This is a genomic window from Serratia ureilytica (assembly GCF_013375155.1).
In the GTDB taxonomy this organism is placed as follows: domain Bacteria; phylum Pseudomonadota; class Gammaproteobacteria; order Enterobacterales; family Enterobacteriaceae; genus Serratia; species Serratia ureilytica.
Window position 1 is genome coordinate 1 of record NZ_JABXOF010000017.1, and the last position, 57,671, is coordinate 57,671.

The window sequence follows — 57,671 nt, forward strand, 5'->3', positions numbered from 1 at the left end:
TGGTGGGTCGTGCAGGATTCGAACCTGCGACCAATTGATTAAAAGTCAACTGCTCTACCAACTGAGCTAACGACCCAATTTCCCTGCCGCTTTAACATCTTGCAAGATGTCTTGGCAACGGCGGCATATATTACTAATTTATCTTGGCAGCGCAACCTAAATTTTTTACCGATGCGTTCAACTGCTTGTTCTTCACGCGAATGAGCCCAGAAATCGGTCAAATCGACTAACTTCTGGGCTCATTTTTCTAACCGTTAACCGCCTACGCGACTTTTCGCCTGCTTGGCCGCCGCACTGGTTGGGTATTGTTTAATCACCTGCTGGAACACGGCCTTGGCTTTATCGGCCTGCCCTTTTTCCTGCATGATGATACCCACCTTGTACATGGCGTCCGGCGCCTTCGGTGATTTAGCGTAATTCTTCACCACCACCGCAAAATAATAGGCCGCATCGTCTTTTTTACCCTTGTTGTAGAACAACTGGCCCAGCCAATAGTTGGCGTTGGGCTGGTAAGTAGACTTCGGGTACTGTTTTACGAAGGACTGAAAGGCGGAAATCGCCTGGTCATACTGTTTTTTTTCCAGCGCCAGAGAAACAGCGGCGTTGTAGTCGCTGTTCTCATCACCGCCGCTCGGCGTTGCAGAAGCGGCTGCAGGCGCGCTGCTGCCCGCATCGGAAGATGCGCCTGCGGCTGCCCCGCCGGCAGCGCCCGCTGCCGCAGAGGCGCTCTGAGCGCCGCCCTGGCTGAGGCTATCCATCTGTTGATAGATTTGCTTCTGGCGTTCAACGACCTGATTCAACTGATACTGGCTTTCCTGGATTTGCCCACGGAGAGAATCAATGTCGCGTTGATTGTCAGAGAGTTGTTGCTGGAGTTGGTTTAAAAGCTGGCCTTGAGCATTGCTGATGCGCTCAAGCGAGGTGACGCGGTCTTCGACCGAGCCGGAGCCGACATTACTGATTGGCGCTTGGGCAGTAGCGGCCCAAGGGGCCGCTACGCCAACCAGTAACGACAGACTCAACAGGTGACGTCTGAAGTTACTGTTCATGCGATTCTCTTAGTAAACCAGAACGGCACGACGGTTTTTAGCATAAGCCGCTTCGTCGTGGCCCAGTACTGCTGGTTTTTCTTTACCGTAAGAAACGATAGAGATCTGGTCAGCGGAAACGCCTTTACCCTGCAGGTACATTTTAACGGCGTTAGCACGACGCTCACCCAGAGCGATGTTGTATTCCGGCGTGCCGCGTTCGTCAGCGTGGCCTTCAACGGTCACTTTGTAAGACGGGTTGTTACGCAGGAATGCAGCGTGCGCGTCCAGCATCTGAGCGAATTCGGAGCTTACGTCATACTTGTCCAGGCCGAAGTAAACGATGTTGTTCTTCTGCAGTTCTTGCATCTGCAGACGAGCTTGTTCTTCGGAAGACAGGTTGCTGCTGCCGTTTTCCATACCAGTGCCGGCGCCAGCGCCCATACCAGATTGGTCGTTGTTCGCGCTTTTGTTAGAACTACAAGCTGCTACAGCCAGAACTGGCAGTGCCAGCAGAAGCCCTTTCAGCACTTTGTTCAGTTGCATTTCTTTGATCCTTTTATAGTTTGCCATACATATTTACACATGCATCACAGATACGGCGACCAGGCAGGGAATTTGACCTGTCCATCAGTTGCCGGAAGACGCGCTTTGAAACGCCCATCAGTTGACACCAACTGCAGCACGGAGCCCATACCTTGCGTGGAGCTATAGATCACCATGGTGCCGTTTGGCGCAATACTAGGCGTTTCATCCAGGAAGGTGCCGGTCAAAACCTGAACGGCGCCTGATCCAAGATCTTGTTTGGCGATGTGTTGTGCACCACTGTTGGTGCTGACCATCACCAGGAATTTACCATCGGAGCTGACTTCAGAATCCTGGTTCTGAGAGCCTTCCCATGTCAGACGCTGTGCGGCACCGCCGCTGGCGCTGATTTTATAAATCTGCGGACGCCCGCCCTGGTCGGAGGTAAACGCCAGAGACTGGCCATCCGGGAACCAGGTCGGTTCGGTGTTGTTGTTGCGTCCATCGGTCAGCTGCGTGATCTGGCCGGAGCCGAGGTTCATCACGTACAGGTTCAGGCTGCCGCTCTTGGACAGCGCGAAGGCCAGCTTGCTGCCGTCCGGCGAGAACGCCGGCGCACCGTTGTGCCGCGGGAAGGAAGCGATCTGGCGGATGGCGCCGTTAGCCAGGGTTTGCACCACCAGCGCGGAACGGCCGCTCTCGAAGGTCACGTAAGCCAGTTTGCTGCCATCCGGCGACCAGGCCGGCGACATCAGCGGCTCAGGTGAACGGTGCACCGTGAACTGGTTGTAACCGTCGTAATCCGCTACGCGCAGCTCGTACGGGAATTTCCCGCCGTTGGTCTGCACCACGTAGGCGATACGGGTGCGGAACGCGCCCTTGATGCCGGTCAGCTTCTCGAACACTTCGTCGCTGGCGGTATGGGCAGAATAACGCAACCACTGTTTGGTCACTTTATACTGGTTCTGCGCCAATACGGTGCCCGGCGAACCCGAGGTGTCCACCAACTGGTAGGAGATCAGGTAGCTGCCGTCGGCGCCAGGTTGAACCTGACCGACCACTACGGCGTCGATGCCCAATGCAGTCCAGGCCGCCGGCGTCACTTCAGACGCGGAGGTAGGTTGCTGCGGCATGCGCGCCACGTCGATCGGGTTGAATTTGCCGCTGTTGCGCAGATCCGCGCCGACAATCTTGCCGATATCTTCCGGCGGCGTGCCTGGGCCCGCCCATTTAAACGGCACCACGCCAATCGGACGAGCGGAGTCGACCCCTTGGGTGATTTCAATGCGAACTTCCGCGTGCAACACGGACGCCCACAGAATTAAAAAACCTAGCGCTACTCGAAATGCCTGCTTCATCTCATCTCCCTTATCCAGGCGGGATGCCTGCGATAAATTAGCAGAATTTTAACAAACCAACTTACGTAAAACTACATAATCCCTGTTGGTTACCTTAGTACATCCCTGTGATAACACTCACTCAATCAACCGTTATTGCGGCTTGAATTCAAGTATAGAATTCTTAAAGTGCTGATAAACGGCATCGCTCGGCGGCTTCGGTATATGCGCCAACTTGGCGGCAGACACCGCAGCTTGACACAGAGCAGGATCGCCCCCCGCTGCTTGTACGCTTATCAGCAGGCCGTCCGGCGCCAGCTTGATACGCAGGTCGCAGGTTTTGCCGGCGAACGAACTGGCGTCATAGAACTTGCTCTGAATCGCCCCTTGAATCTGCCCCATATAACCGCTGATATCCGCCCCGCTGGCGCCAGCCGTTTTGGCATTGCCCTGCCCGGCCGGTTTACCGTCACCCTTCGATTTGGCACCGCCGCCTTTCGGCGCGTTCTTGCCATCCGCCAGGCCGCCAAACAGATCGCTAACTTCCTCCGATTGTTTCGCAGCCTCGGCGGCGGCCTTCTTCTTGGCGTCCGCAGCGGCTTTTTTGGCGGCAGCGGCTTTCTCGGCCGCCGCTTTCTTCTCTGCCTCGGCAGCAGCCTTCTTCTCGGCTTCCGCTGCGGCTTTTTTCTCGGCTTCAGCAGCCGCTTTCTTCTCCGCGGCCTCTGCAGCTTTCTTTTCTGCCGCGGCGGCGGCGGCTTTCTTCGCCTCTTCCGCCTGTTTCTTGGCGGCGGCGGCAGCGGCCGCTTCTTTCTTGGCTTCCGCTTCGGCTTTCTTCTGCGCGTCCGCCTGCGCCTTGGCGACCTTGTCCGCTTCGGCCTTCGCCTTGGCGGCGGCGGCTTCGGCGACCTTCTGTTGCTCTTGGGCCTTCGCAGCGGCGGCTTCCGCCGCTTTTTGCTGCTCGGCGGCCTGCTTCTGCTGCTCCGCCGCCTTCTGCTGTTGCTCAGCCTGCGCCTTGGCGTTCTGCGCGGCTTTCTCCTGCGCCGCCAAACGCTCTTTCTCCAGCTCTTTCAGGCGCTGCTGTTGCTCCGCCTGCTTCTGCTGAAGCTCTTCGGCCTGTTGCTCCGCTTTTTTCTGGCGCTGCTTCTCGGCACGCTGCGCATCGTTGCTCTGCTGCTGCTGGCGGTTGTACTGCTCCACCACCGCGCCGGGATCGACCATCACCGCGCCCACCACGGTACCATCACCGCCACCGCCGGCGCCCATGTCGACCTTTTCCTGCAGCGATCCCCAAATCAGCAGGGCAATCAATATGAAGTGCAGAACGACCGAAACAATAACGGCGCGGTTCAGCTTATCGTTTTGCTCAGTTGCCTTTACCAAAATAGATTCCCAAAAACTGGTGTTGCTTATACGGGGTTCCTGAGCCGCAGCGCAGGAACCGGGTTGCCGTTGGCCTTACGGTCAGATCGGCTGGGTCATCAGCCCCACGGAAGCCACGCCCGCCTGATGGAGAATATTCAATGCCTTGATAATCTCATCGTAAGGGACTTCCTTCGCACCGCCGATCAAAAAGACCGTTTTCGGGTTAACCGCCAAACGCGACTTGGCTTCGGCCGCGACTTGTTCAGGCGGCAGCAGCTCCATACGGTTGTGATCCACCACGAGGGTGTATTGACCTACGCCGGAAACCTCGAGGATCACCGGCGGATTGTCATCGCTGGACACCGTTTTGGAATCGGTGGCGTCCGGCAGGTCAACCTCCACGCTCTGCGTGATGATTGGCGCGGTTGCCATAAAGATCAGCAGCAGCACCAGCAACACGTCGAGCAGCGGAACGATGTTAATTTCGGACTTCAGCTCGCGCCGACTACGTCCACGTACTCTCGCCATGCTACCTCCTACTTATTTGCTGTCGCTGGAGAAGGCCTGACGATGCAGAATAGCGGTGAACTCTTCCATAAAGTTGTCGTAATTCTGCTCAAGCTTGTTGACGCGCTGGTTGAGACGGTTATAGGCCATTACCGCCGGGATGGCGGCGAACAGACCGATCGCGGTGGCGATCAGCGCTTCGGCGATACCCGGCGCCACCATCTGCAGCGTGGCTTGCTTCACCGCGCCCAGCGCGATAAAGGCGTGCATGATCCCCCACACGGTGCCGAACAGGCCGATGTACGGACTGATCGAACCGACGGTGCCGAGGAACGGAATATGGGTTTCCAGCGTTTCCAGCTCGCGGTTCATCGAAATGCGCATCGCACGCGACGCCCCTTCGATCACCGACTCCGGCGCATGGTTGTTGGCGCGGTGCAAGCGGGCGAACTCTTTGAAGCCGGAATGGAAGATCTGCTCGGAACCGGTCAGGCTATCGCGACGCGCCTGACTTTCCTGGTACAGACGGGAAAGCTCGATACCGGACCAGAATTTGTCTTCAAAGGCTTCGGCGTCACGCGTCGCCGCATTGAGGATGCGGGTGCGCTGAATGATGATCGCCCAAGAGGCTACCGAGAAGCATATCAAAATCAACATGATAAGCTTAACCAGCAGGCTCGCCTTCAAGAATAAATCTAGGATGTTCATGTCAGTCACTGCTTAAACTCCGCGACAATAGACTTAGGAAGCGCTCTTGGCTTCATTTGGTGTGGATCAATACAGGCAATCAGGACATCTGCCTGGCTCAGTAGGGCCCCGTCAGAATTGACAATGCGTTGAGCAAACGTGAGAGAAGCCCCGCGCAGAGAGGTGATTTCACTCTGGACCTCCAGTTGCTCGTCGAGACGAGCCGGAGCCAGATAATCCACCGTCATGCGCCGGACGACAAAAGCGACTTGTTCACTGAGCAGCTGCTGTTGATGAAAGTTGTGCTGACGCAGCATCTCTGTGCGCGCTCTTTCAAAAAAGGCGACGTAGCGGGCGTGATAGACCACACCACTGGCATCGGTATCCTCGTAGTAAACGCGAACCGGCCATCGAAACAACGTATTACTCACTCTACTTCCCAGCAATGCAATTTAACGCTGCTACTATACGCAAGACAGATCGGGTTGGGAATGGGTTACAAGATGGGAATGAAAATAATTATGGGCCGTGAGGGCCCATAACGTGGGGACATCGGGGAGATTATAAAGAAACGTAAAGTAATCCTGCGCACAAGATCACAATTGCAGGAAGCGGCGCGAAAAAAGCGCGCCAGACGCTGCGCTGCGGGCGGAATCCGAAGCCGTGGATCACTCCGGCGCATACGGCCCAAATCAGCAACAGCCCTTCCCAAATCTCCAGCGAGCTGGTTTTGGCGGCGAAACGCGTCGGATCCCAGAACACGCACCCCGCCAAAATCAACGCCAGCACCAGGGAAAGGGCCCGAACCGGGCCCTTGTCGGTGACAGCGTACAGCTTGTCAATCACGGACGAGCTCATTACTTACCGTCTTGCTGAGCTTTGGTCGCTTCGCTCTGCTCAAGCGCCAGCGCCGTGATGATGCCGAAGGCGCAGGCAAGAAGCGTTCCGAGAATCCAGGCAAAATACCACATGGTTTAGCTCCTTATCCTTAGTACAGCGAATGCTTGTTGTTTTCGATGTAGTTCTTGTCGAGACGACCGAACATTTTGTAGTACGACCAGCTGGTGTACGCCAAAACGATAGGCACGAAAATCGCCGCCACGACGGTCATCACTTTCAGCGTCAACAGGCTCGACGTCGCGTCCCACATGGTCAGGCTGACGTTAGGCACGGTGCTGGACGGCATCACGAACGGGAACATGGTGACCCCGGCGGTGAGGATGACGCAGGCGATGGTCAGCGACGAGGTGACGAACGCCAGCGCGCCTTTCTCCAGACGCGAGAACAGGATGGTGAACAACGGCAGCACTACGCCCAGTGCAGGCAAAGCCCACAGCAGCGGATACTTGTTGAAGTTGATCAGCCATGCGCCGGCCTGATGCGCCACTTCTTTACGCAGCGGGTTGGATTCCGCCATGGTGTCCAGCGCCGAAGTGATCACGTAGCCGTCGATGCCTTTAACCAGCCACACACCCGCCAGCAGGAAGCATACCGCCATGATCAGCGTCGCGATCTGCGCTGCGGCGCGTGACCGCAGGTGGATCTCGCCGGTGGTGCGCATCTGCAGATAGGTCGCGCCCTGAGTGACCAGCATGGTCAGACTGACCACGCCCGCCAACAGACCGAACGGATTCAGCAGCTGGAAGAAGTTGCCGGTGTAGAACAGACGCAGGTACTCGTCCACATGGAACGGCACGCCCTGCAGCAGGTTGCCGAACGCCACGCCGAACACCAACGCAGGCACGAAGGAACCGATGAAGATGCCCCAGTCCCACATGTTGCGCCAGCGGCTGCTCTCCAGCTTGGAACGGTAGTCAAAACCGACCGGGCGGAAGAACAACGCCGCCAGCACCAGGATCATGGCGACGTAGAAGCCCGAGAAGGCCGCTGCGTAGACCATCGGCCAGGCGGCGAACAGCGCGCCGCCGGCGGTGATCAGCCACACCTGGTTACCGTCCCAGTGAGGGGCGATGGAGTTGATCATCACCCGGCGCTCGGTATCGGTTTTACCGATGATGCGCACCAGGATGCCGACGCCCATGTCGAAACCGTCGGTGACGGCGAAGCCGATCAGCAGTACGCCAACCAGCACCCACCAGATAAATCGCAGTACTTCATAGTCAAACATACGTGGACTCCTGTTTAGCGCGCTTCCTGCACGGCGGCAGTCGGTTGTTCAAAGTGGTAGCGGCCGGTTTTCAGGCTGCTTGGACCCAGACGCGCAAACTTGAACATCAGGTACATTTCAGCCACCAGGAACAGGGTGTACAAGCCGCAAATCAGCCCCATCGAGAACAGAATGTCGCCCGCGGTCAGCGAAGAGTTGGCGACTGCGGTCGGCAGCACCTCACCAATCGCCCACGGTTGACGGCCGTATTCCGCCACGAACCAGCCGGCTTCCACCGCGATCCACGGCAGCGGCAAGCCATACAGCGCCGCACGCAACAGCCATTTTTTCTGGCCGATGCGGCCGCGCACCACGCTCAGGAATGACAGACCGATAATCAGCAGCATCAGCACGCCACAGGCCACCATGATGCGGAAGGCGAAGTACAGCGGCGCCACGCGTGGAATGGAGTCCTTGGTCGCCTGCTGGATCTGCGCTTCCGTCGCGTCGCTGACGTTCGGGGTATAACGCTTCAGCAGCATGCCGTAGCCCAGGTCTTGCTTGGTTTTGTTGAATTCCGCACGCACCGCAGGATCGGTATTGCCGCCGCGCAGCTCTTCCAGCAGCTGGTAGGCTTTCATGCCGTTGCGGATGCGCACTTCATGTTGCGCCAGCAGATCTTTCAGGCCGGTGACCTGAGTGTCGGTGGAACGCGTGGCGATCAGGCCAAGCGCATACGGGATCTGAATAGAGAAGGAGTTTTCCATCTTGTCCTGATCGGGGATGCCGAACAGGGTGAAGGACGCCGGCGCCGGCTGGGTATCCCACTCCGCTTCGATGGCGGCCAGTTTGGTTTTCTGTACGTCGCCCATTTCGTAACCGGATTCGTCACCCAGCACGATCACCGACAGCACCGCAGCCATGCCGAAGCTGGCGGCGATGGCAAAGGAGCGTTTGGCGAAAGCGATGTCGCGTCCCTTCAGCAGGTAGTAAGCGCTGATGCCCAGCACGAACATGGCGCCGGTGGTGTAGCCTGCAGCCACGGTGTGAACGAATTTCACCTGCGCAACCGGGTTAAGGACCAGCTCGGAGAAGCTGACCATCTCCATGCGCATGGTTTCGAAGTTGAAATCCGACGCGATCGGGTTCTGCATCCAGCCGTTGGCGACCAGGATCCACAGCGCGGACAGGTTGGAGCCGAGGGCCACGAACCAGGTTACCGCCATGTGCTGCACCTTGCTCAGACGATCCCAGCCGAAGAAGAACAGGCCGACCAGCGTCGATTCAAGGAAGAACGCCATCAGACCTTCGATAGCCAGTGGGGCCCCGAAGATATCGCCGACGTAATGAGAGAAATATGACCAGTTAGTCCCGAACTGGAACTCCATGGTCAAACCGGTGGCCACACCCAGAGCAAAGTTAATCGCAAATAACTTTCCCCAGAATTTGGTCATGTCTTTATAGATTTGTTTGCCAGACAGGACATATACCGTTTCCATAATTGCCAGCAAGAACGCCATACCGAGCGTTAATGGGACAAATAAGAAATGGTACATCGCCGTTAAAGCAAACTGTAAGCGCGACAGTTCGACAATATCAAACATCTTGACTCCTTGCTCCTCGCAGGAAGACTCCGACACGCGGTTATCGGCACGCTTCTTTCAAAGCCGCCAGTAACGCCCCGCAGTGAATGCCCTTAAACACAACAAATTTGATCCAGCTTCTCCGCTTTCAACCGCACACTCGGCCAATAGCCCGCACGGGCCGTCGACAAGCACGCCACTGAAAACCGACAACGGGTAACAAATGCAACAAGATCAACCATCCATAATCACAACATGGATGATACTCGCCCAATCCCACACAATAAATAGGTTTTTACGTGACGTGGGTTGGACTTTTGGTTACAGGTCAAATCTTAGCCGAAAGAGGTACTTCGGCCTAATTTGATCTGAGACAATTTAAGCCTATCCGCATATTATTTCCATATTCATCAGCACATTTCGCATAATTTTCTTAGGGTCATGTTGCGCAATGGTTTAATTGTTTTTTAATGATATTTTTGTGTTAAATAAATGTAATTCAAAAGAGCCGCCATTGTATTATTACGCACTTATTATGCGACATAATTAACCTTTTATTTCCAATAAGCCGTGACAGTGATAGCAGTCACAAAACAACAAATCTCTCTCCAATATTAGTCTATTTCTCGCAATGGGATCGTAAAGGTTGCGATTTTGTAGCAAAATGACCACTTATGTTAAAATTGCATTGAGTGACAATAACTTATGAAAAAAATCATCTTTGCCTCTGTCTTGGGACTCTCGGGAAACGCCATGGCCGCCGAAACGGTAAATATCACCCTGTTGGGCACCTCCGATCTGCACGGCACTTTCGTGCCCTGGGACTACGCCAGCGACACGGAAAACCTGGCGGGCAGCCTGAGCCAGATAGCCACCCAGGTCAAAAAGGTGCGCGCCGAACAGCCCAACCTGATTCTGGTGGACGCCGGCGACACCATCCAGGGCAACTTCGTCGAAACCTTCAAACAGGAGGCCGTCAGCCCGATGATGCTGGGCCTCAACGCGCTTGACTACGACGTTTGGGTGATGGGCAACCACGAATTCGACTTCGGTCTGCCGGCGCTGGCCACGCCGCTCAAACAGTTTAAAGGCGCGGCGCTGGCGGGCAACATCGTCTGGGACAGCGGCAAACCTTATCTGCCGGCCTATACCATCCTCGAACGCCAGGGCGTGAAGATCGGCATCATCGGCATGGACACGCCGATGACTGCGGAATTCGCCAAGGGCACCGATCGCATCAAAGGGCTGAACTTCACCGATCCGGTACAGGCGGTGAAACAGGTCATCAGGCAGATCGACGGCCAGGTCGACGCGATCGTGCTGGTCGCGCATATGGGCATCGACAACGAGAACCAGCGCCCCGGCACCGGCGTGGCGGACATCGCCAACGCCAACCCGGAGCTGGCGGCGATCGTCGCCGGCCACATGCATGTGAAAATCGACAAAGCGGTGGTGAACGGCGTCATCATCACGGAGCCGGATAAGTACGGTCGCGCGCTGTCACGCATTGACCTGCAATTTGAACGCCGCGATGGCAAATTCACGCTGATCGACAAAAACAGCTACACCTATTCCATCAAGGGGCTGGCGCCGGACAGCGCCATGCAGGCTCTCTACCAGCCGTATCATGACATTTTGCGCGCCAACGCCAACCGAGTCGTGGCGAAGCTGAGCGGCAGCGATCTGGTGCCTGCCGACGAGTTCCGCGGCATTCCTCAGGTACACGTTCAGGATACCGGCATCAGTGAGTTATTTCAGCAGGCCGCCCGTCACTATGCACCGCTGGCGCAGGTGATCGCCCTGCAGATCGACAACGATCGCGCCAAACTGGATGTCGGCGACATCAAGGCCAAGGATATCGCCTTTAACTACCAATACGCCGGCGGCGAGATCACCGTTTATCAGCTCAACGGCAAAGCGCTTAAACGCTACATGGAGTGGTCTGCCGATTATTTCAATCAGCTGCAGCCGGGCGACGTCACCTACAGCTTTAACCCGGCGCGGCGCTCGTCCAAATATTCCACCAACGATTTCTTCGACGGCGTCACTTACACTATCGATCTGCGTCAACCGGCCGGTTCACGCATCGTCAGTCTGCGCCTGGCAGACGGCACGCCGGTCACCGATGACATGCCGATCCGCCTGGGCATGAACAGTTACCGTATGGGCCATCTGACGCAGAAGGGCGGCGCGCTGGAGGGGCAATCCTTCCCGGTGCTGTTCGACAGCAAAGCGCAATACGGTGAAGAAGAAGGCACCATTCGCAACCTGACTCTGCGCTACCTGACGGAAGTGAAACACGGCCAGTATCAGAGCGTGCCGCCGCAGCGCTGGAAGCTGGCCGGCATGGCGGGATACGAACCGCAGCGGGCGATCGTCAAACGGCTGCTCAATGAAGGCGTTATCCAGGTGCCGACCACCGACGACGGGCGCTATACCAACGTCGCCTCGATCAACGTCAAAGACGCGCTGTTCAACAATGCCGACGATTACCGCACCGCCCTCACCTCGCTGGAGCAACAGCGGCAAACCGCCGCGGATCCGGTGCGGCAGAGCCGCCTGCAGGATCGGATCGCGCTGATCAAGGCGCTCAACGACTTCTGATCTTCACCCATAAAAAAGGCCACCCAATGGGTGGCCAAACATGTCGAGATAGTGTTATTTCGTACTCAATGCTTAGCGCTTCAGCACAGCTTTTACCGCGTCGCCGATGTCCGCCAGGCTGCGAACGGTTTTCACGCCCGCCGCTTCCAGCGCAGCAAACTTCTCGTCCGCCGTGCCCTTGCCGCCTGCGATGATGGCGCCCGCGTGGCCCATACGCTTGCCTTTCGGCGCAGTCACGCCGGCGATGTAACCCACGACCGGTTTGGTGACGTGTTCTTTGATGTAAGCTGCCGCTTCTTCTTCAGCGCTGCCGCCGATCTCACCGATCATCACGATCGCTTCGGTCTGCGGATCCTGCTGGAACATCTTCAGGATATCGATGAAGTTGGAGCCCGGGATCGGGTCGCCGCCGATGCCCACGCAGGTGGACTGGCCCAGACCGGCATCGGTGGTTTGTTTCACCGCTTCATAGGTCAGGGTACCGGAGCGGGAAACGATGCCCACTTTGCCCGGCAGGTGGATGTGGCCAGGCATGATGCCGATTTTGCACTCGCCCGGGGTGATCACGCCTGGGCAGTTCGGCCCAATCATGCGCACGCCGGCTTCGTCCAGTTTCACTTTCACGGTCAGCATGTCCAGAGTCGGGATGCCTTCGGTGATGGTGATGATCAATTTGATGCCGGCATCGATCGCTTCCAGAATGGAGTCTTTGCAGAACGGCGCTGGAACGTAGATGACGGAGGCCGTCGCGCCGGTCGCTTCAACCGCTTCACGCACGGTGTTGAACACCGGCAGACCCAGGTGCTGAGTGCCGCCTTTGCCCGGGGTGACGCCGCCAACCATTTTGGTGCCGTAAGCGATAGCTTGTTCGGAGTGGAAAGTCCCCTGGCTACCGGTGAAGCCCTGGCAAATTACTTTGGTGTTTTTATCGATTAAGATGGACATTATTTACCCTCCACTGCTGCAACAACTTGCTGAGCCGCATCAGTCAGGCTGGTCGCAGCAATGATATTCAGACCGCTGTCCGCCAGTTTCTTGGCGCCCAGTTCGGCGTTGTTCCCTTCCAAGCGCACCACGACCGGGACGTTAACGCCCACTTCAGCCACTGCGCCGATGATGCCGTCAGCGATCAGATCGCAACGTACGATACCACCGAAGATGTTAACCAGAACCGCTTTCACCTTGTCGTCGGACAGGATGATTTTGAACGCTTCGGTCACGCGCTCTTTGGTCGCGCCGCCGCCAACGTCCAGGAAGTTGGCCGGTTCGCCGCCGTGCAGTTTAACGATGTCCATGGTGCCCATCGCCAGACCGGCGCCGTTCACCATGCAGCCGATGTTGCCGTCGAGGGCAACGTAGTTCAGCTCCCACTGAGCCGCACGGGATTCACGCTCGTCTTCCTGCGAAGGGTCACGCATTTCACGCAGTTCAGGCTGACGGAACAGGGCGTTGCCGTCGGCGCCCAGTTTGCCGTCCAGGCACACCAGATCGCCCTGCTTGGTGATCACCAGCGGGTTGATCTCAACCATCGCCAGGTCGCGCTCCAGGAACAGCGTCGCCAGACCCATGAAGATCTTGGCGAACTGGCTGACTTGCTTGCCGGTCAGGCCCAGTTTAAAGGCCAGCTCACGGCCCTGATAAGGCTGTGGACCCGCCAGCGGATCGATGGTCATTTTGTGGATCAGTTCCGGGGTTTCTTCCGCCACTTTCTCGATTTCCACGCCGCCTTCGGTAGACGCCATGAATACGATGCGACGGGTCGCGCGGTCTACAACGGCGCCCAGGTACAGCTCTTTATCGATGTCGGTCGCCGCTTCTACCAGGATCTGGTTAACCGGCTGGCCCAGCGCGTCAGTCTGGTAAGTCACCAGACGTTTGCCCAACCAGGCTTCCGCGAAGGCACGGATATCTTCTTTGCTGTTGACGACTTTAACGCCGCCCGCTTTACCGCGGCCGCCAGCATGAACCTGACATTTCACCACCCACGGGCCGGAGCCGATTTTGGATGCGGCTTCTTCTGCTTCACGCGGAGTGGTACAGGCGTAACCGGTTGGTGCCGGCATGCCATACCGAGCAAACAGCTGTTTTGCCTGATATTCGTGTAAATTCATGATGTTCTATCCATTCAGTTCTGAAGGTTTTTAGCCGGACCATTATTACGCGGTAAACCGCATGGTTTTCCGGCCACATAGCACAGAGTGCGGGCGCGGCATGCCGCGCCCGGCAAGGGTTACTAGACGTCCAGCAGCAGACGAGCCGGATCTTCCAGCATCTCTTTGACCGTCACCAGATAACCGACGGATTCTTTACCGTCGATCAGGCGGTGGTCATAAGACAGCGCCAGATACATCATCGGCTGGATCACCACCTGACCATTGACCGCCATTGGGCGATCTTTGATGGCGTGCATGCCCAGGATGGCGCTCTGCGGCGGGTTGATGATCGGGGTGGACATCAGGGAGCCGAATACGCCGCCGTTGGTAATGGTGAAGTTACCGCCGGTCAGCTCTTCCACGGTCAGTTTGCCGTCGCGGCCCTTAACGGCCAGCTCTTTGATTTTCTTCTCGATGTCAGCCATGCTCATGGCGTCCACATCGCGCAGTACCGGCGTCACCAGGCCGCGCGGAGTAGAAACCGCGATGCTGATGTCGAAGTAGTTGTGGTAAACCACGTCGGAACCGTCGATCGACGCGTTCACTTCCGGGAAACGCTTCAGCGCTTCAACCACCGCCTTGATGTAGAAGGACATGAAGCCCAGACGCACGCCGTGGCGTTTCTCGAAGGCTTCGCCGTACTGCTTGCGCAGATCCATGATCGGCTGCATGTTGATTTCGTTGAAGGTGGTCAACATCGCGGTGCTGTTTTTCGCTTCCAGCAGACGCTCGGCGACGCGTTTGCGCAGGCGGGTCATCGGCACGCGTTTTTCGCTGCGGCCGGCCAGAGCAGGCTGCGGCGCGGCTTCAGCGGCGGCTGGTTTGGCAGCGGCGCCGCCTTTGGCCAGGTGCGCTTCCACGTCTTCACGCGTAATGCGGCCACCCACGCCAGTGCCTTTGATGGCGCCGGCATCGAGATCGTGTTCAGCAATCAGGCGGCGAATCGCCGGGCTGAGCGCGTCATTGCTTTCTTCTTCCAGGCTCGCGGTCGCGCGCTGTGCAGGCGTGGCTTCTTTCTCCTGGCTCTTCTCAGCGGTCGGCTTGCCGGAGCTGTCGCCCGGACGGATGCGGCCGAGCAGCTGGCGAGACAGTACGGTCGCGCCCTCTTCTTCCACGATAGCATCGAGAATACCCGCTTCACTGGCCGGCACTTCCAACACCACTTTGTCGGTTTCGATTTCAACCAGGACTTCGTCACGCTGAACGCTGTCGCCCGGTTTCTTGTGCCAGGTGGCTACGGTCGCATCGGCAACCGATTCAGGAAGGTCAGGAACCAGAATATCTACGCTACTCATTTAGCTTTCCCTTAAGTTTTTTATCATCTGCTTGCCGGCCCCTCGGCCGGCAAGCGAGCGAACATTAGTCAATATTCAGCGCATCATTCACCAGAGCCTGCTGCTGCTTCTGGTGTACGGACATATAACCCACCGCCGGAGAGGCGGAGGCCGGACGTCCTGCGTAACGTAAAGAAGCCCCGAACGGCACCACTTCACGGAAGTTGTGTTGGCTGCAGTACCAGGCGCCCTGGTTCAGCGGCTCTTCCTGACACCAGACGAAGTCATGCACGTGCGAGTATTGCTCCAGCACGGCCTGCACGGCCTGATGCGGGAACGGATACAGCTGCTCGATGCGCACGATGGCCACGTCTTTCTGCTCGTTCTTGCGACGCTGTTCCAGCAGGTCGTAGTAAACCTTACCGGAGCACAGCACGACGCGCTTGACCGCTTTCGGATCCAAATCGTCGATCTCGCCGATCGCCGGCAGGAAGGTGCCATTGGCCAGCTCGTCCAGCGAAGAGACCGCCAGCGGGTGACGCAGCAGCGACTTCGGCGACATCACCACCAGCGGACGACGCATACCGCGCAGCGCCTGACGACGCAGCATGTGGTAAACCTGCGCCGGCGTGGACGGGACGCACACCTGCATGTTCTGCTCAGCGCACAGCTGCAGATAACGTTCCAGACGCGCGGAGGAGTGCTCTGGGCCCTGGCCTTCATAGCCGTGCGGCAGCAGCATCACCAGGCCGCACATACGGCCCCATTTTTGCTCGCCGGAGCTGATGAACTGATCGATAACAACCTGCGCGCCGTTGGCGAAGTCGCCGAACTGCGCTTCCCAGATGGTCAGCGTGCGCGGTTCCGCCGTGGCGTAGCCGTATTCGAACGCCAGCACCGCCTCTTCAGACAGCACGGAGTCCCAGACCTTGAATTCGCCCTGGCCGCTGTGGATATTCGCCAGCGGAACATAGACCGAACCGTTTTTCTGGTTGTGCACCACCGCGTGACGGTGGAAGAAGGTGCCGCGGCCGGCGTCTTCGCCGGAGATGCGGATTGGAATGCCTTCATCCGCCATGGTGGCGTAGGCCAGCGTTTCGGCGGCGCCCCAGTCGAACGGCTTGTTGCCCGCCGCCATCTCGGCGCGGTCAGCGTAGATTTTCGCCACGCGTGACTGCATTTCGATCGCTTCCGGCACGGTGCTGATGCGGCGGCCCAGTTCCTGCAGACGCTTCATCTCAACCTTGCTCGGGTACTCTTCGTCCCACTCGTGGTTCAGGTACGGCGACCAGGTGAAGGAGTGCAGATTCATCGGACGCCATTCTTCAACCACACAATCGCCGCGGTCGAGCGCATCACGATACAGGTTGACCATTTCCGTGGCATCTTCCAGGCTGGCCACTTTCTGTTCGGTCAGAATGTCAGCGTAGATTTTGCGCGGCGTAGGGTGTTTCTTGATCTTCTGATACATCACCGGCTGGGTGGCGCTCGGCTCATCGGCCTCGTTGTGCCCATGGCGACGGTAGCAGACCAGATCGATCATCACGTCACGCTTAAAGGTGTTACGGAAATCCAACGCCAGGCGAGTGACGAAGGCCACGGCTTCCGGATCGTCCGCGTTAACGTGGAAGATCGGCGCCTGAACCATTTTGGCGATGTCGGTGCAATATTCGGTAGAGCGCGCATCCAGCGGGTTGGAGGTGGTGAAGCCAACCTGGTTGTTGATGACGATGCGCACGGTTCCGCCCACTTCGTAGCCGCGAGCCTGAGACATGTTCAGGGTTTCCTGAACCACGCCCTGGCCGGTAATGGCGGCGTCGCCGTGGATGGTGATCGGCAGCACCATGTTGCTGCGCGCTTCGTCCAGACGATCGCGACGGGCGCGAACCGACCCCATGACCACCGGGCTGACGATCTCCAGGTGCGACGGGTTGAACGCCAGCGCCAGGTGAACCATGCCGCCTTCGGTTTCCACGTCGGAGGAGAAGCCCTGGTGATATTTCACGTCACCGGTGCCGAGGTGTTCTTTATGCTTGCCGGCGAATTCGTCGAACAGGTCGGCCGGCTTTTTGCCCAGCACGTTGATCAGCACGTTCAGACGGCCGCGGTGGGCCATGCCCAACACCACTTCACGCGTGCCGTTCTTGCCGGCGTGGCGCACCATCTCTTTCAGCATCGGCACCAGCGCGTCGCCGCCTTCCAGCGAGAAGCGTTTGGCGCCCGGGAATTTGGCGCCCAGGTAGCGTTCCAGGCCTTCCGCAGCGGTCAGCTCGTTCAGGAAACGGCGTTTTTCGTCGGCGGTAAAGCTGGCGCGCCCCACCACCGACTCGATGCGCTGCTGGATCCAGCGTTTCTCTTCGGTGTTGGTGATGTGCATGTATTCAGCGCCGATCGAACCGCAGTAGGTCTGCTTCAGCGCGGCGTACAGATCGCCCAGCTTCATGGTTTCTTTGCCGATGGCGAAAGAGCCCACGTTGAAGGTTTCCTGGAAATCGGCTTCGGTCAGGTTGTGGTAAGCGGGCTCAAGGTCAGGAACTTGCTCACGCTGCCACAGGCCGAGCGGATCGAGGTTGGCATGCTGATGTCCGCGGAAGCGGAAGGCGTTGATCAGCTGCAGTACCTTGACCTGTTTGGCGTCGGTTGCCGGATCGGTGATGGTGGTGTTGTAGCGCGCGGAGTCTTTCGCCAGGCGGCGGAAGTAGTCGCGCGTTTGAGAGTGGAGCTGATCGGGTTTGACACCCGCGGTTGGTAGCTGTTGAAAAATGGAACGCCAGCTATCTTCAACGGAACCCGGATCGGTTAAGAAATCTTCATAGAGCTGCTCTATGTAAGACTGGTTCGCGCCCGCCAGATAGGAGGAATCCAGCCAGGCCTTCATTGCGCCGTTCTGCATCATGATCCCTTAAGCTTTGAAGCTTTAGTTTTCGCCGTGGTTAACATAATTACCGTGATGAATACGGTTTGCCGTAAAACGGTTCACTCGACGTACTTGCGGCCATGACGGCCCGATACGTTCTGTTATGGACCTTGCGGTCCCTTACAAGGAACCTCTAAAAACCGGCGGAAGAACCAGGCTGCATAGCGCCGCAGCCGCGGGTCAGTTTTTAGAGGTTCCCTCCCCTATGGGATGTGCGCCGGAAAAGAGCCCGGCGCAGCATCTCATTCCGTTTATGCGCCGCGTTGCAGCAGCATGGACTTGATATGCCCGATCGCACGCGTCGGGTTCAAGCCTTTAGGACATACACTGACACAATTCATAATGCTATGGCAGCGGAAAACACTAAAAGCATCGTCCAGATCATCTAAACGTTCTTGCGTTTCCGTGTCACGGCTGTCGATCAGGAAGCGATACGCCGCCAACAGACCGGCAGGCCCGATGAACTTGTCCGGGTTCCACCAGAACGATGGGCAAGAAGTCGAGCAGCAGGCGCACAGGATGCACTCGTACAGACCGTCCAGCTTGGCGCGCTGTTCCGGCGACTGCAGGTGCTCACGCGCCGGCGGATTCTTGCCGTCGTTCAGCAGGTATGGCTTGATCTTTTCATACTGGGTGTAGAACTGCCCCATATCCACCACCAGATCGCGCACCACCGGCAGCCCCGGCAGCGGACGGATCACGATCTTGCCGTTGCCTTTGCGCAGCGACGAAACCGGAGTGATGCACGCCAGGCCGTTTTTACCGTTCATGTTCAGGCCGTCGGAACCGCACACGCCTTCGCGGCATGAGCGACGGAACGACAGGGTCGGATCTTTTTCTTTCAGCTGGATCAACGCATCCAGCAGCATCATGTCACGGCCTTCTTCCGCTTCCAGGGTGTAGTCCTGCATGTGCGGCGCGTCGTCGACATCCGGATTGTAGCGATAAATGGAAAATTCGAGTTTCATCTGTCGATCTCCGCAATTAGTAAGAACGCACTTTCGGCGGGAATGCCGGGCGCAGCTTCGGTTGCATGTTCACTTCACGACGCGTCATGCTTTCCGATTGCGGCAGATACAGCGAATGGCACAGCCAGTTGGCGTCATCGCGTTCCGGGTAGTCGAAGCGGCTGTGTGCGCCACGGCTCTCGGTACGGAAGTTGGCCGACACGGCGGTGGAATACGCGGTCTCCATCAGGTTATCCAACTCCAGGCACTCGATGCGCTGGGTGTTGAACTCGCTGGAGGTATCGTCCAGGCGTGCGTTCTTCAGACGTTCACGGATCACTTTCAGTTCTTCCAGGCCCTTGGCCATCGCATCGCCTTCGCGGAATACCGAGAAGTTGTGCTGCATGCAAGACTGCAGCGCTTTGCGAATTTCGACCGGGTCTTCGCCGGAACGGGTATTGTTCCAACGGTTCAGACGATCAAGCGAAGCTTCCACGTCGGAGTCGCTGGCGTCACGGCTCACGCCCTGCTCTTCCAACGATTCCTGCAGGTGCATGCCGGCGGAACGGCCGAACACCACCAGGTCCAGCAGCGAGTTGCCGCCCAGACGGTTGGCGCCGTGCACCGATACGCAGGCGATTTCGCCCACGGCGAACAGCCCCGGGATCACCACGTCTTCGCCTTTCTCGTTTACGGTCAACGCCTGACCGGTCACCTTGGTCGGAATGCCGCCCATCATATAGTGACAGGTTGGGATAACCGGGATCGGCTCTTTCACCGGATCGACGTGCGCGAAGGTGCGGGACAGCTCCAGAATGCCCGGCAGACGGGATTCCAGCACCTCTTTGCCCAGGTGATCCAGCTTCAGCTTGGCGTGCGGGCCCCAAGGACCGTCGCAGCCGCGGCCTTCGCGGATTTCGATCATGATCGAACGGGCAACCACGTCGCGCCCCGCCAGATCTTTGGCGTTCGGCGCATAACGCTCCATGAAGCGCTCGCCGTGTTTGTTCAGCAGGTAACCGCCTTCGCCGCGGCAGCCTTCGGTCACCAGCACGCCCGCGCCGGCGATGCCGGTCGGGTGGAACTGCCACATTTCCATGTCCTGCACCGGCACGCCGGCGCGCAGCGCCATGCCGACACCGTCGCCGGTGTTGATGTGGGCGTTGGTGGTGGACTGGTAAATACGGCCTGCGCCGCCGGTCGCCAGCACGGTGGCCTTGGCTTTGAAGTAAACCACTTCACCGGTTTCGATGCAGATAGCCGTGGTGCCGACCACCGCGCCGTCCTGGTTTTTCACCAGATCGAGCGCATACCACTCAGAGAAAATGGTGGTGTGGTTTTTCAGGTTCTGTTGGTACAGGGTGTGCAGCAGCGCGTGGCCGGTACGGTCGGCTGCGGCGGCGGTACGCGCCGCCTGCTCGCCGCCGAAGTTCAGCGACTGGCCGCCGAACGGACGCTGATAGATGCGGCCGTCGTCCAGGCGAGAGAACGGCAGACCCATGTGTTCCAGTTCCAGAATCGCTTCCGGGCCTGTTTTACACATATATTCGATGGCGTCCTGGTCACCGATATAGTCGGAACCTTTCACCGTGTCGTACATATGCCATTCCCAGTTGTCCTCGTGGCTGTTGCCCAGCGCGACGGTAATGCCGCCCTGGGCGGACACGGTATGGGAACGGGTCGGGAAAACTTTGGACAGCAGGGCACAGGTCGAGCCCGCTTGGGAAATTTGCAGCGCGGCACGCATGCCCGCACCGCCGGCGCCGATTACGACGGCATCAAACTCTCTGACTGGCAGTTTCATTTAAGCACCCCACACTACGATTGTTCCGTACAGTAAATAGACCAGCAACGCGACCACGACAGCCAGCTGCAACACCAGGCGAACCGCCAGCGGCTTGACGTAGTCCGTCAGCACCTGCCACAGCCCGATCCAGGCGTGAACCAGAATCGACAGCAAGGTCAGCAGAGTGAACACTTTCGTAATGGAAGTGGCGAAGAAACCGCGCCAGATGTCATAAGTGAGTTCCGGAGCCGTGACGAAAAAGCCCAGGATATACAGGACGTACAGGGTGATGATGATAGCGGAAGCACGCAGCAGCAGCCAATCGTGCACGCCGTTGCGCCCTAATGCAGAAACGTTGTTTACCATACGAGGACTCCAGCCAGAACTGACAGCACGACGGTCAGACCGATCGCCACCTGGGCGGAACGGGTGCCGGCGGCCAAACTCTCTTCGATGTAGCCAAAATCCATTAACAAGTGACGGATGCCACCGCAAATGTGATAGGCCAGCGCCGTGAGGATGCCCCAGAATATGAATTTGACGATGAAGCTATTCATGATGGCGGCCGCCTGCAGGAACCCCTCTTGGGAAGAGAGTGACAGGCCCAGCAGCCAGAGGAGGATACCCACGGCAACGAAGGTAATTACGCCAGAGACTCGGTGTAAGATAGACGCTATCGCAGTTACGGGGAACCGGATCGTTTGCAGATCCAAGTTGACAGGTCGTTGTTTTTTCACGTATTTGCCCACACAGCTCTTATTATTTTCCTTCCTCCGGGCCTGGGCGGGGATCAGACAGCGTTAAGAGCCTAAAACCCTTACACGTCACGCGCTCAAACATCAACATCCTCTGTGCTCAAACGGCGCGCATTTATAACGCTGGGTGCTCCTACTTCAGGGTAATCCGGAGACCTGGCGGCAGTATAGGAGGATCACATTCTGATTACAATTCTCATACAACCGCTTTGATAACATTTCCCCCGAACAGTGATTCAGATCACGAATTTCACAATTAGTGCAAAATTAATTATCTGATTTGACAAGAGATCAACATTTCCATTACATATAGGGGCACAAACGGTCCTATGATGCGCTACGGGTCAGCAGATACACTTCCCCCCGGGTTCGAGTTATGCAACAGTGTATTTGGCGAACCTATCCCAATAGCCGTTGTTTCCCGCTCGATTTTGCCGGCGTCAAAAAGCAAATAAAGCAAATAAAAACAGTTTATTGGGATAGGTTCACATCTCTTCGAACAGCTCATAGGTAAGATTAACAGACTATAACGAATTACTCTGAATCGTTAACAACTGGTCACCCGTCTCGTTCGCCTGGTCAGCACTCTGTACCCTACCCGCGCACAGTTGCGCAGTCGCTCACAGAGTTAGCGTCCGCACCATTTTTTGCGGGCAACCTGCAGAGATTTAAGGTATTTCAGTTGTTAGTGGTTTTTAAAATAAGGCGCTAAGGAGACAGTAAATGACTGATAAGAAAGCGACGCTAACCATTAACGACAGCGAAGCTCCGATCGAACTGGGCGTATTGACACCGACACTGGGCCCTGATGTCCTCGATGTCCGCGCTCTGGGTTCCAAAGGTTATTTCACATTTGATCCCGGCTTTACCTCCACCGCTTCTTGCGAATCCAAGATTACCTTCATCGACGGCGACAAAGGCGTGCTGCTGCACCGCGGCTTCCCTATCGAACAGCTGGCGAAAGAATCTTCCTACCTGGAAGTGTGCTACATCCTGCTGTACGGCGAGACCCCGACGCCGGAAGAGTTCGAGACCTTCAAAACGACCGTAACCCGCCACACCATGATCCACGACCAGATCACCCATCTGTTCCGTGGCTTCCGTCGCGACTCGCACCCGATGGCGGTGCTGTGCGGCGTGACCGGCGCGCTGGCGGCGTTCTACCACGATGCGCTGGACGTCAACAACGAGCGTCACCGTGAAATCACCGCGTTCCGTCTGCTGTCCAAAATGCCGACCGTGGCCGCGATGTGCTACAAATACTCCCTGGGCCAGCCGTTCGTTTATCCGCGCAACGATCTGTCCTATGCCGGCAACTTCCTGCACATGATGTTCGCCACCCCGTGCGAAGAGTACGTGGTGAACCCGGTATTGGAACGCGCCATGGATCGCATCCTGATCCTGCACGCCGACCATGAGCAGAACGCCTCTACCTCGACCGTGCGCACCGCCGGCTCTTCCGGCGCCAACCCGTTCGCCTGCATCGCGGCCGGCATCGCCTCCCTGTGGGGGCCGGCGCACGGCGGCGCCAACGAAGCGGCGCTGAAAATGCTGGAAGAGATCAAGACCGTCGATCACATTCCGGAATTCATCAAGCGCGCCAAGGACAAGAACGACTCCTTCCGCCTGATGGGCTTCGGCCACCGCGTGTACAAGAACTACGATCCGCGCGCCACCGTGATGCGCGAGACCTGTCACGAAGTGCTGAAAGAGCTGAACAAGAAGGACGACAACCTGCTGCAGGTGGCGATGGAGCTGGAGCACATCGCGCTGAACGACCCGTACTTCATCGAGAAGAAACTGTACCCGAACGTCGACTTCTACTCCGGCATCATCCTGAAGGCGATGGGCATTCCTTCTTCCATGTTCACCGTGATCTTCGCCATCGCGCGCACCATCGGCTGGATCGCGCACTGGAACGAAATGCACGACGAAGGCATCAAAATTGCCCGTCCGCGTCAGCTGTACACCGGCTATGCCGAGCGTGATTTCAAATCCCAGCTGAAAACCAAGTAAGCCGCTTCCCCGGCTGAAACCGCACAGCGCCGCCCCTTCGGGCGGCGTTTTTTTTGCTTATTTCTGGCAGCCCGGGCACCAATAAAACGGCCGCGACGACAGGTCGGTGCGCACAATCATCGCGCCGCAGCGCTCACAGGGCTCGCCGCTGCGATGAAACACCTTGAAGCGAAACAGCGCGCCGTGATGGCGGTTCTCATCCGCCTGCCCACGCGTCTGATAGGAAAGACGCGGCACCGCCAGCAGCGCCTCCGCCAGACGCCAAAGCGCTTCCGGCGCCAGATCCTGCGGTTTGTGCTGCGGCGCCAGTTCGGCCTGCCACAGAATTTCGGCGCGCAGATAATTGCCCAATCCGGCGAGAAACGCCTGGTCGAGCAGCATGCCGCCCAGCTGCCTGCGGCGAAAACGCGGCGTCAGCAAACGCTCCTGCACCTCATCCACCGTCAACGTCATGTCCAGCACGTCGGGGCCGATGCGTTGCAGGAACGGGTGCTGTTCTATCTCCTCGCGCGGCCCGACGGTGATGTCAGACGCGCTGTAGAGCAATATTGCGCTGCGAGCGGTTTCCAGCCGCACCCGCAGATCGCGCTTGGTCTCCGGCGTCTCTCCTGCCGCCGCCACTTTCCACACGCCATACAGCTGGTTATGGCTGTACATCGTCAGCCCATTGGAGAAATGGGTCAGCAGCGCCTTGCCGCGCGGCTCGATGGCGACGATGCGCTCGCCGATCAGACGCTGGCGATAGTGTTTCAACTGAGGAAAAGCGAAATCGACGGCGGTCAACGGCTGATCGATCACCGCCGCCGCCAGTTTGTCCGCCGCCCGGCGAATCTCCGGTCCTTCCGGCATAGACCACTCCTTGCGTAGGCCCGGCGCAGCCCGGTGCGCCGGGAGTGTTCTTGATTAATGCGTTGCGCCACCCACCACTTTCAGATCGTGTTCCACCTGCAAAGCAATGGAAACGGCCAGCTCCAGCGCAAACAGCACCGTCGAAGCCGCCATGCTCGGCGCACCGGGGTGGGCCGCCGCCTGTTCCGGCAGGTACGGAATATGGATAAAACCGCCCTTCACCTCACGCTGGCCGCTCAAACGGTGCAGCAGCCCATACATCACATGGTTGCACACGTAGGTGCCGGCAGTCTGCGAAACGGCGGCCGGAATGCCGGCCTCGCGCATCGAACTGACCATCGCTTTGATCGGCAAGGTGCTGAAATAGGCCGCCGGACCGCCGGCGACGATCGGCTCATCCACCGGCTGCTGCCCCTGATTGTCGGGAATGCGCGCATCGTCGACGTTGATCGCCACCCGTTCAATCGTGATATCGGTGCGGCCGCCGGCCTGGCCGATAGCCAGCACCATCACCGGCTGCACCTCATCGATCGCCGCATTGAGCGCCTCCAGCGCCGCGCCGAACACGCACGGCAGCTGGCGCGCCACGATGCGCGTGCCGACCAGCTCCATATCATTGAGCTGCTTCACCACTTCCCAGGAGGGGTTAAGGCGCTCACCGCCAAACGGCTCAAAGCCGGTAATCAATACTTTTTGCATCCTTACTCCTACAGGAACATCAGGAAATACAGCAGGAACACGTTAACCAACAGCAGCAGCACGCCGGTCGGCACCTGCGCCTTGATCACCGCATTCTTGTCCGGCAACTCCAGCAGCGCCGCCGGCACAATGTTGAAGTTCGCCGCCATCGGCGTCATCAGGGTGCCGCAATAGCCGGAGAACATGCCGATCGCCGCCATCACCGCCGGGTTGCCGCCGTGCTGCAACACCAGGATCGGAATGCCGATGCCGGCGGTAACGATCGGGAAAGCGGCGAAGGCGTTGCCCATCACCATGGTCAGCACCGCCATACCGATAGCGTAGACCGCCACGGCGATAAAACGGTTATCGACCGCCAGATATTCCTGGGTCAAATGCGAGATCGCGGTGCCGACGCCGGCGACGGTAAACAGCAGCCCCAGCGTGGCGAGGATCTGCGGCAGAATGAACGCCCAGCCGATCGAATCCAGCAGGCGCCGCGCTTCCTGTATCGGCTGCAGCGCCTTCTCATGGGTCATTGTCACCGCGATCGCCAACCCGATCAGGCAGCCGACGGTCATCGAGAACAGGGTAATTAGCGTCGCGTGGTTACCGCTGCCGAATACCGCGTTTTGCAACGCCGGCACGTTGTTGAACAGCAGCACGCCGACCACCGTCACCACCGGGATCGCCAGCGCGGGAATGAACAGCTTGTTGCCCAGGCGCTTGGCGCTCGCCTCGCGCTCCTGCGGCGTCCGCTGGTGATAGCTGCCGAGGCGCACGCCGCCGAAGCCGGCAATCAGGGCCATCACCACCACCACCGCGCCAACGATGATATGCAGCATGCGTTTTTCGTTACTGCCCTCGCCCAGTACATCGCCCAGCAGGCGATAAGTCCAGTCGCCGACCAGGAATACCAGGCCGTACAGCCCCCAAAACAGCCCGGTGGTGATGCGGCGCGGGTTGGCGCGATCGCGCAAGGACATCACCGCCACAATCAGCAGCACCGCGCCGGCCAGCCAGTAAAGGTATTGTTGCTGGAAGTTCATCGCGCTTCCCCCTTCGCCTGCAGCGCCGCCTGATTCAGCTGCGCCAGCTCGGCGCTCAGCTGTTTATCCATCCGATACAGCCGGAACGCGTGGATCAGGAAAGCGAAAATGGCGGTCGGAATGCCCCACAGCGCGATATGCAGCGGCTCGGTCTGAATGCCGCCGGACTCCAGCATAAAGTTATGCATGAAGATGATCGCACCGAAGGCCACGAAGATATCCTCGCCGAAGAACAGCCCGACGTTGTCGGTAGCGGCCGACATGGCGCGCAGGCGGTGGCGGGTACGCTCCGGCAGCTCGCCGTAGCGGTTTTCCGTCGCCCCTTCCGCCATCGGCGCCAGCAGCGGCCGCACCATCTGCGGATGCCCGCCCAGGCTGGTCAGCCCCATCGCCGCGGTGATCTCGCGCACGAACAGGTACACGATCAGCAAACGGCCGGCGGTGGCGCTTTTGATCTTGGCGATCCACGCCTGCGCCCGCTCTTTCAGCCCGTGACGTTCCAGCAGGCCGATCACCGCCAGCGGCAGCAGCAGGATCAGCGGCAGGTTTCGGGTATTGAGAAAGCCCTCGCCGAGCTTTTCCAGAATGACGTCCAGCGGCATCAGCGCCGCCAGACCGGTGATGATGCCGGCGGCGATCACCACCAGCACCGGATTGAAACGCAACACAAACCCGACCACGATCGCGGCGATGCCGATCAGTGGCCAGAGATTCACGGCCTGTTCCATAGTCTTCCCTCGATATTTTCTAATAATTTTTTGTTTGTGATGTTGTGTCTTGCTTTACTGCTCTGCGCTGACGCGGATGCCCTGTTGAACAAAACTGTCCCGCAGCTTGCGCGCATACGCCAGCGCATGCTCGCCGTCCCCGTGCAGGCAGACGGTCTCCGCCTGTACGGCGGTCCAAACGCCATCGACGCTGCGCACCCGGTGATGGCGCACCATCTCCAGGGTTTGCGCCAGCGCCTGTTCGTCATCCTCGATCAATGCCCCCGGCAAACCGCGCGGCACCAGCGTGCCGTCGGCCTGATAACCGCGATCGGCGAACACCTCCTGCCGGGTGGTCAGACCGAGCCGTTGCCCGGCGCGGATCAGCTCGCTGCCGGCCAGCCCCACCAGCCGCAGCGCCGGATCGACCGCCTGCACCGCCCGGGCGATGGCTTCCGCCAGCGCCGGCTCAACCGCCGCCTGGTTGTACAGCATGCCGTGCGGCTTAACGTGCACCATCACCCCGCCCTCGGCGCGGGCGATGGCCGCCAGCGCCCCGAGCTGATACACCACCTGCGCGTACACCGTTTCCGGCGGCAGCTGCATGCGAGTGCGGCCGAAATTCTCCCGATCGGGAAAACTCGGGTGGGCGCCGATCGCCACGCCGTACTGCAATGCCCAGCGCACCGACTGACGCATGGTCTGCGCATCGCCGGCGTGGAAGCCGCAGGCGATGTTGGCCGAACTCACCAATTGCAACAGCGCCTGGTCGTTGGCGCAGCCTTCGCCGAGATCGGCGTTCAAATCAACGATCATGTAACCCCCAGGCAATCTGTCGAAGGAAAAGATCCTGCTCGGCCTTGGCGCGCTGCGCCTCGGCCAGTGAACAGAGAACGAAATGGATCGGTTCGCCGAGACGGATCTGCGCCAAATGGTAAAGATCGGCTTCGATCACGCAGGCGATGCGCGGGTAACCGCCGGTGGTTTGCGCATCGGCCATCAGCACGATCGGCTGGCCGTTGTGCGGCACCTGCACCACGCCGGGCATCAGGCCGTGCGACAGCATCTCTCTGTCGGTGGTGCGTGCCAGCGGCGTGCCGCCGTGCAGACGGTAGCCCATGCGGTTGCTCTGCGGGCTGAGCTGCCAGGCGGCGCGCCAAAACGCATCTTGCGCCTCTTCGCTGAATTCGGCGTACTCCGGCCCCGGCAACGCACGGATGCGATTGGTAAACAGCAACTGCTTCACGCCACAGCGGGTTTGCGGCAGCGCGGTGGATTTGCCCAGCGGCAACCGATCGCCGTCCTTCAGATTACGCCCCTCGCACCCGCCAAAAGCGGCTTTCATGTCGGTGCTGCGCGAGCCCAGCATTTCCGGCACGGCGATACCGCCGGCGATCGCGAGATAACTGCGCATGCCGCGCTTCGGCGTGCCCAGCACCAGACGCTGCCCCTTTTTCACCGGGTAGCGCCAGCCGGTCCACAGCGGCTTACCGTCCAGCTGCGCGTCGCAGCCAGCGCCGGTCAGGGCGATCCAGCCAGGGCGGGTAAACTCGGCGCTGAACTGGCCAAGGGTGATCTCCAGCCCGGCGGCCTCAGGCGCATTGCCCACCAGCAGGTTGGCGATCTTCAGCGCCGGTTGATCCAGCGCCCCGCCGGTGCTGATGCCCAGGCGGCGGAATCCCTCGCGGCCCAAATCCTGCACCGTGGTATAGATGCCGGCACGCAGAATAATCAGCATACGCCCTCCTTCTGCGGCACGAAGCGCACGTTATCGCCCGGGCGCAGCAGCGTCGGCGGCATTTCATGCGGATTGAACAGCGCCAGCGGCGTGCGGCCAATCAGTTGCCAGCCGCCGGGCGTCACCAGCGGATAGATGCCGGTCTGGCCGCCGCCGATACCGACGGAGCCGGCCGCCACCGCCAGACGCGGTTCGGCGCGGCGCGGCGTCGCCAGTTTTTCCGGCATGCCGCCCAAATAGGAGAAGCCCGGCTGAAAGCCGAGAAAATAGACCACGTAAGCCGCCGCCGCATGGCATTCCACCACCTGTCGCGGCGTCATGCCGGTATGGCGCGCCACCTCATCCAGATCAGGGCCCTGTTCCCCGCCGTAGACAACCGGGATCTCCACCTGACGCGACTCCGGCGTCAGGCGCTCTTTGCTTTCCCACCCCTGCTGCAGTAACGCGAGCATCGCTTCGGCGTCAGCCTGCGGCGTATGCAACAGCAGCGTCAGGTTGTTCATTCCCGGCACCACTTCCCGCACGTCAGGATGATGATTCAGCTTTTCCGCCAGCGCCCAGATGCGCTGCTGGCTCGGCAACGTCACCGGCGGTGACAGTTCAAGCACTACCGCTCTTTCACCTAAAAGGTAATAACGCGCTTGTTGCACCCTTATTCTCCTTATTATTATCGCGCTGAAAAACACACCAGTTATGCGTGACGCAGCCCCGGCTGTCAATAGAACGCAACCATAAGGAAAATAAGGAAATAGCGCGATAAAAGGATTCAGCCGGCGCGCAGGCCGGGCTGGATCCGACGCAGAAAAAAATCAGGCGGGATTCGGGATATCGATAAAGGTCACATCAAAACCGTGGTGCTGAGCCAGCCATTCCCCCAGCGCTTTCACGCCGCCGCGCTCGGTCGCGTGGTGGCCGGCGGCAAAGAAATGCACGCCCATTTCGCGCGCGCTGTGAATGGTCTGCTCAGACACTTCACCGCTGATGAAAGCATCGACGCCGAAGCGCGCCGCGCTGTCGATAAAGCCCTGGCCGCCGCCGGTGCACCAGGCCACTCGGCGAATATGCTCAGGCGCGTTATCGCCGCAGTGCAGCACCGCGCGCCCCAGCCGGCTTTCGATGCGCTGTTGCAGCGCTTCGCCGGTCAGCGGCTGTTCGAATTCCCCGTGCGGCACCAGCGGCTCGACGTCGCCAATCACCCGAATGCCCAGCGCCTGCGCCAGCTGCGCGTTGTTGCCCAGCACCGGATGCGCGTCCAGCGGCAAGTGGTAGCCGTACAGATTGATGTCGTGGGTCAACAGCGTTTTCAGGCGGTTGCGCTTCATGCCGCGCACCGCCGGCGCCTCGTTTTTCCAGAAATAGCCGTGGTGCACGATGATCGCGTCGGCCTGATGCGCCACCGCGGCGTCCAACAGCGCCTGACAGGCGGTGACGCCGGTCACGATGCGCTGCACGTGCGGGCGCCCTTCCACCTGCAATCCATTGGGGGCATAGTCCTGAAACGCCGCGGCGTTCAGTTCCGTGTTGATCAGTTGTTCCAGATCGAGGTTACGCATTCTCTTCTCTCTTCATAGTCAAAATGTCTGCCGATCGCCCTGCGCCATCAGGATGAATTTCACCCCCAGATCGTTGCCCTGCGCCAGCTGCTGCGCAATGGCGGCGCGCGCCTCTTCGCCCTGCTTCAGGCTCGGTTTGATGTGGCTGATCACCACCGGCAGACCGTTCAGCGAGCCTTCGCCGCCGCTGTACTGCGTCAGGTTCTTCAGCTCCTTCAGCAGCCAGGCCGGCGTCAGATGGCCGTACAGATGTTTGTCCTCCACCCCGTTAGGGTAAGAGGTTTCGATAATCATGCCCTTGAGCTTTTTCTGCTCGACAAGCGGCCCCAGCACGCGCCACACGGTATCGAGATCGCGCGACTGCTCCACCTTGTCCGGCCCGGTATCGCCGAAGTAGGCGAAGAACTCGTTGCCGTTGGAAATCAGCAGCATTGACGACGGGTAGCGATCGTGGCTGAGCGGGTACATCACGCCGGTCAACCCGGTCAGGCCGAGGGTAAACCGCTGCTGCGGCCGTACCGTTTGCAGCCGGTAGGTGCCCAACCGCGAGCCGTTACCGGCGTCGGTAAAGTTCGGCCAGGCCTTCCAGTTGAAGTAGTGATTACGCAGGGTCAGCACGGTGTCCGCCTGGGCGTAAACGGTTTTTTTATTGTCCTCGGGCGAACCGACGATCAGCCCCGCCACGTGGTCCAGATGGCCGTGGCTGATAAAGTAACTGCCGATCAACTGCCGGAACACATAGCCCTGCGGCGTGTAAGGCGCGGCCAGCTCGGGCGTCACCTGCGGGAAGCTGCCCTTCTCCAGCCCTTTGGCGATGCCCGGCAGCAGTGAACCGGCGTCCAGCGCCACATACTGCGGCTGATTGTCGCTGCGGATCAGGTAGGAAGTCAGGTTGCCGTCGCTGACGCCGCCGTCGACGCCCAGCGCCACCACGTCAAAGCCGGCGATCGCCAGCGCGGAATAGCCGCTCAGACACAGGGCCAGCACCTTTTTCATCATTACGTCGCTCCTTGCAGTTGCCTCAAGACTCTCCCCGTTTTGCCGCCTCGAACGCCGCCAGCGTCTCTACACGCGCTTGCTTGTGATCGACGATCGGCAGCGGATAGTTCAGCGGGCATCGCTGCTTTTCCGCCCAGCGATGGGGATGATGGATGTCATTGTCGGGCACATCCGCCAGTTCCGGCAACCATTTACGGATAAAAGTGCCTTGTGGATCAAAACGTTCACCCTGGGTGGTCGGGTTAAAGATGCGGAAATACGGCGCGGCGTCGGTGCCGGTGGAGGCCGCCCACTGCCAGCCGCCGTTATTGGCCGCCAGATCCCCGTCCAGCAGTTGCGACATGAAATAGCGCTCCCCGGCGCGCCAGTCGATCAGCAGATCCTTCACCAGAAAACTGGCGCTGATCATGCGCAGCCGGTTGTGCATCCAGCCGGTAGCGTTCAGTTGGCGCATGGCGGCATCGACGATCGGATAGCCGGTTTCGCCCCGCTGCCAGGCCTGCAGCTTCGCCGCGTCATCGCACCAGCTCACCTTGTCCGTCCAGGCGATAAACGGCCGATGGCGACACAGCTCGGGATAGGCCACCAGCAGGTGGCGATAGAACTCGCGCCAAATCAGCTCGTTCAGCCAGGCGAAAGCGCCGCTCTCGCGATCTTCCAGCAGCTGCGGGCATTCGGCGCGCAGGCGGTTAAAACACTGGCGCGGCGACAGCGCGCCGATCGCCAGATAGGGCGACAGGCTGCTGGTGCCGGCGAGGGCGGGCAGATCGCGCTGCCGAAGGTAATCTTGCACCTGCTCACGACAAAAGGCGCGCAGCCGCTGCAGCGCGGCCTCCTCGCCGGCGGGATAATCATCCCCGATGTCCGCCGCGGGATAATCGAACGCCGCCGGCGCTTCAGGCGCAGGCAACGCGCCATCGGCACGGATCTTCGGCGCCGGCAGGCAGCTCACGTCGGACTCAGTCAGGCGCTGAATGAAGGCGTTGCGAAACGGCGTATAAACCTTGTACATCTCGCCGCCGCCGGTTAGCACGCTGCCCGGCGGCAACAGCAGACTGTCATCAAAACCGTGGCACGTTACCCGTCCATTCAACTGCTGCTCCAGCCGCGCATCGCGTCGCCGTTCATTCAGTTCGTACTGGCGGTTGTAAAATAGCGCGTCCACCTGCTCTCGCCGGCAATACTCCGCCAGCCAGTCGATAGACGCGGCAAAGTCCGTGCCGGCATGGCAATGCAGCGCAATGCCCTTTTGCGCCAGCGCCTGCTGTACCGCCCGCAGGCTGGCGTGGATCAGCGCCGCCTGCCGCGGCGCCATCTCATGTTCCCGCCACTGCTGCGGGGTGGCGATAAACACCGCCAGCACCCGGGCTTTGGGATCGCTGCAGGCAGCGTGCAGCGCTTTGTTGTCGGTGATACGCAGATCGTTACGCAACCAGACCAGATGCGTGGTCATAAAATTCCCTTGTCAATCAATGGCCGTAACGCAAACGCAGCGCCTCCGGATAAGGTTCGAAATAGCGTTGTTCCGCCAAATAACTGTCGGGGTATTCCGCCATGTAATGCTTAAGCAAGGCGATCGGCGCCAGCAGCGGCTGCATGCCCTGCCGGTAGCGGTCGATCAGGTGCGCCAGCTCCTGGCGCTGCGCCGCGCTGAGCTGGCGGCGGAAGTAACCCTGCACGTGCATCAGTACGTTGGTATGGTTGCGGCGCGTCGCCTTGTGCGCCAACAGCGCCATCAGGCGGCTGCGGTACTCCACGGCGAAGTCTTCCAGCGAGTCCCAGCGGTGAATGTCGGCGACGAAACGCCCCAGTTCGCGGTACGCCGGCTGCGAATGCGCCAGCAGCGACAGTTTGTAGCGGCTGTGAAACGCGATCAGCCCGCCGCGGGTCAGCCCCTGACGCCACAGCATGTTCAACTCATACAGCGCGTACACTCGCTCGATAAAGTTTTCCCGCAGCGCCGCATCCTGCAAACGCCCATCCTCTTCCACCGGCAGCCACGGCATCTGGCGCAGCAGCTCGGCGGTAAACAGCCCGACGCCGTTTTTACGCGAGTCCTTGCCGTTCTCGCTGTAGACCCGCACCCGCTCCAGGCCGCAGCTCGGCGACTTGGCGCAGACGATATAGCCGCACAGGTGCTGCAACGCGGCCACGCGCTGCGCGGAGAAACTGCGCATCTCCTCGGTCAGATCCACGCCGGCGTCGTTGCTGTAGCGCATCGCCGGCCACGGCTGCGCCTGTTTCACCAGGCGCAGCGCCGGGCGCGGCGTGGGCAGGCCGATCGCCATTTCCGGGCAAACGGGCTCAAAGCGCACATAGGGCGCCAACTGTTCCACCGCGAAGGCCAGCCGCTTATGGCCACCGTCGAAACGCACCGCGTCGCCCAGTAAACAGGCGCTGATGCCGATAGGGATCTTGTCACTCATACCGTTCTCTCGTGGTGTTGGTCGATGGGGAAAGTGTAGAAGAATGGCTTGCCAAATACGACCTTGCGCTGGACGGCAGCGGGCTTGGGGCATAAAAAAACCCCCGCCGCAGGGCGAGGGTTGTTCGTGAGTCGGCAGTGACTCAGTAGAAGTCGCAGGACGCCAGTTCCGCCTGCTGCAGCCAGACCGGCTTATCGCTGGTTTTTGACCAGACGCGATGCAGGTAGCTGTAAAAACGCCCGCGATCGCTGCGGAACAGCATCACCGGCAGGGCCAAAATGCCCGCGATCACCACTGCGCTGCGGCGCAGGAGAATCCGATGCAGTGAATAAGCGTGATAGGTCGTAGACATGCGAACCTCCTTAAAAACGCCTGCCGTTGATTTGTCAGGGAAAACGGCGTGGGCGTATCAAATGAACAATCGGTAATTTGGTAACTGGACAAAATTTTAGCGCACTTGATGAAAGTTTACTACTCATCCGACCACTAAATCGCACAAAAAATCGCTAATCACCGCGGCGATTCGTAATTTTGTTACAACCAAGTTAATTTTTAACTTAACATTGGTTACGTTGTGGTTATTATCCGGTTCCTGCTGCCACGCCTCTGCCCTTGCTTATTCACTCATCAGGCGCAATCTCGCCGCCAACCTGCTGGTTGAAATGCTCAATTTTTGCTGAAATTTCAGCCATTTTTATACTTTTTTTACACCCGCCCGCGCGATTTTTTCATCTTCTTTCTACCCCGCTCCCTACACTGCCTCTATCAAAAACAACACCTCTGGAGGTGTCCCGTGAGTTTCAGCGTTATTGGTGGTGCGCTGTTGGTTCTGCTGCTGTTGGCCTATCTGGTCTACGCCCTGTTTAACGCGGAGGATTTCTGATGGCGGCTTCAGCCTTTTTACTGATCGCCAGTTTTCTGCTGGTGCTTCTGCTGCTGGCCCGGCCGCTGGGCGGTTTTATGGCGCGCCTGATCGAAGGTGAGCCGCTGCCTGCGCTGCGCGCAGTGGAAGCCGGCGTCTGGCGCGCCTGCGGCATCCGCCCCACCGAGATGAATTGGTGGCAGTACGCGCTGGCGATCCTGGCGTTTAACCTGCTCGGCCTGGCGCTGCTGTTCGCCCTGCTGATGGCGCAGGGCTCGCTGCCGCTCAACCCGCAAGGCTTCCCTGGCCTCTCCTGGGATCTGGCGCTCAACACCGCCGTCAGCTTCGTCACCAACACCAACTGGCAAGCCTACAGCGGTGAAAGCGCCCTCAGCTATTTCAGCCAGATGGCCGGGCTGGCGGTGCAGAACTTCGTTTCCGCCTCCACCGGCATCGCCGTGGCCTTTGCGCTGATCCGCGCCTTTACCCGCCGCGCCGGCAAGACCGTCGGCAACGCCTGGGCCGATCTGTTCCGCATCACGCTGTATGTGCTGCTGCCGATCGCGCTGCTGATCGCCCTGTTCTTCGTCAGCCAGGGCACGCTGCAAAACTTCCTGCCTTACCTACACGTCACCACGCTCGAAGGCGCGCAGCAGACGCTGCCGATGGGGCCGGTCGCCTCGCAGGAAGCGATCAAGATGCTCGGCACCAACGGCGGGGGGTTCTTCGGCGCCAACTCGGCGCACCCGTTCGAGAACCCAACCGTGCTGACCAACTTCGTGCAGATGCTGGCCATCTTCCTGATCCCTTGCGCGCTGTGCTTCTCTTTCGGACAACTGGCCGGTGAAAACCGTCAGGGCCACGCGCTGATCTGGGCGATGGCGCTGATCTTCGTGGTGGCGGTGGTGGTGGTGATGTACGCCGAGCTGGCGGGCAACCCGCACCTGAGCGCGCTGGGCGCCGACAGCAACATCAATATGGAAGGCAAAGAGTCGCGCTTCGGCATTCTCGCCACCAGCCTGTTCTCGGTGGTGACCACCGCCGCGTCCTGCGGGGCGGTTAACGCCATGCACGACTCTTTCACCGCGCTGGGCGGCATGGTGCCGATGTGGCTGATGCAGATCGGTGAGGTGGTGTTCGGCGGCGTCGGCTCCGGCCTGTACGGCATGCTGCTATTCGTGCTGCTGACGGTGTTTATCGCCGGTCTGATGATCGGCCGCACCCCGGAATACCTGGGCAAAAAAATCGACGTTTACGACATGAAGATGACCGCGCTGGCGATCCTGGTCACGCCGGCGCTGGTGTTGCTGGGCAGCGCGCTGGCCATCGGCACCGACGCGGGCCGCGCCGGCATCCTCAATCCGGGCGCCCACGGCTTCAGCGAAGTGCTGTATGCCCTGTCCTCCGCCGCCAACAACAACGGCAGCGCCTTCGCCGGCTTGAGCGTCAATACGCCGTTCTACAACCTGCTGCTGGCCTTCGCCATGTTCGTCGGCCGCTTCGGGGTGATCCTGCCCGTGCTGGCGATCGCCGGTTCGCTGAGCGCCAAGCCACGCCAGCCAGCGGGCAACGGCACCCTGCCGACCTATGGGCCGCTGTTTATCGGCCTGCTGATCGGCACTGTGCTGCTGGTGGGCGCGCTGACCTTCGTGCCGGCGCTGGCGCTGGGCCCGGTGGCCGAGCATTTGCAACTTTGGTTGGCAAACTAACAGACGTCACAGAGAGAGAATAAGAGATGACTCGCAAACAACGCGCGCTGTTTGAACCGGCTCTGGTGCGCACCGCGCTGATCGATGCGGTGAAAAAACTGGACCCTCGCGTTCAATGGCGCAACCCGGTGATGTTCGTGGTGTATATCGGCAGCCTGCTGACCACCGCCATCTGGCTGGCGATCCTCGCCGGCCAAACCGACGGTGCCGCCGCCTTTACCGGCAGCGTCTCCCTGTGGTTGTGGTTCACCGTGCTGTTCGCCAACTTCGCCGAGGCGCTGGCCGAAGGCCGCAGCAAGGCCCAGGCGGAAAGCCTGAAAGGCACCAAGAAAACCAGCTGGGCGAAAAAACTGGCCGGCCCGCGCCGCGACGGCGCCACGGAGAAAGTGGCCGCCGAGAGTCTGCGCAAAGGCGATATCGTGCTGGTGGAAGCCGGCGACACCATTCCGTGCGACGGCGAAGTGCTGGAGGGCGGCGCCTCGGTGGATGAAAGCGCCATCACCGGGGAATCCGCCCCGGTGATCCGCGAATCCGGCGGGGACTTCTCCTCGGTCACCGGCGGCACCCGCGTGCTGTCCGACTGGCTGGTGGTGCAGTGCAGCGTCAACCCGGGGGAAACCTTCCTCGATCGCATGATCGCCATGGTGGAAGGCGCTAAACGCCGCAAAACGCCGAACGAAATCGCGCTGACCATCCTGCTGGTGGCGCTGACCATCGTGTTCGTGTTGGCCACCGCCACCCTGTTCCCGTTCTCGCAATACAGCGTCGAGGCGGCCGGCAGCGGCAGCGTGGTCACCATCACCGTGCTGGTCGCGCTGCTGGTTTGCCTGATCCCCACCACCATCGGCGGTCTGCTGTCCGCCATCGGCGTGGCCGGGATGAGCCGCATGCTCGGCGCCAACGTGATCGCCACCAGCGGCCGCGCGGTGGAAGCCGCCGGCGACGTGGACGTGCTGCTGCTGGATAAAACCGGCACCATTACGCTGGGCAACCGTCAGGCGTCGGAGTTCCTGCCGGCGCCGGGCGTGAAAGAACAAGAGCTGGCGGACGCCGCGCAGCTGGCTTCGCTGGCGGACGAAACGCCGGAAGGCCGCAGCATCGTGGTGCTGGCCAAACAGCGCTTTAACCTGCGCGAGCGCGATCTGCAGGCGCTGAACGCCACCTTCGTGCCCTTCTCCGCCCAGACTCGCATGAGCGGCGTCAACGTGCAGGAGCGCATGATCCGCAAAGGCGCGGTGGACGCCATTCGCCGTCACGTCGAAACCAATCAGGGGCACTTCCCGCGGGCGGTGGACGATCTGGTGGAAAGCGTGGCGCGCACCGGCGGCACGCCGCTGGTGGTGGCGGAAGGCGCCCGGGTGCTGGGCGTGGTGGCGTTGAAGGATATCGTCAAGGGCGGCATCAAAGAACGCTTCAATGAGCTGCGCAAGATGGGCATCAAAACGGTGATGATCACCGGCGATAACCCGCTGACCGCGGCGGCGATCGCCGCCGAAGCCGGGGTGGACGACTTCCTGTCGGAAGCCACGCCGGAAGCCAAGCTGGCGCTGATCCGCCAGTATCAGGCGGAAGGCCGTCTGGTGGCGATGACCGGCGACGGCACCAACGACGCCCCGGCGCTGGCGCAGGCCGATGTGGCGGTGGCGATGAACTCCGGCACCCAGGCCGCCAAAGAGGCGGGCAACATGGTCGATCTGGATTCCAACCCGACCAAGCTGATCGAAGTGGTACATATCGGCAAACAGATGCTGATGACGCGCGGTTCGCTGACCACCTTCAGCATCGCCAACGACGTGGCCAAGTACTTCGCCATCATTCCGGCGGCGTTCGCGGCCACCTATCCGCAGCTGAACGCGCTGAACGTGATGCACCTGCACTCCCCCGCCTCCGCCATCATGTCGGCGGTGATCTTCAACGCCCTGGTGATCGTGTTTCTGATCCCGCTGGCGCTGAAAGGGGTGAGCTACAAACCGATGAGCGCCGCGGCTCTGCTGCGCCGCAACCTGTGGCTGTACGGGGTCGGCGGTCTGCTGGTGCCGTTCGTCGGCATCAAACTGATCGACCTGATCCTGGTCGCGCTGCACGTCGCCGGTTAACCATTGAGGGAAATGAACATGACTTATTTACGACCTGCGCTGGTGATGCTGATCCTGCTGACGCTGATCACCGGCATCGCCTATCCGCTGCTGACCACCGGGCTGGCGCAGCTGCTGTTTCCGGGTGCGGCCAACGGTTCGATGCTGTACCGGGGCGACAAGGCGGTCGGCTCCGCGCTGATCGGCCAGAACTTCACGCGCGCCGACTATTTCTGGGGCCGCCCGTCGGCGACCGGCGATTCGGCCTATAATCCACTGGCCTCTGCCGGCAGCAACCTGGCGGCCACCAACCCGGCACTGGATAAGGCTATCGCCGAGCGCGCAGCGCAGCTGCGCCAAGCCAACCCTGCGATGAGCGGCCCGATCCCGGTCGATCTGCTGACCGCCTCCGGCAGCGGGTTGGATCCGCAGATCTCGACCGCTGCGGCGCGGTATCAGCTGGCGCGGGTCGCGGCGGCACGTCATCTGCCGCCGGAACAGGTCGCCAAACTGATCGAAGACAACACCGATCGGGCCACGCCCAACTTCATGGGCGAATCGGTGGTCAACGTGTTGAAGCTGAACCTGGCGCTGGATGCGTTGAAGTAACGCACCGTATTCAGCATAGTGATAGGGTTCGGCGTGCCGAACCCCTTTTTGCTTGGTAACACAAGGAATTGTCATGGTCGAAGAAGAACAGCAGCGTCCCGATCCCGATAGCCTGCTGGCGCTGGCCAATGAAAAACCGCGCGGCCGGTTGAAGGTATTCTTCGGCGCCTGCGCCGGCGTAGGCAAAACCTACGCCATGCTGCAGGAGGCCCAGCGTTTGCGCGCCCAGGGGCTGGACGTGCTGGTCGGCGTGGTGGAAACCCACGGCCGCAGCGAGACCGCCGCCCTGCTCGACGGCCTGGCGCTGTTGCCGCAAAAGCGCATCCAGCATCGCGGGCGACTGGTGCATGAATTCGACCTCGACGCCGCGTTGGCGCGCCATCCGGCGCTGATCCTGATGGACGAACTGGCGCACAGCAACGCCCACGGTTCGCGCCACCCCAAACGCTGGCAGGATGTGGAAGAGCTGCTGGACGCCGGCATCGACGTGCTGACTACCGTCAACGTACAACATTTGGAAAGTCTGAACGACGTGGTGGGCGGCGTGACCGGCGTGCGGGTGCGCGAAACGGTGCCCGACCACGTGTTTGACGAGGCCAGCGAAGTGGTGCTGGTCGATCTGCCGCCGGACGATCTGCGCCGACGGCTGCACGAAGGCAAAGTGTATATTCCCGGTCAGGCCGAGCGCGCCATCGAGCATTTTTTCCGTAAAGGCAACCTGATCGCCCTGCGCGAGTTGGCGCTGCGCCGCACCGCCGATCGGGTCGATGACCAGATGCGCGAGTTTCGCGACACCCAGGGGCGCGAGAAAGTGTGGCACACCCGCGACAGCATTCTGCTGTGCGTCGGCCACAACAGCGGCAACGAAAAGCTGGTGCGCATCGCCGCCCGGCTGGCGGCGCGGCTCGGCTGCCACTGGCATGCGGTCTACGTGGAAACCCCCAAGCTGCACCGGCTGCCGGAAAACCAGCGCCGCGCCATTCTGCGCGCGCTGCGGCTGGCGCAGGAGCTGGGCGCCGAAACCGCCACCCTGGCCGATCCGTCCGAAGAGCGCGCAGTGCTGCGCTACGCCCGCGAGCATAACCTCGGCAAAATCATCATCGGCCGCCGCAGCGAGCAGCGCTGGAAGCTGCGCGGCAGTTTCGCCGATCGCCTCGGCCGGCTGGGCCCGGATCTCGATCTGGTGATCGTCGCGCTGGACAGCGACGCCGCACAGCCGCCGCCGGGCAAGGAGCACGACGGCCGCAGCTTCAATGAGAAATGGCGCATGCAGCTGCGCGGCTGCGCGGTGGCGGTGGCGCTGTGCGCGCTGATTACCCTGCTCTCGCAGTGGCTGCTGCCGGGCTTCGATCAGGCCAACCTGGTGATGGTCTACCTGCTCGGCGTGGCGATCGTCGCGCTGTTCTTCGGCCGCTGGCCATCGGTGCTGGCGGCGGTGATCAACGTCGCCAGTTTCGATCTGTTCTTCGTTCAGCCCGAATGGTCGTTCGCCGTCAGCGATATGCAGTATCTGCTGACCTTCGGCGTGATGCTCGCCGTCGGCATCATCATCGGCAACCTGACCGCCGGGGTGCGTTATCAGGCCCGGGTGGCGCGCTATCGCGAGCAGCGGGCGCGCCATCTGTACGAAATGTCACGCGGGCTGAGCCGCGCGCTGACCGTGGCCGACATCGCCAACACCAGCCGTCATTTCCTCTCCAGCAGCTTCCAGGCGAAAACCGTGCTGCTGCTGCCGCAGGAAGACGGCCGGCTGCAGCAAATGATCGGCGAGGAAGGCGGGCTGCTGTCGGTAGACGAAGCCATCGCGCGCTGGAGTTTCGATAAAGGCTTGCCGGCCGGCGCCGGCACCGACACCCTGCCCGGCGTGCCTTACCAACTGCTGCCGCTCAATACCCCCAAACAGACCTTCGGCCTGTTGGCGATCGAACCCAACAACCTGCGCCAGCTGATGGTGCCGGAACAACAGCGGCTGCTGCAAACCTTCGCAGTGCTGATCGCCAGCGCGCTGGAACGGCTGCACCTGGCGCGCAGCGCCGAAGAAGCCAAGCTGGACGCCGAACGCGAACAGCTGCGCAACTCGCTGCTGGCGGCGCTGTCGCACGATCTTCGCACCCCGCTGACCGTGTTGTTCGGCCAGGCGGAAATTCTCACGCTGGACCTGGCGGCCGAAGGTTCCAATCACGCCACCCAGGCCAGCCAGATCCGCCAGCAGGTGCTGAGCACCACCCGGCTGGTGAACAACCTGCTGGATATGGCGCGCATCCAGTCCGGCGGTTTCAGCCTGCGTAAAGAGTGGCAGTCGCTGGAAGAGATCGTCGGCGCTTCGCTGCACATGCTGGAGCCGCTGCTCAGCCAGCATCCAATCGAGGTCGATCTGCCGCCGGAACAGATCCTGGTCAACTGCGACGGCAGCCTGCTGGAACGGGTGTTCACCAACCTGTTGGAAAACGCCAATAAATACGCCGGCGCCGAGGCCACCATCGGCATTCGCGCCCGCACGCTGCCCGAGTGGCTGGAAGTCGAGGTCTGGGATAACGGCCCCGGCATCCCCGCCGATCAGCTGCAGCTGATTTTCGACAAGTTTTCACGCGGCAATAAAGAGTCGGCGATCCCTGGCGTCGGCTTGGGGTTAGCGATTTGTCGTGCCATTATTGAAGTGCATGACGGCCGTATCTGGGCGGAAAACGGCGCCAACGGCGGCGCCAGCTTCCGCTTCGTGCTGCCGCTGGAAAAACCGCCCGAGATCGACGGCGACGCCTTCGATCTGTAATCAACGCAGGGGAAACGTGAGCATAACGCCAACCAACATTCTGATTGTTGAAGATGAAAAAGAGATCCGCCGCTTCGTGCGCACCGCGCTGGAGAGCGAAGGCCTGCGGGTGTTTGAAAGTGAAACGCTGCAGCGCGGGTTGATTGAAGCCGGCACGCGCAAACCGGATCTGATCATCCTGGATTTGGGCTTGCCGGACGGCGACGGGCTGAGCTACATCCGCGATCTGCGGCAGTGGAGCGCCATTCCGGTGATCGTGCTGTCGGCGCGCAACGCCGAAGAGGACAAGATCGCCGCGCTGGACGCCGGCGCCGACGACTATCTCAGCAAACCGTTCGGCATCGGTGAGCTGCTGGCGCGGGTGCGGGTCGCGCTGCGTCGCTACTCAGCTAGCCAACAGGAAAGCCCGCTGGTGAGCTTTTCGGCGATTACCGTCGATCTGGTGAATCGCCGGGTGCTGCGCAACGACGAAGATCTGCATCTGACGCCGATCGAGTTTCGCCTGTTGGCGGAGCTGCTGGCCAACGCCGGCAAGGTGATCACCCAACGCCAGCTGTTGAGCCACGTCTGGGGGCCGAACTACGTGGAGCACAGCCACTATCTGCGCATCTACATGGGCCATTTGCGGCAGAAGCTCGAAGCCGATCCGGCCCGGCCCAAACACCTGCTGACCGAAACCGGCGTCGGCTATCGCTTCATGCCTTAACCCCGGAGGGCGCGGTTTGCCGCGCCTTTACGCCGCCGGGCCCTTCTTCAATCCGACCATAAATTCCTTAAACGCCTCGCGCAGCGGAGCGAACACCGGGTGTTTGCGGTTTTCGATCATCACTTCGGAGAACAGCTTCAACCCCACGGCGAAGGCCGCGCTCTGCTCGGGGCCGAAGTTCAGATCGTCACGCGCCCGAATGCGCTCGACGATCTCGAGAATATCGTCGTGGTTGCTCACTTCAAAACTCAGCGGCGCTTTCTCGACGGGATTGCCCTGGCGATCGCTCAGGGCTTCAACGGTAATGTTAAAACGGTGGCCGGGCATCAGTTCTTCTCCTGTTGCGAAGGTTGAATCTGCATTTCGCTTTCGATCGCCGCCACGGCGGTCAGCAACGCGGCGTTGATGCGCTCCACCTGCTGCGGCGTAAGATCGGCGCGCATCACGTTGCCGCGCAGCAGGCTGCGCAGACGGTTCATGGCGTCGTAGATGCCTTCCGCCAGGTTGCCGTGCCGATGACGCTCGCGGCCGGCGCCCGCCAGACGCGCCAGAATGACCTCAACCACCTGTTGATGCTTTTGCAGCTCGCCCTCGCCCGCCGCGGTGATGCGGTAGCTTTTGCGGCCGTTGCCGGTGGTGAGCGGTTCGAGGAAATCCTGCTCTTCCAGCAGCGTCAGCGTGGGGTAAATCACCCCCGGGCTCGGCACGTACAAGCCGGATGACGCTTCCTCGATCGCCTTGATCAATTCGTACCCGTGGCTGGGCTTGCGCGCCACCAGCGCCAGCAGCACCAGGCGCAGATCGCCGTGTTCGAACAGACGATGACGCCCGCCCCGGCCGCCGCGCCCACCCCGGCCGTGCTCTTCGCCTTCGCCGCCGAAGTGATGGCGCCCGCCGCGATGACGACGACCCTCTTCGCATTCATGGTGATGATGATGCCGGTGTAAGCCTAATCGATGAAACATAAGGTGAGACCTCGCTTTAGTAGGGAACATCAATACGAGGTTGTTTAGATATATCTAAACAGCATCGATAGCGCTAATCTAGATCGATATATCTAAATGCGCAAGCGCGTGCCGTGAAAAAGATATATCTAAATAGCGCCCATAAAAAAAGCGCTGTAAAAACAGCGCTTTTTATCAATCAAGAAAAGTGATTACTTGGCGGAAGCCAGCACTTCGCTGACGATCTCGACCGCTTCGTGCTCAATCTTCTCGCGGTGCTCCGCCCCGAGGAAGCTCTCGCAGTAGATCTTGTAAGCCTCTTCGGTGCCGGAAGGACGAGCCGCGAACCAACCGTTGTCGGTCATCACTTTCAGGCCGCCGATCGACGCGCCGTTGCCCGGCGCTGCGGTCAGACGTGCGGTGATCGGGTCCCCGCCCAGCGTACTGGCCTTGACCATCTCCGGCGACAGCTTGGACAGCGCCGCTTTCTGCGCATGGGTTGCCGGCGCCTGGATGCGGTTGTAGCTTGGCGCGCCGAAGCGCTTGGCCAGATCGTCATAGTGATGCTGCGGGTTCTCACCGGTTACCGCGGTGATTTCAGCCGCCAGCAGGCACATGATGATGCCGTCTTTGTCGGTCGACCACGGCTGGCCGTTGAAGCGCAGGAACGAGGCCCCGGCGCTCTCTTCGCCGCCAAAGCCCAGGCTGCCGTCGAACAGACCGTCCACGAACCACTTGAAGCCGACCGGCACTTCCACCAGCTTGCGGCCCAGATCGGCCACCACGCGATCGATCATCGCGCTGGACACCAGCGTTTTACCTACCGCAACATCGGCGCCCCACTGCGGGCGATGCTGGAACAGGTAGTTGATGGCTACCGCCAGATAGTGGTTCGGGTTCATCAGACCCTTCGGCGTGACGATGCCGTGGCGGTCGTAATCCGGATCGTTGGCGAACGCCAAATCGAATTTGTCGCGCAGCGCCAGCAGGCCGGCCATCGCCGACTCCGACGAGCAGTCCATGCGGATGATGCCGTCGTGATCCAGGTGCATAAAGCGGAACGTCTGATCGATGGAATCGTTCACCAGCGTCAGATCCAGCTTGTAGTGTTCCGCCACCCGCTGCCAATAGGCGATGCCGGAACCGCCGAGCGGATCCACGCCCAGCTTCAGGCCGGCGCGTTGGATGGCCGGCATGTCGACCACCTCCACCAGCCCTTCGACGTAAGGCTGCACCAGATCTTTGGCGTGCAGGTGGCCGCTGTTCCAGGCCTTGTCCAGCGACTGACGCTGCACGCCTTTCAGCTGCTGCGCCAGCAGTTCGTTGGCGCGCTTTTCGATCACCGACGTCAGGTTGGTGTCAGCCGGGCCGCCGTTCGGCGGATTGTATTTGATGCCGCCGTCTTCCGGCGGGTTGTGGGACGGCGTAATGACGATGCCGTCGGCCTGCGCGCCGCCGCGGCGGTTGTGGCACAAAATGGCGTGCGATACCGCCGGCGTTGGCGTGAAGCCGTTGTTTTCCTGCACGATCACATCGACGCCGTTGGCGGTCAGCACTTCCAGCACGGAAATGAAGGCCGGCTCGGACAGTGCATGGGTGTCTTTGCCCACGTAGCACGGGCCGGTAGTGCCTTGCTGATGACGAACTTCGGCGATCGCCTGAGCGATGGCGAGAATGTGCGCTTCGTTGAAGCTGTGGCGCTGCGCGCTGCCGCGGTGGCCGGAGGTGCCAAACTTCACCGCATGTGCGGCATTGCCGGCTTCCGGTTGCAGCACATAGTACTGCGACGTCAGCTGGGCTACGTTGATCAGATCGCTTTGACGGGCGGGCTGCCCGGCACGTGGATTATTCGCCATCGACATATCTCCCTCATCCCTGTCGGTGACCGGGCAAATACGTCGCGCACGGCCATCATGACGGGCTGTTCGCTAAATTAGACGGTACCGCAAACTTTCTCGATCAGTTCCGCCGGGAACTGCATCGCCTGCATGATGTGTTCGATCATGCTGCGTTTGCGGCCGGTATTGGTATTGGTGATCACCCAGTAAGGGGTGCCCGGCACATGCTTCGGCTTGGTATGCGTGCCGTTGGCCAGCAGGGTCTGCTGATCGCCGGCGAAATAGGTGCGGGTACGGCCGGTCAACGCCTCGGTGGCGGCGGCAAAACCGGCGGCATCGAGGGTGTACAGCGTGGACAGCACCAGCATGAAACGGTTGACCGCTTTGTTCTGCTCGGCGTATTCATCCGACAGCAGCAGTTCACGCACGGCGCGTACGCGATCGCGCGGGCGCTGAACCGGCGCCGCTTTTTCCGCTTCGACGGACGGCGACGCACTGGCGGCAGGCAACGCGCGCACCGGCTGACCGGCGGTGAATTTCAACATGCGGCGTAAAATATCGGACGCGCTTTCACCGATGTGTTGCGTGTGGCTGGCAATATAACGGTAAAGCTCTTCGTCGACTTCAATAGTTTTCATCTTTATCCAATACTGTTTTTTCTACTTAGAACCTGAAGCCAGATCCTGCATTCAAGCCATGGGATTATAAGGTTAAAAGCGCTGGGGCGAACACAACAATGTGCCTCCGGACGGCAAATGCAGACTAATACCTATAGCCGGCACTGCCAAGCCCGCGCCGCGAAAATTCCGCATGATTCATCGTGCGATTCAATCATGATACCCTAATCTGAATCTCTCTCAGTATGAACTTCGCCATGAAATTACATTATCAACTGCTGGCCGCCGAGTCAGACGCGCTGCCGGTGCTGCTGATCCACGGGCTGTTCGGCAATCTGGACAACCTGGGCGTGCTGGCGCGCGATCTGCATCAGCGTCACAGCGTAATTAAGGTCGATCTGCGCAACCACGGCCTCTCCCCGCGCGCCGACGAGATGAACTACCCCGCGATGGCGCAGGATCTGCTGGAGCTGCTCGACGAACTGCGGCTTGAGAAAGCGATCGTCATCGGCCATTCGATGGGCGGCAAAGCGGCGATGGCGCTGACCGCCATCGCGCCCGAGCGCGTCGCCAAGCTGATCGTCATCGACGTCGCGCCGGTGAATTACCAGACCCGACGTCACGACGAGATTTTCGCCGCCCTGAAGGCCGTCAGCGCCGCCGGCATCACCCAGCGCCAGGCCGCCGCCCAGCTGATGCGCGATTACCTGCAGGAAGAAGGCGTGATCCAGTTCCTGCTGAAGTCCTTCCATAACGGCGAATGGCGCTTCAACCTGCCGGTGCTGATTGAGCGCTATGATGACATCACCGGCTGGCAGGACGTGCCGGCCTGGCCGCACCCGACCCTGTTCATTCGCGGCGGCCTGTCGCCGTACGTGCAGGACAGCTACCGTGCGGACATCGCCCGCCAGTTCCCGCAGGCCCGCGCGCACGTTGTTGCCGGCACCGGCCATTGGGTGCATGCCGAAAAACCGGAGGCGGTGCTGCGTGCCATCCACCGTTTCCTCGACGAAGCCTGAAAAATACGCTCACCTGGCGAAAAAACGCGCTAAAGATAACGGCTTAGCGCGTTTAGCCCGCAGTTAGGCATTGTCGCCGCTCCATCTGCTGGGGTAATATGGCGCGCTATAATTTTGCCGCCGCGCCAGCGCGTTCGCGAACGCCGGGTCGGGGGTGAATTTGGGTTAGGGTTTATTGGCCCGAAGTGTGTTAACCGATGCCTCCGGAAGCGTGCGAGCGCTTTTTGATGCAAACTCCCTTGCAGTACCGCTACCTATGGCAAAAGAACAAACGGATCGCACGACGCTGGATCTGTTCGCAGATGAACGCCGTCCGGGGCGCCCGAAAACCAACCCGCTTTCCCGCGATGAACAGCTTAGAATCAATAAGCGCAATCAGTTACGGCGCGATAAAGTGCGTGGATTGCGGCGCGTAGAGCTGAAAATCAACGCGGATGCGGTGGACGCCCTGAACAAACTGGCGGAACAGCGCAACATCAGCCGCAGCGAACTCATCGAGCAGATGCTGTTGGCGCAACTGGCGGAAGAACAGCCGGAACATTGATCTCTTCGGCCGCACGCGCGGCGCGGCGTTAAGGACAACGCCGGATCGACACGCTTTTCTTCATCTCCGGCATCGCATAAATGCGATAAAACCCCGGCGCCACTTTCTGGCATGATACGCATTTACCGGTAAGAGACTGCGCCTGTCGGCGCCCGCCCCCCGCGGCGAACGGCTCTTGCCATGGCATCATTTTAATCGGCGTCAGCGGCGGCAGTGCTGGCATCGAGTAATGCAATTACTTGAATTTAAAGGTTATACGCGATATGGCTACTGTAGGCATTTTCTTTGGCAGCGACACTGGCAATACCGAAAACATTGCCAAAATGATCCAGAAAATTCTCCAGAAACAGTTTGGCGACGACGTCTCTGAAGTGCATGACATCGCTAAAAGCAGCAAAGAAGACCTGGAAGGGTTCGATATCCTGCTGCTGGGCATCCCGACCTGGTACTACGGTGAAGCGCAGTGTGACTGGGACGATTTCTTCCCGACGCTGGAAGACGTCGATTTCAACGGCAAACTGGTGGCGCTGTTCGGCTGCGGCGACCAGGAAGACTACGCGGAATATTTCTGTGACGCGATGGGTACCATCCGCGACATCATCGAACCGCGCGGCGCGGCCATCGTGGGCCACTGGCCGACCAAAGGCTACCACTTCGAAGCCTCCAAAGGCCTGGCGGACGACAACCACTTCATCGGTCTGGCGATCGACGAAGACCGTCAGCCGGAGCTGACCAACGAGCGTGTCGACGCCTGGGTCAAACAGATCGTCGAAGAGCTGAGCCTGGCCGATATCGTCGGCTAAACGCCGGGACTGGCGAAAGGTTGAACAAAGGCCCTGTAAAGTGCATAGTGTGCCGACAGGGCCGTCATCGGCAACAGGGATTGCTGCGATAGAAGCTACAGATTTGTAACTTCCCACCCCGTCACGGTAGACTGAGATATCGGTTTATCCCATCCATCAAGGCGTTGCATGCAAAACATGCAATAGTGCAATTATATCTTTGTTAACAACCGGCGGTTTCCATTTAGTACAACCGGTTCTATAATGAGACGCATTAACTCTTTGTGCCGACCGATGCCACAGGCGAGTACGCCTCAACTTGATTAGCATAGTAACAGGACTGAATTCGCATGACCGACAACAACATCGCATTGAAGAAGGCCGGCTTAAAAGTCACGCTTCCGCGACTCAAAATCCTGGAAGTACTGCAAAATCCGGAATGCCATCACGTCAGTGCGGAAGATTTGTACAAAAAACTGATTGATATGGGCGAAGAGATCGGGCTGGCGACGGTTTATCGCGTACTGAACCAGTTTGACGATGCGGGCATTGTGACACGTCACAATTTCGAAGGCGGCAAGTCCGTGTTCGAGCTGACCCAACAGCATCACCACGATCACCTGATTTGCCTGGATTGCGGCAAAGTGATCGAATTCAGCGACGAATCCATCGAAGTGCGCCAGCGTGACATCGCCAAGCAGCACGGCATCAAGCTCACCAACCACAGTCTGTACCTGTACGGCCACTGTGAAACCGGTGACTGTCGCGAAGACGAAACGCTGCACGACAAGAAATAAGCCCTGACCGGCTATGAAAAACCGCCTCATTTTGAGGCGGTTTTTTTATGCCCGCCGTACAGCGGGAAAAAAATCCCCGGACCAGCCGGGGAAAATCATGTCATGAAATACCACAATTGCAGCGGCACAGCGACTCCACGTACTACTCTCACTACAACGTCCGCCTTGCGCCGACACGCGCGGGCGAACGCATTCCCCCTTCGTTATGATGCGGCCCGCCGCCAAAACTGCGGGCCGCACCGCCCTTCTTAGACCTTCTCGGCGCGGCTGTAGCGTTTGCCGTCCGGGCTGACCGAGCGCACCTGTACTTCGCCGGAAACCGCAGGTTTAGCCTTGGCATCATAGCGCTGCCACTGCTTACCGCCGTCGGTGGAGTACTCGATGCCCAACCCCGGCAGCGCGATATTCGCCTCCAGCTTGCCGCCCGCCACGCGAGCGCCCGGCACCGGCAGACGATAAGCCACGCCGCCTTTGTCCAGCTTGGCCAGTTCACGCTGGCCCAGAATATTGGCGAAGCGCAGCCAATCTTTCTCCAGCGTCTTGGTATCGACAAAGTGGGTTTCCCCGCCTTTGTATTCGCGGCCGGCGCGATAGTCCTGCTCCCAACCGGCGCGATGCCAGGCGCGCTCCGCCACCGACAGCGCGCGTGGGAAGATCATGTATTCCATCTGCGGGTCGGTGCGCTGGGTTTCGCTCCACAGCTGAGCGGAAAGTCCATATGCCCCCGGCCACGGCTTGTCGCTCTTGGCGTTGAAGTGGTTGCCGTCTCGGTCAACCGAGGTTTCCGCGTTCTGCGGCATGTTGTCCGGCGCGAAGCTGAACACCTTGCGCTCGTCGCTGAAGCGGGTGCCCCAGTAGTAACCGCGCTCGTCCGGGTTCACCTCGTAAGGGAAGTCCATATAGACGTAGTCCGGGTTGGAGACCACCACTTCATACCCTTTGTTGGCCCAGTCGTTGACGCTGTCGAAACCGCCCCAGTACAGGGTGTCCCAGAAGTTGACCCCCACGCGCGAGGTGGCGAACGCCTTCGAACTCTCGGCGTCTTTCAGGCCGTCTTGCCAGGCCTGCATTCTGTCGATGCCGTGCGCCTTCACCAGCTTGCTGACCTCTTGGCCGAAGTAGCTCGGCAGGTGCTCCATGTCGGCCACTTTGCCCTCTTTGATCATCACCTGGCACACCTGAGACTTGGCCCACGGCTTGTCTTCATTGCTCTGGTCAATGATGCCTTTACCCGGTTCCGGTTTCGCCTTGTCGGTGTAGCCGGCGCCCAGGCGGATGTTTTTCGCTTCGTCGCCGCCAAAGTGCCAGGTCTTAATCGGCTGGCCGGCTTCTTTATGCATCTGGGCAATCTCGCCAATCACCTTGTCGACAAAGCGCTGGGAGGAATCCAGGCACGGGTTCAGGTAACTCTGACGGTTAAAGAACTGCACGGAGGTGGTATTGGAGGTATCGGTCGGATCCACCAGGCGGAACTCGTTGGCCTCCTGCTCTTTGCCGGCGGCATGCAGTTTCTTGTAGCGCGCTTCCATCGAGACCACCGCCGCGCGGGCGTGCGCCGGCATGTCGATCTCCGGGATCACCTCAATCTGGCGCGCCTGGGCGTATTTGATGATGTCGATGTAGTCATGACGAGTGAAGAAACCGCCGTAGACATCCGGCCCCTGGCCGTACTGCGGCAGCAGGCAGGTGGTTTCGCTCAGATCGTGGCAGCGCTGGCCGCCGACTTCCGTCAACTCAGGCAAGCCGGGAATTTCGATTCGCCAACCTTCGTCATCGCTCAGGTGGAAGTGGAATTTGTTGAGCTTGTAAGCCGCCATCTGATCCAGCAGGCGCAGCACCGCATCCTTCTTATGGAAGTTGCGCGCCACGTCGAGGAAAATGCCGCGATACTGGAAGCGCGGCGCATCGCTGGCGTCGAGCGTGGCGATCTTGCCGCTGCCGTCGGTCGGCACTAACGACAGGATAGACTGCAACCCGTAGAACACCCCGGCCTGATCGAAGCCGATCACCCGCGCCTCTTTCTTGCCGATCTTCAGCTCATAAGCGCCCGGCACCGCCATCGCGCCTTTAAACTTGCCCGGCTGGATGTCGGTCTTGATCGGGTAACCGTTGGCCTGAACCGGCACGCCCAGCAGCGCGAAGCGCTGGTTGACGACATCCGCCGCCGGCTTGACCAACGTGCTCAGATCCGGCGATACCCCTTTGCGCAGATCGGCGTCCTGCTCGTGCACTTTCACCTGCATCGGCGTCGGCACAATCTGGCCGCGCAGCGCGCTGGCGGGCAGCGTCTGCAGATCGGCGTTGCTGACAAAACGCGAAGCCGGCGTCATCAAAATATTTTTGTCGTCCTTGGTGCGCTTCCACTGATCGCCGGTAAACGGCGCCACAAACTGATCCAGATTTTCGGTGTCGGTATTCGCCAGCATTTTCGGCTTGGCGTCGCCGGAAGTGGCATACCAGCGGGGCAGGAAGTCGTTTCTGAACAGCTGCCAGTATTCGGCGACCACCGGGATTTCCACCGCCTTACCGGCCGGGAAACCGCTGAATTTGGCGGTCGGCTCCAGCTTGTACAGATCGCCGGTGAGGTGAGCGATCTTGAACTGATCGTTGTCTACCCGCAGAGTCTGGCGCGGGCTGTGGAAATAAATGATCCAGTCTTTGCCGTCGATCGCCTGCCCGTCGTTGCTCAGAGTGAACAACACCCGGTTGCATGAGGCCCAGTCTGCGCCCAGCGCCGCGCAATCCACGCCGTTTTCCCCGGCGCGGTTATCCAGCATTTTCACGTTCAGCTTCAGTTGGCTCAGCTGATCCACCAGCTGTTGATCGGCCATGGCGCTCCCCATGCCGCCCAGGAATCCCATCGTTGCCGTCAAGGCGGCCAGTGCGCTCAGTTTGAATGCGTTCATCTTCTCGTCCTTCTTAATTATTGTTATCGCGAATTTCTTGCCACAGCTTGCCGCACTTGGCGTCGTAAGCCTGACCGTTACCGCTGTGAACCGCCATAATGCAGTTCTGATAATCCATCACCCGTACCGTTTCCTGCGCGGCGAACTGCTGGTGCTGTTTCTCTTGTTTCAGCACGTTCAGCACCGCCTTGCACGGCTGCAGACGCTCCGGCGAGCCTTCCGCGGTATTGATGCAGGCGCTGTAAGCCTGTTTCAACCTGGCGTCTTCCGGCGGCGCGGCGGGTTGCGCACAGGCGCTCAGGGCCGCAGCGGCCGCCAACATCAGCATGATTTTTTTCATCGTTGAATTCCCTTAACTGCCCCGGCGGCAAGGCCGGGGAACGCATCAGAAGATGGTGAATGGCGCGATGACCATGAACTTGACGTCTTTCTCGTCCTGGAAGATGTTGCCGTAACCGCCGCCCCAGCTCGGAATGTTGGTGTGGTTGTCATACTGGGTGTAATGCAGCTTGAGCAGCGTGCCCTTGGCGCGCCCTTCCTGGATGGTGTACATCGCGTCCAGACTCCAGGCGCTCTCTTTCAGGCGCTGGCTCTGATCGTAGATCGGGTTGGTGCTCGGCTTGGCGTCCCACGCGTAAACGTAAGAGCCGCCGACCGCCATGCCCGGCAGGTTCCAGTTGCTGAGGTCATACATCACGCCGGCATACACCGCTTTTTCGCCGTTGGCGTTAAAGTCGGAGCGGTTATCCCACCACACGTCCAGGCGACCGTTTGACGAGGCGTAGGTCGGGGTCATACGTTGCAGGAAGAAGCCCTGATTGCCTTCCGCCTTGACCATGGTGCCTTCCAGACGCCAGTTGAACTGGCCGGTGGTGTAACCGAAGGTCAACGCCTGCAGCCAGGCCAGGCCGTCATAGATGCTGTTCGGATCGTTCTTGTTGCTGATGCGGTCTTCCGCGCCATAGAACTGGTAACTGGTGGTCAGCGGGTTGCCCAGCAGATCGAATTTGTAAGACGCCTTGGTGAAGTACTGATTCACGTACCCCTGGGCCTGGCCGTAAGCGGCTTCCAGCACCAGATCGTTTTTGAAATCGTACTTGGCGCCCAGCGAGTGCAGGTAGGAGACGCGGGTTTTCTTGTCGTTCTGACGGAAGTCGTCCATCTCGATATGCCACGGCGCTTTGTATTTGTCGGCCCACATGTAGGAGAAGCTCAACGCGCCGGCATCGCCGTAGTCGAACTTGGCGCCGGCTTCAGCCCCCTGATAAGTGCCCGGCATAAAGCTCCAGTGCGGCGCCAGCAGGGTTTGGCCGCTCGGCTGAATATAGCCGGCGCGCGCCCAGACCGGGCCGTATTTGAATTTGGCGGCGGCTTTGTACAGGCTGATACCGCCTTTATCACCGGAGTAGTCTTCGTCGTAGGTACGGTTCTTCGAGGAGAACGCGATTTCGTTCGGGTGACCGCTGGCGCTGGATTCAGCCAGTTCGATGGCGGTAAAAGTGCCGACATCCAGACCGAACATGTCCCAGGCGTAGCCCGACGCGAAATCCAGGCTCAGGTTGGCGGTAGAGTGGGACAGGTTGGTGGTGTATTGATTGTAATCCTTGCTGTCCGGATTGAGATCTTTACGGTCACGCTCACGTTGCCAGTAATAAATGCCGCCGGTCAGCGTGGAATCCTCGATAAACCCTGCGGCTTTCGCCTCAGGCGCCATGGCAAACCCTGTTCCCAACAGCGCGCCCGCGACTGCGAGCGCCAGCGTTTTACGCTGAGCACCGTGCGTACCCATATTGAAATTCCTCTTTGACTTAACTTAAAAGTTGCAGCCGCCTGTGTTCACCACTGCCCTGCACGACTGCCAATAAAAAACCCGAACGGGTAAAAAATATTGCCGACGAGATGTTATTCCCACAGCACTAATTGCTACAGACAGACTATTTTTCGCGACGCGAATTATCAAATGAAAAATGCGGAAGATTTGTCAAAGTATGACAAGGAGCACATATCGGTGATAATTTGTTACGCTGGCATTCATGGAAGGTGTCGAATAAAAAATTCAATTAAATCAGAATAAAGACGGATACCAGGTCAACCAGAGACGATTAATGGTTTCAGCCTGACTAAATCCGTCAGTCAGGAGATAAAATTTGAGAGCGCTCTCTAAATGAAATTAATTCGCATCACGAATATATAAGTAAAGATTAAGACTACTAAGCCCAATTAAGAAAACTTATTGATTAACGCACCGCAGTTAATTAAACGCAGCCCGGAAAAACGTGGCGGGAATAGATGATTTACTCAATAGCAGGCATAAAAAAGCGCGGCCTGAGCCGCGCTGATACATTAATTTTCGAGGCGATTAAGATTAGCCTTCGATTTTCGCCCAGGTGTCACGCAGACCGACGGTGCGGTTAAACACCAGGTGCTCAGCCGAAGAGTAATGGCTGTCGGCGCAGAAGTAGCCTTCACGCTCGAACTGATAGGCTTTCTCCGGCTGTGCGGCCGCCAGACTCGGCTCAACGAAACCGTGCTTGATCACCAGCGATTCCGGGTTAATGGTGGAGAGGAAGTCCTCCGCCGCGCCCGGGTTAGGCACGCTGAACAGGCGATCGTACAGGCGAATTTCCGCCGGCAGCGCGTGCGCCGCAGACACCCAGTGGATCACGCCCTTCACCTTGCGGCCGTCGGCAGGATCTTTGCTCAGCGTTTCCGCATCGTAGCTGCAGAAGATGGTGGTGATCTCGCCGGCTTCATCTTTCTCGACGCGCTCGGCCTTGATCACGTACGCGTTGCGCAGACGCACTTCTTTGCCCAGCACCAGACGCTTGTACTGCTTGTTGGCTTCTTCGCGGAAGTCGGCGCGATCGATATAGATCTCACGGCTGAACGGCACATCGCGGTTGCCCATTTCCGGCTTGTTCGGGTGGTTAGGCATGCTGACCATTTCCACCGCATCGCCCATGTTCTCGATGACGATTTTCACCGGATCCAGCACCGCCATGGCGCGCGGCGCGTTCTCGTTCAGATCGTCGCGGATGCAGGATTCCAGCGCCACCATTTCGACGTTGTTGTCTTGCTTGGTTACGCCGATGCGCAGGCAGAACTCGCGGATCGAGGCGGCAGTATAACCGCGGCGGCGCAGACCGGAGACGGTCGGCATGCGCGGATCATCCCAACCTTCGACGATCTTCTCGGCCACCAGCTGATGCAGCTTGCGCTTCGACATGATGGCGTATTCGAGGTTGAGACGCGAAAACTCGTACTGGCGCGGGTGGCAAGGAATGGTGATGTTATCCAGCACCCAATCATACAGACGGCGGTTATCCTGGAATTCCAGGGTGCACAGCGAATGGGTGATCCCTTCCAGCGCATCGGAAATGCAGTGGGTGAAATCGTACATCGGGTAGATGCACCATTTATTGCCGGTCTGGTGGTGTTCGGCGAACTTGATGCGGTACAGCACCGGATCGCGCATCACGATAAACGGCGAAGCCATATCGATCTTGGCGCGCAGGCAGGCGGCGCCTTCGGCGAATTCGCCGTTGCGCATCTTCTCGAACAGCGCCAGGTTCTCTTCCACGCTGCGACCGCGGTACGGGCTGTCTTTGCCCGGCGCAGTCAGGGTGCCGCGGTATTCGCGGATCTGCTCCGGCGACAGTTCGTCGACGTAGGCCAGCCCTTTGCTGATAAGCTCCACCGCGTACTGGTGCAGCTGATCGAAATAGTCTGAGGAGTAACGAACGTTGCCGCTCCACTCAAAGCCCAGCCACTCCACGTCGTGCTTGATAGACTCGACGAACTCGATGTCTTCTTTCACCGGGTTGGTGTCGTCGAAACGCAGGTTGCACTGGCCCTGATAGTCCTTGGCGATGCCGAAGTTCAGGCAGATGGACTTGGCGTGGCCGATATGCAGATAGCCGTTAGGCTCCGGCGGGAAACGGGTATGTACCGACGTGTGTTTCCCCGACGCCAGATCTTCATCGACGATCTGACGGATAAAATTGGTTGGGCGGGCTTCAGCCTCACTCATTTCACTGTTCCTCAATGCAAAGCGCTACACATAACCGCCTATGATCCAACAAGCCACGTCTGGAAACAACCGTTTGTTTCATGAAAAATGCGGCGCGTTGCACCATCGGCGCGCAGCGCACCGCCGTAGGGCGAAACGGGATAAAAAAAGCGGGAAGAGATCGCTCTCTTCCCGCCAAGTCGGGGCAAACTCCGCCATGATGCGTGTTAGGCCCCAGGCACTACTCAGGTAAAAACAGCCTTATTTCTGGATCTCATACAGCTTGGTCTGACCGGCGACCACAGAGCCGCTGGCCAGCGCCGCCAGGCCGGCGTACTCGTCAGAGTTGCTGACCACCACCGGGCTTATCATCGAACGCGCATTGGCATTCAGGTAATCCAGATCCAGTTCCAGAATCGGTTGACCGGCTTTCACTTCCGCGCCCTCTTCCACCAGGCGTTTGAAGCCCTGGCCTTCCAGCGCGACGGTGTCGATCCCCATGTGCACCACGATCTCGGCGCCCTTGTCGGTTTCCAGGCAGAATGCGTGGTTGGTATTGAAGATTTTCACCACGGTGCCGTCAGCCGGCGCCACCACGATCTTGTCGGTCGGGCGAATCGCCAGGCCGTCGCCTACCGCCTTGCTGGCGAAGGCTTCGTCCGGCACCTGATCGAGCGCCACCACTTCGCCGGTCACCGGCGCCAGCAGCGTTTCAAACGCGGCTTTCGGCGCGTTCGGCACCGCCTGCGGTTTGGCTTCCGCGGCAGGCGCCGCCGCCGGGGCCGCCGCTGCCGCGACCGGTCCGGCTGCAATCACGTTGCGCATTGCGCTGGCGATAAGTTCGGCACGGGTGCCGACGATCACTTGCACGCTCTGCTTGTTCAGGCGGATAACGCCCGACGCGCCGAGGCGTTTCGCCAATGCGTCGTTCACCAGCGCGGAGTCTTTCACGTTCAAACGCAGGCGGGTGATGCAGGCGTCGATGCCGGTCAGGTTGTCGGAACCGCCGATCGCACCGACGTAACGACGAGCCAGGGTGGTGGTTTCGTTCTCGTCTTTACCGGCGTTGCTGTCGACGTTGACGTCGTAGCCGTCGGTTTCGTCACCAGCAACCGCCAGCTCGCGGCCCGGAGTCATCAGGTTGAATTTTTTGATGGTGAAGCGGAACACCACGTAGTAGATGACGAAGAACACCAGGCCTTGCGGGATCAGCATGTACCAGTGGGTCGCCAGCGGGTTGCGAGACGACAGCACCATATCCACCAGGCCGGCGCTGAAGCCGAAACCGGCGATCCAATGCATGCTGGCGGCGATGAACACCGAGATACCGGTCAGCACGGCGTGGATCACGTACAGCACCGGCGCCACGAACATGAAGGAGAATTCCAGCGGTTCGGTAATACCGGTAAAGAAGGCGGCGAAAGCGGCCGCCAGCATGATGCCCGCCACTTTGGCTTTGTTCTCAGGACGCGCGCAGTGGTAAATGGCCAGCGCCGCCCCCGGCAGACCGAACATCATGATCGGGAAGAAGCCCGCCTGATAACGGCCGGTGATGCCGACAACCGCTTTACCGGCTTCGATCGACTGCTGGCCGCCAAGGAAGTTAGGAATATCGTTGATGCCGGCCACGTCGAACCAGAACACCGAGTTCAGCGCGTGGTGCAGGCCGACCGGGATCAGCAGGCGGTTGAAGAAGGCGTAGATGCCCGCGCCGACCGAGCCCATTTTCTGAATGTGTTCACCGAAGTTCACCAGACCGTTGAAGATCACCGGCCAAATGTACATCAGGATGAAAGCCACCAGGATCATCAGGAAGGAAATGAGGATCGGCACCAAACGGCGGCCGCTGAAGAACGACAGCGCCTTGGGCAGCTCGACGCCGCTGAAGCGGTTGTAC

At 59.8% G+C, this 57,671-nt stretch carries 52 protein-coding genes and 1 tRNA gene (1 of these 53 running past the window's edge); 12 read left to right on the forward strand and 41 right to left on the reverse strand.

Annotated elements, in window-relative coordinates; translation table 11 throughout:
* The 12 genes from HWW83_RS23850 to cydA all read right to left on the reverse strand — a co-directional run bounded on the left by HWW83_RS23850 (position 1) and on the right by cydA (position 9,157).
* Positions 1 to 76, reverse strand: a tRNA-Lys gene (locus tag HWW83_RS23850).
* 178 nt (positions 77 to 254) lie between these two features.
* Entirely contained in the window at positions 255 to 1,049 is a 795-nt protein-coding gene (cpoB, locus tag HWW83_RS23855; RefSeq protein WP_004939852.1) for a cell division protein CpoB, read from the reverse strand.
* 9 nt (positions 1,050 to 1,058) lie between these two features.
* Positions 1,059 to 1,574 (reverse strand): peptidoglycan-associated lipoprotein Pal, encoded by a 516-nt coding sequence (gene pal, locus HWW83_RS23860; RefSeq protein ID WP_004939853.1) that lies wholly within the window; start codon positions 1,572 to 1,574, stop codon positions 1,059 to 1,061.
* 44 nt (positions 1,575 to 1,618) lie between these two features.
* A complete protein-coding gene (gene tolB / locus HWW83_RS23865) occupies positions 1,619 to 2,911 on the reverse strand; it encodes a Tol-Pal system beta propeller repeat protein TolB (RefSeq protein ID WP_004939856.1) in 1,293 nt (430 codons plus the stop codon).
* A 132-nt stretch (positions 2,912 to 3,043) separates the two neighbouring features.
* The gene (gene tolA, locus HWW83_RS23870; RefSeq protein WP_046686581.1) at positions 3,044 to 4,270 is read right to left on the reverse strand and encodes a cell envelope integrity protein TolA; all 1,227 of its coding nucleotides are present in this window, start codon (positions 4,268 to 4,270) and stop codon (positions 3,044 to 3,046) included.
* Positions 4,271 to 4,351: 81 nt separating this feature from the next.
* Complete coding sequence (gene tolR, locus HWW83_RS23875; protein WP_176589636.1) at positions 4,352 to 4,780, reverse strand: colicin uptake protein TolR; 429 nt, start codon at positions 4,778 to 4,780, stop codon at positions 4,352 to 4,354.
* Positions 4,781 to 4,792: 12 nt separating this feature from the next.
* Positions 4,793 to 5,476 carry a Tol-Pal system protein TolQ gene (gene tolQ, locus HWW83_RS23880; protein WP_004939862.1) on the reverse strand — a complete coding sequence of 228 codons (684 nt, stop codon included), beginning with the start codon at positions 5,474 to 5,476 and terminating at the stop codon, positions 4,793 to 4,795.
* Positions 5,473 to 5,877 (reverse strand): tol-pal system-associated acyl-CoA thioesterase, encoded by a 405-nt coding sequence (ybgC, locus tag HWW83_RS23885; RefSeq protein WP_004939863.1) that lies wholly within the window; start codon positions 5,875 to 5,877, stop codon positions 5,473 to 5,475. Before ybgC ends, tolQ begins: the two co-directional genes overlap by 4 nt.
* Positions 5,878 to 6,007: 130 nt before the next feature.
* Positions 6,008 to 6,304, reverse strand: a complete 297-nt coding sequence (gene ybgE / locus HWW83_RS23890) for a cyd operon protein YbgE (RefSeq protein ID WP_004939866.1) — start codon at positions 6,302 to 6,304, stop codon at positions 6,008 to 6,010.
* A complete protein-coding gene (gene cydX, locus HWW83_RS23895) occupies positions 6,304 to 6,417 on the reverse strand; it encodes a cytochrome bd-I oxidase subunit CydX (RefSeq protein WP_004939868.1) in 114 nt (37 codons plus the stop codon). The genes ybgE and cydX overlap by 1 nt, the downstream gene beginning before the upstream one ends.
* 17 nt (positions 6,418 to 6,434) lie before the next feature.
* A complete protein-coding gene (cydB, locus tag HWW83_RS23900; protein WP_015376980.1) occupies positions 6,435 to 7,574 on the reverse strand; it encodes a cytochrome d ubiquinol oxidase subunit II in 1,140 nt (379 codons plus the stop codon).
* 14 nt (positions 7,575 to 7,588) lie between these two features.
* Positions 7,589 to 9,157 carry a cytochrome ubiquinol oxidase subunit I gene (gene cydA, locus HWW83_RS23905; RefSeq protein WP_004939873.1) on the reverse strand — a complete coding sequence of 523 codons (1,569 nt, stop codon included), beginning with the start codon at positions 9,155 to 9,157 and terminating at the stop codon, positions 7,589 to 7,591.
* Between the two features lie 684 nt (positions 9,158 to 9,841).
* On the opposite strand from cydA, the gene HWW83_RS23910 reads away from it, so the two are divergent.
* Complete coding sequence (locus HWW83_RS23910; protein WP_096242014.1) at positions 9,842 to 11,740, forward strand: bifunctional metallophosphatase/5'-nucleotidase; 1,899 nt, start codon at positions 9,842 to 9,844, stop codon at positions 11,738 to 11,740.
* Positions 11,741 to 11,812: 72 nt separating this feature from the next.
* Here HWW83_RS23910 and sucD read toward each other — a convergent pair whose 3' ends face one another.
* From sucD to sdhC, 8 genes are all read right to left on the reverse strand, one after another.
* Positions 11,813 to 12,685 carry a succinate--CoA ligase subunit alpha gene (gene sucD / locus HWW83_RS23915; protein ID WP_004939878.1) on the reverse strand — a complete coding sequence of 291 codons (873 nt, stop codon included), beginning with the start codon at positions 12,683 to 12,685 and terminating at the stop codon, positions 11,813 to 11,815.
* Entirely contained in the window at positions 12,685 to 13,851 is a 1,167-nt protein-coding gene (sucC, locus tag HWW83_RS23920) for an ADP-forming succinate--CoA ligase subunit beta (RefSeq protein ID WP_015376978.1), read from the reverse strand. The genes sucD and sucC overlap by 1 nt, the downstream gene beginning before the upstream one ends.
* A 122-nt stretch (positions 13,852 to 13,973) precedes the next feature.
* Complete coding sequence (gene odhB / locus HWW83_RS23925; RefSeq protein WP_033642197.1) at positions 13,974 to 15,188, reverse strand: 2-oxoglutarate dehydrogenase complex dihydrolipoyllysine-residue succinyltransferase; 1,215 nt, start codon at positions 15,186 to 15,188, stop codon at positions 13,974 to 13,976.
* 64 nt (positions 15,189 to 15,252) lie between these two features.
* A complete protein-coding gene (gene sucA, locus HWW83_RS23930) occupies positions 15,253 to 18,060 on the reverse strand; it encodes a 2-oxoglutarate dehydrogenase E1 component (protein WP_033644215.1) in 2,808 nt (935 codons plus the stop codon).
* Between the two features lie 275 nt (positions 18,061 to 18,335).
* Positions 18,336 to 19,052, reverse strand: coding sequence for a succinate dehydrogenase iron-sulfur subunit (locus HWW83_RS23935; RefSeq protein ID WP_015376975.1), 717 nt, complete (start codon positions 19,050 to 19,052; stop codon positions 18,336 to 18,338).
* Positions 19,053 to 19,068: 16 nt separating this feature from the next.
* On the reverse strand, positions 19,069 to 20,835 hold the full coding sequence (gene sdhA / locus HWW83_RS23940; RefSeq protein WP_015376974.1) for a succinate dehydrogenase flavoprotein subunit: 1,767 nt from the start codon (positions 20,833 to 20,835) through the stop codon (positions 19,069 to 19,071).
* Positions 20,836 to 21,183 (reverse strand): succinate dehydrogenase membrane anchor subunit, encoded by a 348-nt coding sequence (gene sdhD, locus HWW83_RS23945; RefSeq protein ID WP_004939891.1) that lies wholly within the window; start codon positions 21,181 to 21,183, stop codon positions 20,836 to 20,838. It abuts the gene before it with no gap.
* Positions 21,177 to 21,566, reverse strand: a complete 390-nt coding sequence (sdhC, locus tag HWW83_RS23950) for a succinate dehydrogenase cytochrome b556 subunit (RefSeq protein ID WP_004939893.1) — start codon at positions 21,564 to 21,566, stop codon at positions 21,177 to 21,179. Before sdhC ends, sdhD begins: the two co-directional genes overlap by 7 nt.
* A gap of 729 nt (positions 21,567 to 22,295) precedes the next feature.
* Between sdhC and HWW83_RS23955 the strand changes: the two genes are divergently transcribed.
* Positions 22,296 to 23,588, forward strand: coding sequence for a citrate synthase (locus tag HWW83_RS23955; protein WP_033642196.1), 1,293 nt, complete (start codon positions 22,296 to 22,298; stop codon positions 23,586 to 23,588).
* A 57-nt stretch (positions 23,589 to 23,645) separates the two neighbouring features.
* Here the strand turns inward: HWW83_RS23955 and nei are convergent, their stop codons facing one another.
* The 12 genes from nei to HWW83_RS24015 form a co-directional block, all read right to left on the reverse strand.
* Positions 23,646 to 24,437, reverse strand: a complete 792-nt coding sequence (gene nei, locus HWW83_RS23960; RefSeq protein ID WP_046686580.1) for an endonuclease VIII — start codon at positions 24,435 to 24,437, stop codon at positions 23,646 to 23,648.
* Between the two features lie 54 nt (positions 24,438 to 24,491).
* A complete protein-coding gene (gene pcp / locus HWW83_RS23965; RefSeq protein ID WP_016928732.1) occupies positions 24,492 to 25,136 on the reverse strand; it encodes a pyroglutamyl-peptidase I in 645 nt (214 codons plus the stop codon).
* A gap of 8 nt (positions 25,137 to 25,144) precedes the next feature.
* Positions 25,145 to 26,164, reverse strand: a complete 1,020-nt coding sequence (locus HWW83_RS23970) for a DUF979 domain-containing protein (protein ID WP_033642193.1) — start codon at positions 26,162 to 26,164, stop codon at positions 25,145 to 25,147.
* Complete coding sequence (locus tag HWW83_RS23975) at positions 26,161 to 26,892, reverse strand: DUF969 domain-containing protein (protein ID WP_016928734.1); 732 nt, start codon at positions 26,890 to 26,892, stop codon at positions 26,161 to 26,163. The genes HWW83_RS23970 and HWW83_RS23975 overlap by 4 nt, the downstream gene beginning before the upstream one ends.
* Before the next feature lie 54 nt (positions 26,893 to 26,946).
* Entirely contained in the window at positions 26,947 to 27,687 is a 741-nt protein-coding gene (gene pxpA / locus HWW83_RS23980) for a 5-oxoprolinase subunit PxpA (protein WP_004939906.1), read from the reverse strand.
* Entirely contained in the window at positions 27,677 to 28,609 is a 933-nt protein-coding gene (gene pxpC, locus HWW83_RS23985) for a 5-oxoprolinase subunit PxpC (protein WP_069100736.1), read from the reverse strand. Before pxpC ends, pxpA begins: the two co-directional genes overlap by 11 nt.
* Complete coding sequence (gene pxpB, locus HWW83_RS23990; RefSeq protein ID WP_074446872.1) at positions 28,603 to 29,259, reverse strand: 5-oxoprolinase subunit PxpB; 657 nt, start codon at positions 29,257 to 29,259, stop codon at positions 28,603 to 28,605. Before pxpB ends, pxpC begins: the two co-directional genes overlap by 7 nt.
* 159 nt (positions 29,260 to 29,418) lie before the next feature.
* The gene (locus HWW83_RS23995; RefSeq protein ID WP_016928738.1) at positions 29,419 to 30,162 is read right to left on the reverse strand and encodes a type 2 GTP cyclohydrolase I; all 744 of its coding nucleotides are present in this window, start codon (positions 30,160 to 30,162) and stop codon (positions 29,419 to 29,421) included.
* An 18-nt stretch (positions 30,163 to 30,180) separates the two neighbouring features.
* The gene (locus HWW83_RS24000) at positions 30,181 to 31,161 is read right to left on the reverse strand and encodes an MBL fold metallo-hydrolase (RefSeq protein WP_069100734.1); all 981 of its coding nucleotides are present in this window, start codon (positions 31,159 to 31,161) and stop codon (positions 30,181 to 30,183) included.
* A gap of 22 nt (positions 31,162 to 31,183) precedes the next feature.
* A complete protein-coding gene (gene phrB, locus HWW83_RS24005) occupies positions 31,184 to 32,614 on the reverse strand; it encodes a deoxyribodipyrimidine photo-lyase (RefSeq protein WP_108680284.1) in 1,431 nt (476 codons plus the stop codon).
* Between the two features lie 16 nt (positions 32,615 to 32,630).
* Entirely contained in the window at positions 32,631 to 33,587 is a 957-nt protein-coding gene (locus HWW83_RS24010) for a YbgA family protein (RefSeq protein ID WP_033651168.1), read from the reverse strand.
* A gap of 142 nt (positions 33,588 to 33,729) precedes the next feature.
* Positions 33,730 to 33,939: a YbfA family protein gene (locus tag HWW83_RS24015; RefSeq protein ID WP_004939916.1), complete on the reverse strand. Its 210-nt coding sequence runs from the start codon at positions 33,937 to 33,939 to the stop codon at positions 33,730 to 33,732.
* Positions 33,940 to 34,380: 441 nt separating this feature from the next.
* On the opposite strand from HWW83_RS24015, the gene HWW83_RS25810 reads away from it, so the two are divergent.
* The 6 genes from HWW83_RS25810 (at position 34,381) to kdpE (ending at position 42,318) form a co-directional block, all read left to right on the forward strand.
* Positions 34,381 to 34,470, forward strand: a complete 90-nt coding sequence (locus HWW83_RS25810) for a K(+)-transporting ATPase subunit F (protein ID WP_016928742.1) — start codon at positions 34,381 to 34,383, stop codon at positions 34,468 to 34,470.
* Entirely contained in the window at positions 34,470 to 36,158 is a 1,689-nt protein-coding gene (gene kdpA / locus HWW83_RS24025) for a potassium-transporting ATPase subunit KdpA (protein ID WP_072628177.1), read from the forward strand. Before HWW83_RS25810 ends, kdpA begins: the two co-directional genes overlap by 1 nt.
* Before the next feature lie 26 nt (positions 36,159 to 36,184).
* Positions 36,185 to 38,254, forward strand: a complete 2,070-nt coding sequence (kdpB, locus tag HWW83_RS24030) for a potassium-transporting ATPase subunit KdpB (protein ID WP_033642184.1) — start codon at positions 36,185 to 36,187, stop codon at positions 38,252 to 38,254.
* A gap of 18 nt (positions 38,255 to 38,272) precedes the next feature.
* The gene (gene kdpC / locus HWW83_RS24035; protein WP_176589637.1) at positions 38,273 to 38,842 is read left to right on the forward strand and encodes a potassium-transporting ATPase subunit KdpC; all 570 of its coding nucleotides are present in this window, start codon (positions 38,273 to 38,275) and stop codon (positions 38,840 to 38,842) included.
* A 73-nt stretch (positions 38,843 to 38,915) separates the two neighbouring features.
* A complete protein-coding gene (gene kdpD / locus HWW83_RS24040; RefSeq protein ID WP_042783854.1) occupies positions 38,916 to 41,612 on the forward strand; it encodes a two-component system sensor histidine kinase KdpD in 2,697 nt (898 codons plus the stop codon).
* 16 nt (positions 41,613 to 41,628) lie between these two features.
* Positions 41,629 to 42,318 carry a two-component system response regulator KdpE gene (gene kdpE, locus HWW83_RS24045; RefSeq protein WP_176589638.1) on the forward strand — a complete coding sequence of 230 codons (690 nt, stop codon included), beginning with the start codon at positions 41,629 to 41,631 and terminating at the stop codon, positions 42,316 to 42,318.
* Between the two features lie 27 nt (positions 42,319 to 42,345).
* On the opposite strand, the gene HWW83_RS24050 is transcribed toward kdpE, so the two are convergent.
* The 4 genes from HWW83_RS24050 to seqA all read right to left on the reverse strand — a co-directional run bounded on the left by HWW83_RS24050 (position 42,346) and on the right by seqA (position 45,738).
* Positions 42,346 to 42,645 (reverse strand): DUF3861 domain-containing protein, encoded by a 300-nt coding sequence (locus HWW83_RS24050; RefSeq protein ID WP_033642181.1) that lies wholly within the window; start codon positions 42,643 to 42,645, stop codon positions 42,346 to 42,348.
* A complete protein-coding gene (locus HWW83_RS24055; protein ID WP_033642180.1) occupies positions 42,645 to 43,283 on the reverse strand; it encodes a PadR family transcriptional regulator in 639 nt (212 codons plus the stop codon). Before HWW83_RS24055 ends, HWW83_RS24050 begins: the two co-directional genes overlap by 1 nt.
* 191 nt (positions 43,284 to 43,474) lie before the next feature.
* Positions 43,475 to 45,118: a phosphoglucomutase (alpha-D-glucose-1,6-bisphosphate-dependent) gene (gene pgm, locus HWW83_RS24060; protein WP_033638690.1), complete on the reverse strand. Its 1,644-nt coding sequence runs from the start codon at positions 45,116 to 45,118 to the stop codon at positions 43,475 to 43,477.
* A gap of 77 nt (positions 45,119 to 45,195) precedes the next feature.
* On the reverse strand, positions 45,196 to 45,738 hold the full coding sequence (seqA, locus tag HWW83_RS24065; RefSeq protein WP_033651164.1) for a replication initiation negative regulator SeqA: 543 nt from the start codon (positions 45,736 to 45,738) through the stop codon (positions 45,196 to 45,198).
* Between the two features lie 224 nt (positions 45,739 to 45,962).
* On the opposite strand from seqA, the gene ybfF reads away from it, so the two are divergent.
* The 4 genes from ybfF (at position 45,963) to fur (ending at position 48,859) form a co-directional block, all read left to right on the forward strand.
* A complete protein-coding gene (gene ybfF, locus HWW83_RS24070; protein ID WP_080273370.1) occupies positions 45,963 to 46,736 on the forward strand; it encodes an esterase in 774 nt (257 codons plus the stop codon).
* A 256-nt stretch (positions 46,737 to 46,992) separates the two neighbouring features.
* Positions 46,993 to 47,280, forward strand: a complete 288-nt coding sequence (gene ybfE / locus HWW83_RS24075; protein ID WP_004939936.1) for a LexA regulated protein — start codon at positions 46,993 to 46,995, stop codon at positions 47,278 to 47,280.
* A 263-nt stretch (positions 47,281 to 47,543) separates the two neighbouring features.
* Positions 47,544 to 48,083 carry a flavodoxin FldA gene (gene fldA, locus HWW83_RS24080; protein WP_046686574.1) on the forward strand — a complete coding sequence of 180 codons (540 nt, stop codon included), beginning with the start codon at positions 47,544 to 47,546 and terminating at the stop codon, positions 48,081 to 48,083.
* Positions 48,084 to 48,412: 329 nt separating this feature from the next.
* Positions 48,413 to 48,859, forward strand: coding sequence for a ferric iron uptake transcriptional regulator (fur, locus tag HWW83_RS24085; protein ID WP_019454058.1), 447 nt, complete (start codon positions 48,413 to 48,415; stop codon positions 48,857 to 48,859).
* Positions 48,860 to 49,107: 248 nt separating this feature from the next.
* Here the strand turns inward: fur and HWW83_RS24090 are convergent, their stop codons facing one another.
* The 5 genes from HWW83_RS24090 to nagE form a co-directional block, all read right to left on the reverse strand.
* Positions 49,108 to 51,765, reverse strand: a complete 2,658-nt coding sequence (locus HWW83_RS24090) for a beta-N-acetylhexosaminidase (RefSeq protein ID WP_129993241.1) — start codon at positions 51,763 to 51,765, stop codon at positions 49,108 to 49,110.
* A 13-nt stretch (positions 51,766 to 51,778) separates the two neighbouring features.
* A complete protein-coding gene (gene chiQ, locus HWW83_RS24095; RefSeq protein WP_046686572.1) occupies positions 51,779 to 52,105 on the reverse strand; it encodes a ChiQ/YbfN family lipoprotein in 327 nt (108 codons plus the stop codon).
* Positions 52,106 to 52,150: 45 nt separating this feature from the next.
* Positions 52,151 to 53,554: a chitoporin ChiP gene (gene chiP / locus HWW83_RS24100; protein ID WP_033642176.1), complete on the reverse strand. Its 1,404-nt coding sequence runs from the start codon at positions 53,552 to 53,554 to the stop codon at positions 52,151 to 52,153.
* Between the two features lie 576 nt (positions 53,555 to 54,130).
* Complete coding sequence (gene glnS / locus HWW83_RS24105; protein WP_033642175.1) at positions 54,131 to 55,795, reverse strand: glutamine--tRNA ligase; 1,665 nt, start codon at positions 55,793 to 55,795, stop codon at positions 54,131 to 54,133.
* 240 nt (positions 55,796 to 56,035) lie between these two features.
* Positions 56,036 to 57,671 carry the 3' portion of an N-acetylglucosamine-specific PTS transporter subunit IIBC gene (gene nagE, locus HWW83_RS24110; protein ID WP_047025701.1) on the reverse strand. It continues 401 nt past the right edge of the window, so the window shows 1,636 of its 2,037 coding nt (coding positions 402-2,037); its start codon lies off the right edge, out of view; it ends in the stop codon at positions 56,036 to 56,038.

What these genes read in the sequence shown, in the direction of transcription:
- phrB (WP_108680284.1), bottom strand. Translation starts at nt 32,614, where the DNA reads ATGACCACGCATCTGGTCTGGTTGCGTAACGATCTGCGTATCACCGAC.
- HWW83_RS23935 (WP_015376975.1), bottom strand. Translation starts at nt 19,052, where the DNA reads ATGAAACTCGAATTTTCCATTTATCGCTACAATCCGGATGTCGACGAC.
- sdhD (WP_004939891.1), bottom strand. Translation starts at nt 21,183, where the DNA reads ATGGTAAACAACGTTTCTGCATTAGGGCGCAACGGCGTGCACGATTGG.
- cydA (WP_004939873.1), bottom strand. Translation starts at nt 9,157, where the DNA reads ATGTTTGATATTGTCGAACTGTCGCGCTTACAGTTTGCTTTAACGGCG.
- pgm (WP_033638690.1), bottom strand. Translation starts at nt 45,118, where the DNA reads ATGGCGAATAATCCACGTGCCGGGCAGCCCGCCCGTCAAAGCGATCTG.
- sucD (WP_004939878.1), bottom strand. Translation starts at nt 12,685, where the DNA reads ATGTCCATCTTAATCGATAAAAACACCAAAGTAATTTGCCAGGGCTTC.
- kdpC (WP_176589637.1), top strand. Translation starts at nt 38,273, where the DNA reads ATGACTTATTTACGACCTGCGCTGGTGATGCTGATCCTGCTGACGCTG.
- chiP (WP_033642176.1), bottom strand. Translation starts at nt 53,554, where the DNA reads ATGGGTACGCACGGTGCTCAGCGTAAAACGCTGGCGCTCGCAGTCGCG.
- HWW83_RS24055 (WP_033642180.1), bottom strand. Translation starts at nt 43,283, where the DNA reads ATGTTTCATCGATTAGGCTTACACCGGCATCATCATCACCATGAATGC.
- pcp (WP_016928732.1), bottom strand. Translation starts at nt 25,136, where the DNA reads ATGCAAAAAGTATTGATTACCGGCTTTGAGCCGTTTGGCGGTGAGCGC.
- kdpB (WP_033642184.1), top strand. Translation starts at nt 36,185, where the DNA reads ATGACTCGCAAACAACGCGCGCTGTTTGAACCGGCTCTGGTGCGCACC.
- sdhA (WP_015376974.1), bottom strand. Translation starts at nt 20,835, where the DNA reads ATGAAACTGCCAGTCAGAGAGTTTGATGCCGTCGTAATCGGCGCCGGC.
- HWW83_RS24050 (WP_033642181.1), bottom strand. Translation starts at nt 42,645, where the DNA reads ATGCCCGGCCACCGTTTTAACATTACCGTTGAAGCCCTGAGCGATCGC.
- cydX (WP_004939868.1), bottom strand. Translation starts at nt 6,417, where the DNA reads ATGTGGTATTTTGCCTGGATTCTCGGAACGCTTCTTGCCTGCGCCTTC.
- fur (WP_019454058.1), top strand. Translation starts at nt 48,413, where the DNA reads ATGACCGACAACAACATCGCATTGAAGAAGGCCGGCTTAAAAGTCACG.
- HWW83_RS24090 (WP_129993241.1), bottom strand. Translation starts at nt 51,765, where the DNA reads ATGAACGCATTCAAACTGAGCGCACTGGCCGCCTTGACGGCAACGATG.
- HWW83_RS23995 (WP_016928738.1), bottom strand. Translation starts at nt 30,162, where the DNA reads ATGCGTAACCTCGATCTGGAACAACTGATCAACACGGAACTGAACGCC.
- tolB (WP_004939856.1), bottom strand. Translation starts at nt 2,911, where the DNA reads ATGAAGCAGGCATTTCGAGTAGCGCTAGGTTTTTTAATTCTGTGGGCG.
- glnS (WP_033642175.1), bottom strand. Translation starts at nt 55,795, where the DNA reads ATGAGTGAGGCTGAAGCCCGCCCAACCAATTTTATCCGTCAGATCGTC.
- HWW83_RS24010 (WP_033651168.1), bottom strand. Translation starts at nt 33,587, where the DNA reads ATGAGTGACAAGATCCCTATCGGCATCAGCGCCTGTTTACTGGGCGAC.
- ybfE (WP_004939936.1), top strand. Translation starts at nt 46,993, where the DNA reads ATGGCAAAAGAACAAACGGATCGCACGACGCTGGATCTGTTCGCAGAT.
- HWW83_RS23955 (WP_033642196.1), top strand. Translation starts at nt 22,296, where the DNA reads ATGACTGATAAGAAAGCGACGCTAACCATTAACGACAGCGAAGCTCCG.
- kdpA (WP_072628177.1), top strand. Translation starts at nt 34,470, where the DNA reads ATGGCGGCTTCAGCCTTTTTACTGATCGCCAGTTTTCTGCTGGTGCTT.
- HWW83_RS23910 (WP_096242014.1), top strand. Translation starts at nt 9,842, where the DNA reads ATGAAAAAAATCATCTTTGCCTCTGTCTTGGGACTCTCGGGAAACGCC.
- ybfF (WP_080273370.1), top strand. Translation starts at nt 45,963, where the DNA reads ATGAACTTCGCCATGAAATTACATTATCAACTGCTGGCCGCCGAGTCA.
- nei (WP_046686580.1), bottom strand. Translation starts at nt 24,437, where the DNA reads ATGCCGGAAGGACCGGAGATTCGCCGGGCGGCGGACAAACTGGCGGCG.
- tolR (WP_176589636.1), bottom strand. Translation starts at nt 4,780, where the DNA reads ATGGCGAGAGTACGTGGACGTAGTCGGCGCGAGCTGAAGTCCGAAATT.
- ybgE (WP_004939866.1), bottom strand. Translation starts at nt 6,304, where the DNA reads ATGAGCTCGTCCGTGATTGACAAGCTGTACGCTGTCACCGACAAGGGC.
- sucC (WP_015376978.1), bottom strand. Translation starts at nt 13,851, where the DNA reads ATGAATTTACACGAATATCAGGCAAAACAGCTGTTTGCTCGGTATGGC.
- pxpA (WP_004939906.1), bottom strand. Translation starts at nt 27,687, where the DNA reads ATGATCGTTGATTTGAACGCCGATCTCGGCGAAGGCTGCGCCAACGAC.
- pxpC (WP_069100736.1), bottom strand. Translation starts at nt 28,609, where the DNA reads ATGCTGATTATTCTGCGTGCCGGCATCTATACCACGGTGCAGGATTTG.
- HWW83_RS24015 (WP_004939916.1), bottom strand. Translation starts at nt 33,939, where the DNA reads ATGTCTACGACCTATCACGCTTATTCACTGCATCGGATTCTCCTGCGC.
- pal (WP_004939853.1), bottom strand. Translation starts at nt 1,574, where the DNA reads ATGCAACTGAACAAAGTGCTGAAAGGGCTTCTGCTGGCACTGCCAGTT.
- kdpD (WP_042783854.1), top strand. Translation starts at nt 38,916, where the DNA reads ATGGTCGAAGAAGAACAGCAGCGTCCCGATCCCGATAGCCTGCTGGCG.
- chiQ (WP_046686572.1), bottom strand. Translation starts at nt 52,105, where the DNA reads ATGAAAAAAATCATGCTGATGTTGGCGGCCGCTGCGGCCCTGAGCGCC.
- seqA (WP_033651164.1), bottom strand. Translation starts at nt 45,738, where the DNA reads ATGAAAACTATTGAAGTCGACGAAGAGCTTTACCGTTATATTGCCAGC.
- sucA (WP_033644215.1), bottom strand. Translation starts at nt 18,060, where the DNA reads ATGCAGAACGGCGCAATGAAGGCCTGGCTGGATTCCTCCTATCTGGCG.
- fldA (WP_046686574.1), top strand. Translation starts at nt 47,544, where the DNA reads ATGGCTACTGTAGGCATTTTCTTTGGCAGCGACACTGGCAATACCGAA.
- cydB (WP_015376980.1), bottom strand. Translation starts at nt 7,574, where the DNA reads ATGTTTGACTATGAAGTACTGCGATTTATCTGGTGGGTGCTGGTTGGC.
- HWW83_RS23975 (WP_016928734.1), bottom strand. Translation starts at nt 26,892, where the DNA reads ATGGAACAGGCCGTGAATCTCTGGCCACTGATCGGCATCGCCGCGATC.
- HWW83_RS23970 (WP_033642193.1), bottom strand. Translation starts at nt 26,164, where the DNA reads ATGAACTTCCAGCAACAATACCTTTACTGGCTGGCCGGCGCGGTGCTG.
- HWW83_RS24000 (WP_069100734.1), bottom strand. Translation starts at nt 31,161, where the DNA reads ATGATGAAAAAGGTGCTGGCCCTGTGTCTGAGCGGCTATTCCGCGCTG.
- cpoB (WP_004939852.1), bottom strand. Translation starts at nt 1,049, where the DNA reads ATGAACAGTAACTTCAGACGTCACCTGTTGAGTCTGTCGTTACTGGTT.
- odhB (WP_033642197.1), bottom strand. Translation starts at nt 15,188, where the DNA reads ATGAGTAGCGTAGATATTCTGGTTCCTGACCTTCCTGAATCGGTTGCC.